The sequence below is a fragment of the Burkholderia sp. RF4-BP95 genome (assembly GCF_001521985.1).
Lineage (GTDB): Bacteria > Pseudomonadota > Gammaproteobacteria > Burkholderiales > Burkholderiaceae > Burkholderia > Burkholderia diffusa.
Genome location: NZ_LOSX01000029.1, coordinates 113,960 through 169,893, shown reverse-complemented (window position 1 = coordinate 169,893; position 55,934 = coordinate 113,960). Strand labels below are relative to the sequence as shown.

57 protein-coding genes and 1 tRNA gene (2 of these 58 running past the window's edge) are annotated in these 55,934 nt (G+C 67.1%); 38 read left to right on the top strand and 20 right to left on the bottom strand.

Annotated elements, in window-relative coordinates; all coding sequences use genetic code 11:
* The 4 genes from serS to WS46_RS13180 form a co-directional block, all read right to left on the bottom strand.
* Positions 1–1,096 carry the 5' portion of a serine--tRNA ligase gene (gene serS / locus WS46_RS13195; RefSeq protein ID WP_059690785.1) on the bottom strand. The gene continues 206 nt to the left of window position 1, outside the view, so 1,096 of the gene's 1,302 nt are visible here — the first part of the coding sequence; the start codon lies at positions 1,094–1,096; its stop codon lies beyond the left edge, outside the window.
* Positions 1,097–1,330: 234 nt separating this feature from the next.
* Positions 1,331–2,641: a replication-associated recombination protein A gene (locus WS46_RS13190; RefSeq protein WP_014897797.1), complete on the bottom strand. Its 1,311-nt coding sequence runs from the start codon at positions 2,639–2,641 to the stop codon at positions 1,331–1,333.
* A 200-nt stretch (positions 2,642–2,841) separates the two neighbouring features.
* Positions 2,842–3,531 (bottom strand): outer membrane lipoprotein chaperone LolA, encoded by a 690-nt coding sequence (gene lolA, locus WS46_RS13185; protein WP_059690784.1) that lies wholly within the window; start codon positions 3,529–3,531, stop codon positions 2,842–2,844.
* A gap of 46 nt (positions 3,532–3,577) precedes the next feature.
* A complete protein-coding gene (locus WS46_RS13180) occupies positions 3,578–5,887 on the bottom strand; it encodes a DNA translocase FtsK (RefSeq protein WP_059530170.1) in 2,310 nt (769 codons plus the stop codon).
* Between the two features lie 287 nt (positions 5,888–6,174).
* On the opposite strand from WS46_RS13180, the gene trxB reads away from it, so the two are divergent.
* The 5 genes from trxB (at position 6,175) to WS46_RS13160 (ending at position 10,227) form a co-directional block, all read left to right on the top strand.
* The gene (gene trxB / locus WS46_RS13175) at positions 6,175–7,137 is read left to right on the top strand and encodes a thioredoxin-disulfide reductase (protein WP_059690783.1); all 963 of its coding nucleotides are present in this window, start codon (positions 6,175–6,177) and stop codon (positions 7,135–7,137) included.
* Between the two features lie 135 nt (positions 7,138–7,272).
* Positions 7,273–8,052, top strand: coding sequence for a Smr/MutS family protein (locus WS46_RS13170; RefSeq protein WP_059690782.1), 780 nt, complete (start codon positions 7,273–7,275; stop codon positions 8,050–8,052).
* A complete protein-coding gene (locus WS46_RS13165) occupies positions 8,039–8,662 on the top strand; it encodes a trimeric intracellular cation channel family protein (RefSeq protein ID WP_059530178.1) in 624 nt (207 codons plus the stop codon). Before WS46_RS13170 ends, WS46_RS13165 begins: the two co-directional genes overlap by 14 nt.
* Before the next feature lie 168 nt (positions 8,663–8,830).
* On the top strand, positions 8,831–9,400 hold the full coding sequence (locus WS46_RS35290) for a hypothetical protein (protein ID WP_156437098.1): 570 nt from the start codon (positions 8,831–8,833) through the stop codon (positions 9,398–9,400).
* A 2-nt stretch (positions 9,401–9,402) separates the two neighbouring features.
* The gene (locus tag WS46_RS13160; protein ID WP_082721878.1) at positions 9,403–10,227 is read left to right on the top strand and encodes a hypothetical protein; all 825 of its coding nucleotides are present in this window, start codon (positions 9,403–9,405) and stop codon (positions 10,225–10,227) included.
* 358 nt (positions 10,228–10,585) lie between these two features.
* On the opposite strand, the gene WS46_RS13150 is transcribed toward WS46_RS13160, so the two are convergent.
* The 4 genes from WS46_RS13150 to WS46_RS13135 all read right to left on the bottom strand — a co-directional run bounded on the left by WS46_RS13150 (position 10,586) and on the right by WS46_RS13135 (position 14,988).
* Positions 10,586–11,704, bottom strand: a complete 1,119-nt coding sequence (locus WS46_RS13150; RefSeq protein ID WP_059530181.1) for an ABC transporter ATP-binding protein — start codon at positions 11,702–11,704, stop codon at positions 10,586–10,588.
* A 112-nt stretch (positions 11,705–11,816) separates the two neighbouring features.
* A complete protein-coding gene (locus WS46_RS13145) occupies positions 11,817–12,674 on the bottom strand; it encodes a carbohydrate ABC transporter permease (RefSeq protein ID WP_059448153.1) in 858 nt (285 codons plus the stop codon).
* Complete coding sequence (locus tag WS46_RS13140; protein ID WP_059509685.1) at positions 12,664–13,602, bottom strand: carbohydrate ABC transporter permease; 939 nt, start codon at positions 13,600–13,602, stop codon at positions 12,664–12,666. Before WS46_RS13140 ends, WS46_RS13145 begins: the two co-directional genes overlap by 11 nt.
* Positions 13,603–13,740: 138 nt before the next feature.
* On the bottom strand, positions 13,741–14,988 hold the full coding sequence (locus WS46_RS13135) for an ABC transporter substrate-binding protein (protein ID WP_059530186.1): 1,248 nt from the start codon (positions 14,986–14,988) through the stop codon (positions 13,741–13,743).
* Positions 14,989–15,418: 430 nt separating this feature from the next.
* On the opposite strand from WS46_RS13135, the gene zwf reads away from it, so the two are divergent.
* From zwf to WS46_RS13120, 3 genes are all read left to right on the top strand, one after another.
* Positions 15,419–16,888: a glucose-6-phosphate dehydrogenase gene (gene zwf, locus WS46_RS13130; protein WP_059530188.1), complete on the top strand. Its 1,470-nt coding sequence runs from the start codon at positions 15,419–15,421 to the stop codon at positions 16,886–16,888.
* An 86-nt stretch (positions 16,889–16,974) separates the two neighbouring features.
* On the top strand, positions 16,975–17,655 hold the full coding sequence (gene pgl / locus WS46_RS13125; protein ID WP_059690779.1) for a 6-phosphogluconolactonase: 681 nt from the start codon (positions 16,975–16,977) through the stop codon (positions 17,653–17,655).
* Entirely contained in the window at positions 17,633–19,561 is a 1,929-nt protein-coding gene (locus WS46_RS13120; RefSeq protein ID WP_059690778.1) for a bifunctional transcriptional regulator/glucokinase, read from the top strand. Before pgl ends, WS46_RS13120 begins: the two co-directional genes overlap by 23 nt.
* A gap of 95 nt (positions 19,562–19,656) precedes the next feature.
* Here WS46_RS13120 and WS46_RS13115 read toward each other — a convergent pair whose 3' ends face one another.
* Positions 19,657–20,874: a Bcr/CflA family multidrug efflux MFS transporter gene (locus tag WS46_RS13115; RefSeq protein WP_059530194.1), complete on the bottom strand. Its 1,218-nt coding sequence runs from the start codon at positions 20,872–20,874 to the stop codon at positions 19,657–19,659.
* A gap of 264 nt (positions 20,875–21,138) precedes the next feature.
* Between WS46_RS13115 and WS46_RS13110 the strand changes: the two genes are divergently transcribed.
* The 9 genes from WS46_RS13110 (at position 21,139) to WS46_RS13070 (ending at position 29,135) form a co-directional block, all read left to right on the top strand.
* Positions 21,139–21,591, top strand: coding sequence for a hypothetical protein (locus tag WS46_RS13110; protein WP_059448147.1), 453 nt, complete (start codon positions 21,139–21,141; stop codon positions 21,589–21,591).
* Positions 21,592–21,766: 175 nt separating this feature from the next.
* Positions 21,767–23,050: a glutamate-1-semialdehyde 2,1-aminomutase gene (gene hemL, locus WS46_RS13105; RefSeq protein ID WP_059530198.1), complete on the top strand. Its 1,284-nt coding sequence runs from the start codon at positions 21,767–21,769 to the stop codon at positions 23,048–23,050.
* Between the two features lie 15 nt (positions 23,051–23,065).
* On the top strand, positions 23,066–24,187 hold the full coding sequence (ribD, locus tag WS46_RS13100; RefSeq protein WP_059690777.1) for a bifunctional diaminohydroxyphosphoribosylaminopyrimidine deaminase/5-amino-6-(5-phosphoribosylamino)uracil reductase RibD: 1,122 nt from the start codon (positions 23,066–23,068) through the stop codon (positions 24,185–24,187).
* Positions 24,188–24,201: 14 nt separating this feature from the next.
* Entirely contained in the window at positions 24,202–24,831 is a 630-nt protein-coding gene (locus WS46_RS13095; protein WP_059690776.1) for a riboflavin synthase, read from the top strand.
* A 182-nt stretch (positions 24,832–25,013) separates the two neighbouring features.
* Positions 25,014–25,532: a DUF1993 family protein gene (locus tag WS46_RS13090; RefSeq protein ID WP_059530206.1), complete on the top strand. Its 519-nt coding sequence runs from the start codon at positions 25,014–25,016 to the stop codon at positions 25,530–25,532.
* Positions 25,533–25,719: 187 nt separating this feature from the next.
* A complete protein-coding gene (gene ribBA, locus WS46_RS13085; RefSeq protein ID WP_059530209.1) occupies positions 25,720–26,862 on the top strand; it encodes a bifunctional 3,4-dihydroxy-2-butanone-4-phosphate synthase/GTP cyclohydrolase II in 1,143 nt (380 codons plus the stop codon).
* Between the two features lie 53 nt (positions 26,863–26,915).
* A complete protein-coding gene (gene ribH / locus WS46_RS13080) occupies positions 26,916–27,434 on the top strand; it encodes a 6,7-dimethyl-8-ribityllumazine synthase (RefSeq protein ID WP_059530212.1) in 519 nt (172 codons plus the stop codon).
* On the top strand, positions 27,431–27,868 hold the full coding sequence (gene nusB, locus WS46_RS13075; protein ID WP_059530215.1) for a transcription antitermination factor NusB: 438 nt from the start codon (positions 27,431–27,433) through the stop codon (positions 27,866–27,868). The genes ribH and nusB overlap by 4 nt, the downstream gene beginning before the upstream one ends.
* 70 nt (positions 27,869–27,938) lie before the next feature.
* Entirely contained in the window at positions 27,939–29,135 is a 1,197-nt protein-coding gene (locus tag WS46_RS13070; RefSeq protein ID WP_059690775.1) for a pyridoxal phosphate-dependent aminotransferase, read from the top strand.
* 101 nt (positions 29,136–29,236) lie between these two features.
* On the opposite strand, the gene WS46_RS13065 is transcribed toward WS46_RS13070, so the two are convergent.
* Entirely contained in the window at positions 29,237–30,367 is a 1,131-nt protein-coding gene (locus WS46_RS13065; RefSeq protein ID WP_059530220.1) for a transglycosylase SLT domain-containing protein, read from the bottom strand.
* 596 nt (positions 30,368–30,963) lie between these two features.
* On the opposite strand from WS46_RS13065, the gene WS46_RS13060 reads away from it, so the two are divergent.
* On the top strand, positions 30,964–32,520 hold the full coding sequence (locus WS46_RS13060; RefSeq protein ID WP_059690774.1) for a UbiD family decarboxylase: 1,557 nt from the start codon (positions 30,964–30,966) through the stop codon (positions 32,518–32,520).
* Positions 32,521–32,554: 34 nt separating this feature from the next.
* Positions 32,555–33,226, top strand: coding sequence for a LysE family translocator (locus tag WS46_RS13055; protein WP_059690773.1), 672 nt, complete (start codon positions 32,555–32,557; stop codon positions 33,224–33,226).
* A 91-nt stretch (positions 33,227–33,317) separates the two neighbouring features.
* Here WS46_RS13055 and WS46_RS13050 read toward each other — a convergent pair whose 3' ends face one another.
* Positions 33,318–33,614: a hypothetical protein gene (locus WS46_RS13050; RefSeq protein WP_059690772.1), complete on the bottom strand. Its 297-nt coding sequence runs from the start codon at positions 33,612–33,614 to the stop codon at positions 33,318–33,320.
* A 467-nt stretch (positions 33,615–34,081) separates the two neighbouring features.
* Between WS46_RS13050 and WS46_RS13045 the strand changes: the two genes are divergently transcribed.
* Complete coding sequence (locus WS46_RS13045; protein ID WP_059690771.1) at positions 34,082–35,011, top strand: Rossmann-like and DUF2520 domain-containing protein; 930 nt, start codon at positions 34,082–34,084, stop codon at positions 35,009–35,011.
* A gap of 76 nt (positions 35,012–35,087) precedes the next feature.
* The gene (locus WS46_RS13040) at positions 35,088–35,651 is read left to right on the top strand and encodes a YggT family protein (protein WP_059530230.1); all 564 of its coding nucleotides are present in this window, start codon (positions 35,088–35,090) and stop codon (positions 35,649–35,651) included.
* 9 nt (positions 35,652–35,660) lie between these two features.
* On the opposite strand, the gene WS46_RS13035 is transcribed toward WS46_RS13040, so the two are convergent.
* The gene (locus WS46_RS13035; protein WP_059690770.1) at positions 35,661–36,011 is read right to left on the bottom strand and encodes a DUF190 domain-containing protein; all 351 of its coding nucleotides are present in this window, start codon (positions 36,009–36,011) and stop codon (positions 35,661–35,663) included.
* A gap of 24 nt (positions 36,012–36,035) precedes the next feature.
* On the bottom strand, positions 36,036–36,422 hold the full coding sequence (gene crcB / locus WS46_RS13030; RefSeq protein WP_059530237.1) for a fluoride efflux transporter CrcB: 387 nt from the start codon (positions 36,420–36,422) through the stop codon (positions 36,036–36,038).
* 25 nt (positions 36,423–36,447) lie between these two features.
* Here crcB and WS46_RS35285 point away from each other — a divergent pair, with 25 nt between their 5' ends.
* Positions 36,448–36,708, top strand: coding sequence for a hypothetical protein (locus tag WS46_RS35285; protein WP_156443131.1), 261 nt, complete (start codon positions 36,448–36,450; stop codon positions 36,706–36,708).
* Between the two features lie 125 nt (positions 36,709–36,833).
* Entirely contained in the window at positions 36,834–38,045 is a 1,212-nt protein-coding gene (locus WS46_RS13025) for a S53 family peptidase (protein ID WP_059690769.1), read from the top strand.
* Between the two features lie 37 nt (positions 38,046–38,082).
* Here WS46_RS13025 and WS46_RS13020 read toward each other — a convergent pair whose 3' ends face one another.
* Together WS46_RS13020 and WS46_RS13015 are read right to left on the bottom strand one after the other, a co-directional pair.
* Positions 38,083–38,958 carry a Sir2 family NAD-dependent protein deacetylase gene (locus WS46_RS13020; RefSeq protein ID WP_059690768.1) on the bottom strand — a complete coding sequence of 292 codons (876 nt, stop codon included), beginning with the start codon at positions 38,956–38,958 and terminating at the stop codon, positions 38,083–38,085.
* Positions 38,959–39,037: 79 nt separating this feature from the next.
* Positions 39,038–39,643: an NUDIX domain-containing protein gene (locus WS46_RS13015; RefSeq protein ID WP_059530245.1), complete on the bottom strand. Its 606-nt coding sequence runs from the start codon at positions 39,641–39,643 to the stop codon at positions 39,038–39,040.
* An 81-nt stretch (positions 39,644–39,724) separates the two neighbouring features.
* On the opposite strand from WS46_RS13015, the gene WS46_RS13010 reads away from it, so the two are divergent.
* The gene (locus WS46_RS13010) at positions 39,725–40,480 is read left to right on the top strand and encodes a DeoR/GlpR family DNA-binding transcription regulator (RefSeq protein WP_059690767.1); all 756 of its coding nucleotides are present in this window, start codon (positions 39,725–39,727) and stop codon (positions 40,478–40,480) included.
* A gap of 218 nt (positions 40,481–40,698) precedes the next feature.
* Here WS46_RS13010 and WS46_RS13005 read toward each other — a convergent pair whose 3' ends face one another.
* A complete protein-coding gene (locus tag WS46_RS13005) occupies positions 40,699–41,859 on the bottom strand; it encodes an enolase C-terminal domain-like protein (protein WP_059690766.1) in 1,161 nt (386 codons plus the stop codon).
* A 480-nt stretch (positions 41,860–42,339) separates the two neighbouring features.
* On the opposite strand from WS46_RS13005, the gene WS46_RS13000 reads away from it, so the two are divergent.
* The 4 genes from WS46_RS13000 to WS46_RS12985 are packed head-to-tail and all read left to right on the top strand — an operon-like array spanning position 42,340 to position 43,344.
* Positions 42,340–42,624 (top strand): hypothetical protein, encoded by a 285-nt coding sequence (locus tag WS46_RS13000; RefSeq protein WP_059530254.1) that lies wholly within the window; start codon positions 42,340–42,342, stop codon positions 42,622–42,624.
* Between the two features lie 47 nt (positions 42,625–42,671).
* Complete coding sequence (locus WS46_RS12995) at positions 42,672–42,881, top strand: hypothetical protein (protein ID WP_059530257.1); 210 nt, start codon at positions 42,672–42,674, stop codon at positions 42,879–42,881.
* Between the two features lie 34 nt (positions 42,882–42,915).
* Positions 42,916–43,128 (top strand): 30S ribosomal protein S21, encoded by a 213-nt coding sequence (rpsU, locus tag WS46_RS12990; RefSeq protein ID WP_059530260.1) that lies wholly within the window; start codon positions 42,916–42,918, stop codon positions 43,126–43,128.
* 9 nt (positions 43,129–43,137) lie between these two features.
* Positions 43,138–43,344, top strand: a complete 207-nt coding sequence (locus tag WS46_RS12985; RefSeq protein WP_059530263.1) for a hypothetical protein — start codon at positions 43,138–43,140, stop codon at positions 43,342–43,344.
* A gap of 301 nt (positions 43,345–43,645) precedes the next feature.
* Here WS46_RS12985 and WS46_RS12980 read toward each other — a convergent pair whose 3' ends face one another.
* A complete protein-coding gene (locus tag WS46_RS12980) occupies positions 43,646–43,990 on the bottom strand; it encodes a cupin domain-containing protein (RefSeq protein WP_059466993.1) in 345 nt (114 codons plus the stop codon).
* 300 nt (positions 43,991–44,290) lie between these two features.
* Between WS46_RS12980 and WS46_RS12975 the strand changes: the two genes are divergently transcribed.
* Both WS46_RS12975 and trmB read left to right on the top strand, forming a co-directional pair.
* Positions 44,291–44,365: transfer RNA gene (locus WS46_RS12975), tRNA-Gly, on the top strand.
* A 132-nt stretch (positions 44,366–44,497) separates the two neighbouring features.
* A complete protein-coding gene (trmB, locus tag WS46_RS12970) occupies positions 44,498–45,265 on the top strand; it encodes a tRNA (guanosine(46)-N7)-methyltransferase TrmB (RefSeq protein ID WP_059530270.1) in 768 nt (255 codons plus the stop codon).
* 110 nt (positions 45,266–45,375) lie between these two features.
* Here the strand turns inward: trmB and WS46_RS12965 are convergent, their stop codons facing one another.
* The 3 genes from WS46_RS12965 to WS46_RS12955 form a co-directional block, all read right to left on the bottom strand.
* On the bottom strand, positions 45,376–46,206 hold the full coding sequence (locus tag WS46_RS12965) for an undecaprenyl-diphosphate phosphatase (protein ID WP_059530273.1): 831 nt from the start codon (positions 46,204–46,206) through the stop codon (positions 45,376–45,378).
* Positions 46,207–46,284: 78 nt separating this feature from the next.
* Entirely contained in the window at positions 46,285–46,866 is a 582-nt protein-coding gene (locus WS46_RS12960; protein ID WP_059530276.1) for a DUF1439 domain-containing protein, read from the bottom strand.
* Between the two features lie 141 nt (positions 46,867–47,007).
* Complete coding sequence (locus WS46_RS12955; protein ID WP_059690765.1) at positions 47,008–47,325, bottom strand: YkgJ family cysteine cluster protein; 318 nt, start codon at positions 47,323–47,325, stop codon at positions 47,008–47,010.
* Positions 47,326–47,495: 170 nt separating this feature from the next.
* On the opposite strand from WS46_RS12955, the gene hemN reads away from it, so the two are divergent.
* The 8 genes from hemN to urtD all read left to right on the top strand — a co-directional run.
* Positions 47,496–48,887 carry an oxygen-independent coproporphyrinogen III oxidase gene (gene hemN, locus WS46_RS12950; RefSeq protein WP_059690764.1) on the top strand — a complete coding sequence of 464 codons (1,392 nt, stop codon included), beginning with the start codon at positions 47,496–47,498 and terminating at the stop codon, positions 48,885–48,887.
* 72 nt (positions 48,888–48,959) lie between these two features.
* Positions 48,960–49,217, top strand: a complete 258-nt coding sequence (locus tag WS46_RS12945) for a hypothetical protein (RefSeq protein WP_059448113.1) — start codon at positions 48,960–48,962, stop codon at positions 49,215–49,217.
* Between the two features lie 104 nt (positions 49,218–49,321).
* Positions 49,322–49,978: a protein-L-isoaspartate O-methyltransferase gene (locus tag WS46_RS12940; RefSeq protein ID WP_059530282.1), complete on the top strand. Its 657-nt coding sequence runs from the start codon at positions 49,322–49,324 to the stop codon at positions 49,976–49,978.
* 14 nt (positions 49,979–49,992) lie between these two features.
* Positions 49,993–50,316, top strand: a complete 324-nt coding sequence (locus WS46_RS12935; RefSeq protein WP_059530285.1) for a rhodanese-like domain-containing protein — start codon at positions 49,993–49,995, stop codon at positions 50,314–50,316.
* A gap of 533 nt (positions 50,317–50,849) precedes the next feature.
* Entirely contained in the window at positions 50,850–52,157 is a 1,308-nt protein-coding gene (gene urtA, locus WS46_RS12930; protein WP_059530287.1) for an urea ABC transporter substrate-binding protein, read from the top strand.
* 140 nt (positions 52,158–52,297) lie between these two features.
* Positions 52,298–53,917, top strand: coding sequence for an urea ABC transporter permease subunit UrtB (gene urtB, locus WS46_RS12925; RefSeq protein ID WP_059690839.1), 1,620 nt, complete (start codon positions 52,298–52,300; stop codon positions 53,915–53,917).
* Position 53,918: 1 nt separating this feature from the next.
* Complete coding sequence (urtC, locus tag WS46_RS12920) at positions 53,919–55,106, top strand: urea ABC transporter permease subunit UrtC (protein ID WP_059530292.1); 1,188 nt, start codon at positions 53,919–53,921, stop codon at positions 55,104–55,106.
* Positions 55,103–55,934, top strand: the 5' portion of a protein-coding gene (gene urtD / locus WS46_RS12915; protein WP_059530295.1) for an urea ABC transporter ATP-binding protein UrtD. 26 nt of this gene lie beyond the right edge of the window; only the first 832 of its 858 coding nucleotides appear in the window; the start codon lies at positions 55,103–55,105; its stop codon lies beyond the right edge, outside the window. Before urtC ends, urtD begins: the two co-directional genes overlap by 4 nt.

Genomic DNA, 55,934 nt, shown 5'->3' with positions numbered 1-55,934 from the left:
GCGCCTGGAACGCCTCGGTGTTCGAGCAGCTCGAGATTTCGCGATAGGTGTTCTGCGCGGGCAGCCACACTTCGAGGTCGAACGTCTTCGCGGCCGAAAAGCCCATGTCGCCCGTGCAAAGCGTGATCACGCGGTACGGCAGGCCGAGCTTCTGCAGGATCGCTTCCGCGTGGCCGACCATCTCGTCGAGTGCCGCGTACGAAGCGTCCGGTGCGACGACCTGCACCATCTCGACCTTGTCGAACTGGTGCTGGCGGATCATGCCGCGCGTGTCGCGGCCGTACGAACCGGCTTCCGAACGGAAGCACGGCGAATGCGCGGTCAGCTTGATCGGCAGCGCGGCGCCTTCGACGATCGATTCGCGCACGGTGTTCGTCAGCGAAATCTCGGACGTGGAGATCAGGTACTGCGTGATCGTGTTTTCGGCGCCGCCCTTCTCGACGCGGAACATGTCGTCGGCGAACTTCGGCAGTTGGCCGGTGCCGTAAAGGATTTCGGGGTTCACGATGTACGGCGTGTACGTCTCGCTGTAGCCGTGCTGCAGCGTGTGCGTGTCGATCATGAACTGGGCGAGCGCGCGGTGCAGGCGTGCGATCGAGCCGCGCAGCATCGTGAAGCGCGCACCGGCGAGCTTCGCGCCGGTTTCGAAATCGAGGCCGAGCGGCGTGCCGACGTCGACGTGATCCTTCACCGCGAAGTCGAACTCGCGCGGCGTGCCCCAGCGGCGCACCTCGACGTTGTCGGCCTCGTCCTTGCCGACCGGCACGCTTTCGTGCGCGATGTTCGGCATGCCCAGCATCAGGTCGGACAGGCGCGTCTGGATCTCGCCGAGCTTGGTCTCCGACGCCTTCATCTCGTCGCCGATCCCGCCGACTTCGGCCATGACGGCCGACGTGTCCTCGCCCTTCCCCTTCATCGCGCCGATCTGCTTCGACAGGCTGTTGCGGCGTGCCTGGAGCTCTTCGGTACGGGTCTGGATCGCACGGCGTTCCGCTTCGAGTGCGGAGAACGCGGCGACGTCGAGGGTGTAGCCGCGATCGGCGAGGCGCTTCGCGACGCCGTCGAGGTCTTTGCGCAGCAACTGGATGTCGAGCATGGGAGGACTTGGAAAATCGTTGTGTAAGACGGGAATTCTAACGCACCGCGGGGCCGCCACGGCATTGGCCGGATGGACAGTGCCGCAAACGCGTGACGGGCGTGGGAATATCGCAATCCCGGCTGCGCGTCGGCAGCCGGCGAAACGCGTCGCGCGGCGCCGCTGCTCGGCGTGGACAGCAGCGCCGGCCAGGGCCCCGCAAGCGCTGATCCGATCCAAGCCGCGCGCGGCCGGTCAGTCCTTCTTGCCGGCCTCGCGGTCGAGTTCGCGCAGCCACGCGAGCTTGTCGGCGATCTTCGATTCGAGCCCGCGCGGCACCGGCTTGTACCAGCGCGGCTCGCGCATCCCTTCCGGCAGGTACGACTCGCCGGCCGCGTAGGCATTCGGCTCGTCGTGCGCGTAGCGATACGCGTGACCGTAGCCGAGTTCCTTCATCAGCTTGGTCGGCGCATTGCGCAGATGCACGGGGACCTCGCGCGACTTGTCCTGCTTCACGAACGCCATCGCCTGGTTGAACGCGTTGTAGCCCGCGTTGCTCTTCGCCGCGCACGCGAGATAGATCACCGCCTGCCCGAGCGCCAGCTCGCCTTCCGGCGAGCCGAGCCGCTCGTAGGTCTCGGCCGCGTCGTTCGCCACCTGCAGCGCGCGCGGGTCGGCGAGGCCGATGTCTTCCCACGCCATCCGCACGATCCGGCGCGCGAGATATTTCGGATCCGCGCCGCCGTCGATCATCCGGCAGAACCAGTACAGCGCGCCGTCCGGGCTCGAACCGCGCACCGACTTGTGCAGCGCCGAGATCTGGTCGTAGAAGTTGTCGCCGCCCTTGTCGAAGCGCCGCGCGTTCAGCGTCATCGCGCTGCTGACGAAATCGGCATCGATGGTCGTGACCCTGGCGGACGATGCGGCCGTCTGCGCCTGTTCGAGCAGGTTCAGGAAGCGCCGCGCGTCGCCGTCGGCATAACCAATCAGCGTATCGATCGCCTTGTCGTCGAACGCGAGGCCGTCGAGCGCGATTTCCTGCGCGCGCTTGAGGAGCTGGCGCATCTCGTCGTCGTTCAGCGACTGCAGCACGTACACCTGCGCCCGCGACAGCAGCGCCGAGTTGACTTCGAAGCTCGGGTTCTCGGTCGTCGCTCCGATGAAGGTCACGAGCCCCGACTCGACGAACGGCAGCAGCGCGTCCTGCTGCCCCTTGTTGAAGCGGTGGATTTCGTCGACGAACAGGATCGTGTGGCGGCCGGTGCGGTTCAGCGTGTCCTTCGCCTGCTCCATCGACTCGCGGATGTCCTTCACGCCGCCGAGCACCGCGGACAGCGCGATGAACTCGCAGTCGAACGCGAGCGCGGTAAGACGCGCGAGCGTCGTCTTGCCGACGCCGGGCGGCCCCCACAGGATCATCGAATGCGGCTTGCCGGATTCGAACGCGAGCCGCAGCGGCTTGCCTTCGCCCAGCAGATGCGTCTGGCCGATCACCTCGGCGAGCGTCTTCGGCCGCAGCGCCTCGGCGAGCGGCCGGCGCGGCTCGACTTGAAACAGGTCGGACATGAACCCTCGCTCCAGATCAAACGATGGCGGCCGAACCGGCCGCCGGACCCGACATTATGACAGCCGCACGACGGCGCCGCCGGGCCGGATGCCCGCGCCCGGTGCCCGCGCCCGGTGCCCGCGCCCGGTGCCCGCGCCCCAAAACAACACGGGCCTGCCGTCGCCGGCAGGCCCGTGTCGGGAAAATGGTGCGGTGCCGATCAGCCGTTGATCACGTCCGCGCCCTTCGGCACGACGAACTTGAACGCATCGCTCTTCAGCGGCGGGTTCGTCTGGATGTTCGTGAAGGTGAGCAGCGTGACGTTGCCGAACACGTCGTGCAGTTCCATCGCGGCGAGCGTGCCGTTGCGGAACCCGATGCCGATCCGCTGGAACTGCGTGTCCTGCGCCTTCGGCAGCATCTCCAGCCACTCGATGCCGCCCTTCTCGCCGGCGTCGCGCAGCGTGTAGTTCTTGTCGAGATCGTTGCTGCCGAACAGGATCGCGGCCGGGCTCGCGCCCAGCGCGCCGTTCAGCTTGCGCTCGGTGACCTGGTTCAGGTCGCGGTCGTACACGTAGAGCTTGTCGCCGTCGGCCTGCAGCACCTGCTGGTACGGCTTCTGGTACGTCCAGATGAACTTGCCCGGACGCGAGAACACGAACGTGCCGCTCGAGTTGTCGTTCGGCTTCGGCGTGGCCTGTGCGGCGCTCGCGCCCTTGGCCGGCGCCTTGACGATCTGCTGCGTGAAATCGCCTTTCGCCGATCGCACCTGCGACACGAAGGCCTTCAGTTGCTCGGTGCCGCCCGCGAACGCGTGCGTCGCCGCGAGCATCAGCGATGCGCCGGCGAACACCGCGCCGAGCCAGCGCCGCGTCGAACGAAGGGAAGGGACGAACGAAAGTTGCTGCATGTTGCGGTTTTCTCCCTGGGTGGCCGGCGCTGCGGGCGCCGCGGACTCATTCCGCGTCGCGCGCCGGCACAAGAATTTCGCGGTTGCCGCTCGACGACATCGCCGACACGAGCCCCGACTGTTCCATCTGTTCGAGCAGCCGCGCCGCGCGGTTGTAGCCGATCCGCAAATGGCGCTGCACGAGCGAAATCGACGCGCGGCGGTTCTTGATGACGATCTCGACCGCCTGGTCGTACAACGGATCAGACTCGCCGCCGCCTTCGCCGGTTCCCGCGCCGGCCGAACCCTCGTCGCCGTCGACGGTGCCGCCCTCGAGCAGCCCTTCGACGTAGTTCGGCTCGCCCTGCTCCTTGAGCTTGTCGACGACGCGATGCACTTCGTCGTCGGCGACGAACGCGCCGTGCACGCGCACCGGCAGCCCGGTGCCCGGCGGCAGGTACAGCATGTCGCCCATCCCGAGCAGCGATTCGGCGCCCATCTGGTCGAGAATCGTGCGCGAGTCGATCTTCGACGACACCTGGAACGCGATCCGCGTCGGCACGTTCGCCTTGATCAGGCCGGTGATCACGTCGACGGACGGACGCTGCGTCGCGAGGATCAGGTGGATGCCGGCCGCGCGCGCCTTCTGCGCGATCCGCGCGATCAGCTCCTCGACCTTCTTGCCGACGACCATCATCAGGTCGGCCAGCTCGTCGATCACGACGACGATGTTCGGCAGGCGGCCGAGCGGTTCGGGATCATCCGGCGTCAGGCTGAACGGATTCGGGATCTTTTCCTCGCGCTTCGCCGCTTCGTCGATCTTGTTGTTGTAGCCCGCGAGGTTGCGCACGCCGAGCTTGCTCATCAGCTTGTAGCGGCGCTCCATCTCCGCGACGGTCCAGTTCAGCGCATGGCCGGCCTGGCGCATGTCGGTGACGACCGGGCACAGCAGGTGCGGAATGCCTTCGTAGACGCTCATTTCGAGCATCTTCGGATCGATCAGGATCAGACGCACCTGCTCCGCGGTGGCCTTGTAGAGCAGCGACAGGATCATCGCGTTGATCCCGACCGACTTGCCCGAACCCGTCGTGCCGGCGACCAGCAAGTGCGGCATCTTCGCGAGATCCGCGCACACCGGCTTGCCGCCGATGTCCTTGCCGAGGCTCAGCGTCAGCGCCGACGACGCGGCCGCATAGACTTCCGAGCCGATGATCTCGGACAGGTGGACCGTCTGGCGGCGCTGGTTCGGCAACTCGAGCGCCATGTAGTTCTTGCCCGGGATCGTCTCGACCACGCGGATCGACACGAGCGACAGCGAACGCGCGAGATCCTTCGCGAGATTGACGATCTGGCTGCCCTTCACGCCGGTGGCCGGCTCGATCTCGTAGCGCGTGACGACCGGGCCCGGATACGCTGCGACGACGCTCGCCTCGACACCGAAGTCCTTCAGCTTCTTCTCGATCAGGCGCGACGTGAATTCGAGCGTATCGGCCGAAATCGCTTCCTGCGTCTTCGGCGCGGGATCGAGCAGCGACACCGGCGGCAGCGTCGAATCGCCCGGCAGGTCGGTGAACAGCGGCACCTGGCGCTCGCGCTCGACGCGCTCGGACTTCGCCGGCGTGACGACCGGCGGCACGATCGTCACGGGCTCGTGATCCTCGATGCGCACGCGCTCCTCTTCGACCTTCCCTTCGCGGCGCACGGCCGCGGCCTCGCCGAGCTTGCGGTCGCGTTCGGCCTCGCGGCGCAGCTTCGCGACGTTGACGGCGGACAGGATCGCGCCGCCGACGCGCTCGGCGACCGACAGCCACGAGAAGCGGAAATACAGCGACAGGCCGATCGCGAGCAGGATCAGGAGCAGCAGCGTGCCGCCGGTGAAGCCGAACGCATGCGACATCGCACCCGCGACGGCCTCGCCGATCACGCCGCCCGGCGCGCGCGGCAGCTGCACCTTCAGCGACCACATCCGCAGCGCCTCGATGCCGTCGCACGCCAGCACGACGAGCACGAACGCGAAGATCTCGGTGAGCCAGCCGATCGGCCGCTCCGGTTCGTCGGCGACCGCCTCGTGACGCGTGATGCGCCGGTAGTTGACCGCGATGCGCCGCCCGAGCGGCACGATCAGCCAGTAGGCCGACAGGCCGAACAGCAGCAGGATGATGTCGGCCGTCCATGCACCGACGCGGCCGGCCCAGTTCGAGATGTGGTCCACCTGCGCGGCGTGCGTCCAGCTCGGATCGCGCCGGCTGTAGCTCAACAGGGCCATCACCAGAAAAGCGCAGAGCGCGACCTGGAGAATCCAGCGGATCTCCGTGAGGAGCTTCGACATCCGGTGCGGCAACGCCTGTGCCTGGGCGGAATAAGGAGCTTTTGCCATGAATCCGTATAAAGAGGACGGGCCGCGCGCCCGCCTGTCGTTCGATCGCGCTTATTGTAAACGCTGCACCGGGGCGTCAAGTGTAAATGACGGTTACATAAGAGGGCCGGGGCGCCGAAGCGACCGCCGGGCAATGCTATCGCCACGATTGAAACTCTCGTTCGGCAGCGCAGCAACGGGGCCTTTATAATGCGCGTCTGATACCCATCTATGACGGCATCCCGGTCAACCCGGATCGTACGGCGGGCCTACCCCGCCCGCCGCGGCCGCCTTTTACGGATTCGCACATGTCCACGCCCAAACACGCCAAAGTCCTGATTCTCGGTTCCGGCCCCGCCGGCTACACGGCTGCCGTCTACGCGGCACGCGCCAACCTGTCCCCGGTGCTGATCACCGGCATCGCGCAGGGCGGCCAGCTGATGACCACGACCGACGTCGAAAACTGGCCGGCGGACGCGAAGGGCGTGCAAGGCCCGGAACTGATGGCGCGCTTCCAGGAGCACGCCGAGCGTTTCAACACCGAAATCGTATTCGACCACATCCACACCGCGAAACTGCACGAAAAGCCGATCCGGCTGATCGGCGACTCGGGCGAATACACGTGCGACTCGCTGATCATCGCGACCGGCGCGTCCGCGCAGTATCTCGGCCTGGCTTCCGAGGAAGCATTCATGGGCAAGGGCGTGTCGGCCTGCGCGACCTGCGACGGTTTCTTCTATCGCAACCAGGAAGTCGCGGTGATCGGCGGCGGCAACACGGCCGTCGAGGAAGCACTCTACCTGACGGGCATCGCGAAGAAGGTCACGGTGATCCACCGCCGCGACAAGTTCCGCGCCGAGCCGATCCTGATCGACCGTCTGCTGGAGAAGGAAAAGGAAGGCGTCGTCGACATCAAGTGGGATCACGTGCTCGACGAGGTGACGGGCGAGGAATCGGGCGTGACGGGCCTGCGCATCAAGAACGTGAAGACCGGCGAGAAGCAGGACCTCACCGTGCAGGGCGTGTTCGTCGCGATCGGCCACAAGCCGAATACCGACCTGTTCCAGGGCCAGCTCGAGATGAAGGACGGCTACATCCTGACGAAGAGCGGCCTGCAAGGCAACGCGACGTCGACCAGCGTGCCGGGCGTGTTCGCCGCCGGCGACGTGCAGGACAACGTGTATCGCCAGGCGATCACGAGCGCCGGCACGGGCTGCATGGCCGCGCTCGACGCGCAGCGCTACCTCGAAAGCCTGCACGACAAGAAGTAAGCGTCAGGCCTTCGCGCGCCGGGCGCTACAATGGCGTCCGCTGCCGCGAAGCGGGCTCGACCGGAAAGCCGCTGCCGCCGTGCAGCGGCTTTTTTGTGCCCGCGCGTCCGAACGCGCCTGCCCGGTTACCGAATCATGGCAAAGAACCAGCCCCATCCGAGCGATCCCGCGAAGCGGCAGATCGCCGCCCGTCCGTCGAACCCCGCGCCCGCCGCGCCGCCGCCCGCGCCCGACGCAGCCGCGCTGCGCGGCCAGGGTCTGGCCGGCCTCGGCGCGTTGCGCAAGTCGCTGCAAGGCGAAGCCGACCGCCGCGAGCGCACCCGCGTCGAAACCGCGAAGGCCGCCCGTCAGGCCGAGGCCGACGCGAACCTGTTCCGCAACGAAATCGGCGCGATCCGGCCGCTGAACGCGCCGCCGCGCGCGAAGTCCGGCCGCACGCCGCCCGACCCGGTGCCGAAGCAGACTCGGCGCGACGAGGAAGACGTGCTGAATGCGACGCTGTCCGACGAATTCGATCCCGAGACGCTGCTCGACAGCGACGAATCGCTGTATTACCACCGCCCCGGCATCAGCCGCGACGTCGTGCGCAAGCTGAGGAGCGGCGCATGGATCGTGCAGGCGCAGCTCGACCTGCACGGGATGCGGCGCGACGAAGCGCGCGACGCGCTCGCGGAATTCATCCGCGAGGCCGGCAAGAAGGGGCTGCGGTGCCTGCGCGTGATTCACGGCAAGGGGCTCGGCTCGATCGGCAAGGAACCCGTGCTGAAGGGCAAGGTGCGCGCATGGCTCGTGCAGAAGGAAGAAGTGATCGCGTTCTGCGAGGCGCGCAGCCACGACGGCGGCGCGGGCGCGGTGCTCGTGCTGCTGCAGCCGCTCGCGGCGCCCGCCGATCGGGGGCCGCGTGCCGCATCCTAGGCTGACGCTCGCGATCGCGGTACTGGAAGCGATCGCGACGCTGGCGTTCGCGATCTCGGGTTTCATCGAGGCACGCAAGAACCGGCTCGACTCGGTCGGCACGTTCGTCGTCGCGCTCGCCACCGCGTTCGGCGGCGGCACGCTGCGCGACATCCTGCTCGAGCGCCGGCCGTTCTACTGGGTCGTGCACGACGACTACGTGATCGCGATCTTCGTGCTCGCGCTGTTCGCGCCGTTCGTGCTGCGGATGCTGTCGCGGCTGTCGGCCGAGCGGCTGCTGCTGGTGGCCGACGCGATCGGGCTCGGCATCTTCAGCATCTCCGGTACCGCGATCGCGCTCGATGCCGAGATGCCGCGCTTCATCGCGGTGATGATGGGCGTGATCACGGGCGTGGTCGGCGGGATCATCCGCGACGTGTTGTGCAACGACATCCCGCTGATCCTGCGCGATTCGCGGCCGTACGCGACCTGCGCGTTCATCGGCTGCTGGTTCTACCTGCTGCTCGCGTGGCTTCAGTTCGATTCGGTGTACAGCGTGCTGCTCGCGACCGGCTTCATCCTCGTCGCGCGGCTCGCGACGTTCAAGTTCGACGTGCGGTTGCCGCACTGAATTCAAGCATCGCTTGAAACACAAGGGATGGTTGGAACACCTCCTTGTTGTTGCACGCCATTGATTCGAAACCGAGCGATTTATCAGACACAGTTTTTTGCATTCCCATTTCAATACTCAGTACTCCATGCTACGTTCTGCTCGACAAGTGCAAACGAGTGACACGGCATGACCATTTTTTTTGCGGTAGTTGAAGACGATCCGCTGGACAGCGGCGGCTACGTACTGGACGGAGGTAAATGTGGAACGATCGTGGGAGAAGACGGCAAGCGTCGGAAAATCACATTCGTCGGACAACGCGCGTGGTGCAGCAGTTGCGAAAGCTTCGGAACGATTGAAGCAGCGCCCGGCGCCCCGAACAAGAAGCGAATGCGTGACTTCACTTCCGCAGGGAGAGTTCAAGCCTTGAGCGGCGATTGGGTCCGATGTCGCTGTGATCGCTCTCCTCGCATCATTTCCCGATATGGACGCAAATGGAAAATTGACACTCGGAATTGCGATACCGGATCGGAATCTGGGCTCGCCGCAACGCAGGCGGTTACGGCAACTGCATCCTCCACCTTTGACGACCGCTTCGTCTTTCGGGACGCTGCTGGCAATCCGCTAAGCAACGTCGCTTATGCGTTACAGCGCGACACGGGAGCATTCGAATACGGCCGAACGGACGCATATGGACAAACTCACATGCTCACGTCCGCGCCGCATGCCGAAAACATCACGATCTATCTCGCGGAATAGCCATGCCGGAACACATCCACGTTTCTCCTGTAGGCAATCGGTACAAACGGATCGCGACGCGAAAAACCACGCCAACGAGCGATACGTCACCGAAACCTGTCACTGCCCGATTCAAGACATTCTGGAAAACAGTTCGTAAATGGACCGACGCTGACATCGACGAATACCACCTTGCCGCCCCGCAACTGGCGAGGCAACTCCAAACGGAAATGTACTGGGATCGCAACGGCAGCGCGCGCGTGAATCAATTTACGTGTGAAGATTTCGCGTTGCGGCTGCTTATCCAGTTTGCCGCATTGCAAGGATTGCCCCTGAAGCTGACAACCGGCGTACGAAGTTATCGGAACATGGAAATCTACGGTGAATCCGAGCACCAGCGATACGATTCGACGATGTACGGTTTCGCCGATATGGTGTCGTTGACCTTCGGCGCACCAGACATGCAACGCACGGATTCAAATACCTCGCGACTTCAGACACCGGAGTCGCTCCTGCCCGGGGATATGCTTGTACAGGCCAATGATCGCGCAGGTATCGGACATCATGTCCAATTGGTCACAAGTTCTTCACCTTCGTCCATTTCGATCATGCAGGGCAATTCGAGCGGCGTAATCGTACGCCCATTCACGACGATCATGCGGATATTCGGCCGGAACCGTGCAGACCCCCAAAGCGCCAGCTACGCAGGCATGGGGGTCGAAAACGGACACTACGCGCCCAGTGAAGACGGATGGGACTACAGAAACGAGACAACGGGCGCCGAAGTCAAAGACTTCCTGAGGCAGTTCCAGCTGTATCGCTGGAATTTCGCTGCGTTCAATCGATAAGCCGTGGAGTAAAGATGCGTGCGCTATTTTCGATAGTCGCGGATAGCGATCTGTTCGGCGCACTCGCGACAGTCTGTCTGATCGTCGCAGTGGCCGGCCTTTTTTCCACCATACGCCGCTCGAGGTTTTATTTTCCGACCGTCTTCGCGTGCCTTCTGTTCATGCCGGTACTGCATGCGATCGGTTCGTATTTCTTGTCACTGCCCAGTCCATGACTGCCGCCCGCCGGCCACTATGCGGCGGGCTGAAGATGACCTCTGCACTGAATTCAAGAACATCTCGTGAGACGGGGCGATCGACGGGCATCCGAATCGAATACGATCCGGATCGCGTCGTCGATGCCTCGAATCCGTTCGCCTCACGCGATCCGCTCTTCCGACGCCGGATCGAACAGCACCGCCTTCGACACGTCGAACAGCAGCGACTGCGTCTGCCCCGGCTGCGGATTCGCGGCCGGATGCACGCGGCTCACGATCCGCTTGCCGTTGACCTGCGCGAACACGTGCGTGTCCGGCCCGGTCGGCTCCGTCACGTCGACGCGCACGTCGATCGGCTGCAGCTGCGACGTCTCGCCGTGGTGTGCGTTGCGCACGTCGGTGATGCGCTCCGGACGCAGACCGAGAATCACCTCGCGGCCGACGTGGCCGTTCATCCGCTTCGCGTCGAACGGCAGGTTCAGCGCGCCACGCGCGAGGCCCGTGTCGATCTCGAGCGCGATCCCGCTGCCCTGCTCGACCAGCTTGCCGTTGATGAAGTTCATCGGCGGCGCGCCGATGAAGCCCGCGACGAACAGGTTCGACGGCGAATCATAGATTTCCTGCGGCGCGCCGAACTGCTGGACCACACCGTCCTTCATCACCGCGATCCGGTCGCCGAGCGTCATCGCCTCGATCTGGTCGTGCGTCACGTAGACGATCGTGGTGCCGAGGCGCTGGTGCAGCAGCTTGATTTCCGCGCGCATCTCGATGCGCAGCTTCGCGTCGAGGTTCGACAGCGGTTCGTCGAACAGGAACAGCGACGGATCGCGCGCGAGCGCACGGCCCATCGCGACACGCTGGCGCTGGCCGCCCGACAGCTGGCCCGGCTTGCGGTCGAGCAGATGCTGGATCTGCAGCATCGCCGACACGCGCTCGACGATCTGCTGCTGCTCGCTCTTCGGCACCTTGCGGATGTTCAGGCCGAACGAGATGTTCTCGCGCACCGTCATCGACGGATACAGCGCGTACGACTGGAACACCATCGCGATGTCGCGATCCTTCGGCGACAGGTCGTTCACGACCTTGCCGTCGATGCAGATCTCGCCGCTCGTCACGGTCTCGAGGCCGGCGATCATGTTGAGCAGCGTCGACTTCCCGCAGCCCGACCCGCCGACCAGGATCAGGAACTGTCCGTCCTCGATCTCGATGTCGACACCCTTCAGGACCGGCACCCCGTTCGGGTAGGTCTTGTACACGTCACGGATGGAAAGGCTTGCCATGCTGTGAATCCTCTGTCTCGTCTCGCGCGGCGCACTGCGGCGCCGCGTCGGGTTCGTTTCGATGCGCCGCGCGTCGTGCGCGGCCGGTTCGTCGTATCGGATGAATCCGCGCTTACCCCTTCACCGCGCCCGCCGTCAGCCCGCGCACGAAGTAGCGGCCGGCGACCACGTAGACGAGCAGCGTCGGCAGCGCGGCGATGATCGCGCCGGCCATGTCGACGTTGTACTCCTTCACGCCCGTCGACGTGTTGACGAGGTTGTTCAGCGCGACCGTGATCGGCATCGAGTCGACGCCGGAGAACACGATCCCGAACAGGAAGTCGTTCCAGATCTGCGTGAATTGCCAGATCAGGCACACCATGAAGATCGGCAGCGACACGGGCAGCAGGATCTTCGTGAAGATCGTGAAGAAGCCCGCGCCGTCGATGCGCGCGGCCTTCACGAGCTCGGCCGGCACGCTCACGTAGAAGTTGCGGAAGAACATCGTCGTGAACGCGATCCCATACACGACGTGCACGAACACGAGGCCCGGAATCGTGTTGGCAAGGCCGAGCATCCCCTGCAGGCGCGCCATCGGCAGCAGGATCACCTGGAACGGAATGAAGCAGCCGACCAGCATCATCGTGAACAGCGCATCCGCGCCGCGAAAGCGCCAGTGCGTGAGCACGTAGCCGTTGAACGCGCCGATCAGCGACGAGATCAGCACGGCCGGGATCACCATCTGCAGCGAGTTCAGGAAGAACGGCTTCATGCCGTCGCAGCGCACGCCGGTACACGCGCCGCTCCACGCCTTCACCCACGGATCGACGGTCCAGTGCGTCGGCGGCGTCAGCAGGTTGCCGGTGCGCAACTGGTCGAGATCCTTGAAGGACGTCGACAGCATCACGTAGATCGGGAACAGGAAATACAGCGCGAACAGGATCAGCGCCGCATAGATCACTGCCCGGCTGATCGTCATCTTAGGCTGCATTGCGGGTGCTCCTCGATTCCATATACATCAGCGGCACCAGCACGGCGACCACGGTCGCGAGCATCATCACCGACGACGCCGCGCCGAGCCCGAGCTGGCCGCGGTTGAACGAAAACGTGTACATGAACATGGCCGGCAGCGACGATGACGTGCCGGGGCCGCCCGCCGTCAATGCGACCACCAGGTCGAAGGTCTTGATCGTGATGTGGCAGAGAATCAGCAGCACCGAGAAGAACACCGGGCGCATGCTCGGGATCACGATCTTGCGGTAGATGGTCGGCAGCGTCGCGCCGTCGACCTGCGCGGCCTTGAAGATCTCGGCGTCGACACCGCGCAAACCAGCGAGGAACAGCGCCATCACGAAGCCGGTCGACTGCCACACGGCGGCGATCACGATACAGAAGATCGCCTTGTCCGGATCGTCGAGCCAGCCGAACGAGAAGCTCGTCCAGCCCCAGTCGTGCATCACCTTCTCCAGGCCGAGGCCCGGGTTCAGGATCCACTGCCATGCGGTGCCCGTGACGATGAACGACAGCGCCATCGGATACAGGAAGATCGCGCGCAGCGCGCCTTCGTTGCGGATCCGCTGGTCGAGCAGGATCGCGAGGAACAGCCCGAGCGCGACGCAGATCGCGATGAACGGAATCCCGAACCAGCCGAGGTTCGCGGCGGAGGTCCACCACACGTCGTTCTGGAACAGGTCCGTGTAACGGCCGAAGCCGTCGAATTCGTAGTTCGGCAACAGCCGCGAGTTGGTCAGCGACAGATAGCCGGTAATCAGAATGAAGCCGTAGATGAACACCACGGCGATCGCGAGGCTCGGCGCGAGCACGAGCTTCGGGATCCAGCGATCGGCGAAGGCCGACATCGGCGACGTGCGCCGTGCGGCGGCAGCGCCGGATCCGTTTCCGCTAAGAGGGGCAGCCACTTGATTCGACTCCTGGAACGAGGGTGACGCAGGCCGGGCCGGCGCCAGGTACGGCACGGGCCCGCGGGCGAGCCCGTTTGCTGCACTTGCAAAAACGCCCGGCCGACGAAGCGTTTCCGGCCGGGCGCCTGTCGCGCTTTACTTCACCTTCGCGGCTTTCGCGAGCGCGGCGACCGCGCTCTTCGAATCCTGCTGCGAGTTCATGAACTTCGTCACGACGTCGGTGATCGCGCCGGCCGTTGCATCGCCCTGCGCCATCCCGTGTGCGAGCGACGGCACGAAGCCGCCCGACTTGATCGCGGTCTGCTCGTCGGCGTACGACTTCTTCGCGCAGTCGTCGAACTTGTCCATCTTCACGCCGAGGCGCACCGGCACCGAGCCCTTCAGCAGGCTGAACTGCTCCTGGAAGCCCGGCGTCATGATCGTCTTCGCGAGTGCGACCTGGCCCGGCGTCGCGTCCTTCTGGCCCTTCTGCTGGAAGAACACGAACGAGTCGACGTTGAACGTGTACGAATTCGCCGTACCCGGGACCGCCGCGCAGATGTAGTCCTTGCCCGCCTTCTTGCCGGCGTTCTCGAACTCGCCCTTCGCCCAGTCGCCCATGAACTGCATGCCGGCCTTGCCGTTGATGACCATCGCGGTCGCGAGGTTCCAGTCGCGGCCGTTGCGGCCGGTATCGAAGTAGCCCTGGATCTTGCGCACCGTGTCGAACACGGACAGCATCTGCGGCGACGTCAGCGTCGCCTGGTCGAGATCGACCAGCGCCTTCTTGTAGAACGCCGCACCCTGCGACAGCACGACGTCTTCCCACAGCGTCAGGTCCTGCCACGGCTGACCGCCCATCGCGACCGGCTGGATGCCCGCGGCCTTCAGCTTGTCGGCGACCGCGAAGAATTCCGGCCAGGTGGTCGGCACCTTCGCGCCGACCTTGTCGAGCGCGGCCTTGTTGATATAGAGCCAGTTCACGCGGTGCACCGAGAACGGCGCGGCGACGGTGTGGCCCTTGTACTTGATGATCTTGTCGATTTCCGGCGGCAGGTTCTGCTTCCAGTCGCCAGCGGCGGAATCGATGTTGACGAGCACGCCCTGGTCGGCCCAGTCCTGGATCAGCGGGCCCTTGATCTGCGCGGCCGACGGTGCGTCGCCGCTGATCACCTTGGTCTTCAGCGCGGTCATCGCCGCGGCGCCGGCGCCGCCCGCGACCGCGAAGTCCTTCCACACGTAGCCCTGCTTCTGCACGTCGTCCTTCAGCACGCCGACGGCCTTCGACTCGCCGCCCGAGGTCCACCAGTGCAGCACGGTTACGTTCTCGGCCGCCTGCGCCGCCACGGCGCCAGCCATCAGACCCGCGGCGCAGAGCGCGCCCATGATCGAGCGAACTTTCATTACTTATCTCCTCCAGACTGAATCAACTCGTGAAGTTCCCCGACGGGGAACCGGCTTCTTGATAAACGACGGGGAAATCGAGCCGCGGGACGCATGCAGCGTACGGGGCCGATGACCGGCCGGGCTCTTACAGAAAGCGTGAATCGAGATTCAACGGCGTGTCTCCTCTTTGTGTTTCTGGCCCGCCGCGATGCCGCGGCGCGAGCCCGGGGGCGACGGCGCGCGGACGATGCGCACCGTCAATGTCCGATAACATTCGGCACAAGGCGTTCCCGAAGGCGAAGCTCGCGCAGTTCATCGACCGCACTTCTTTTTTTCTTCACCCAGGTGCTACCCCTTGCGGCGGATTGTAGTTAAACTACAATTCAGTGTCAAAAATATTTTTATCGCACTACGGATCGCTTCCCAGCACCCCAACCGGCGGAGACACATGCATACCGATTCCAGCTTTACCTTCGTACTTTTCGGCGGCACCGGCGACCTGTCGATGCGCAAGATCCTGCCCGCGCTGTTCGAAGCGCACCGCGGCAACATGCTCGCGGAAAGCGGCCGGATCGTTGCCGTCGCGCGGCACGAATCGGATCGGGCCGGCTATCTCGAGTGGGTCGACACGCATGTGAAGCCGCACGCGGCGAAGGCGGCCGGCAAGGCCTTCGACGACACCGCGTGGAAATCCTTCCTCGAACGCATCGAATACGTGAAGCTCGACCTCGGTCGCGCGGAGGACTACGTCGTGCTGCGCGACGCGGTCGCGCAGCTTCCCGGCATCCGCGTGTTCTATCTCGCGACGGGGCCGTCGCTGTTCGTGCCGATCTGCAAGGCGCTCGCGTCGGTCGGGCTGAACGAAGGCGCGCGCATCGTGCTCGAGAAGCCGCTCGGCTACGACCTGCGCTCGTCGAACGCGATCAACGACGCGGTCGGCGAGATCTTCGCGGAAGACCAGATCTACCGGATCGACCACTACCTCGGGAAGGAGCCGGTGCAGAACCTGCTCGCGCTGCGCTTCGGCAATGCGCTGTTCGAGCCGCTGTGGCGCCGCGAATGGGTCGAGAGCATCCAGATCACGATCGCCGAGGAGCTCGGCGTCGAGGCGCGCGGCGATTTCTACGACAATACGGGCGCGCTGCGCGACATGGTGCAGAACCACCTGCTGCAGCTGCTGTCGATCGTCGCCATGGAGCCGCCGCATTCGATGGACTCCGACTCGGTGCGCGACGAAAAGCTGCGCGTGCTGCGCGCGCTGAAACCCGTCGATTCGCGCGACATCGGCAAGGTCGCGGTGCGCGGCCAGTATCATGCGGGCGTGATCAAGGGCGCGCAGGTGCCGGCCTACGCGACCGAGCCGGGCGTGAAGCCGGACAGCCCGACCGAAACCTTCGTCGCGCTGAAGGTCGAGATCGAGAACTGGCGCTGGGCCGGCGTGCCGTTCTTCCTGCGCACCGGCAAGCGTCTCGCCGATCGCGTCGCGGAGATCGTCGTCAACTTCCGGCCGGTGCCGCACTCGGCCCTCGGGCCGACCGCGCTGCGCGCCGGCTCGAACCGCCTCGTGATCCGGCTGCAGCCGAACGAGACGATTCGCCTGTACTGCCTCGCGAAGCAGCCCGGCGAAGGGATGAACCTCGCAAGCGTACACCTCGACCTCGCATTCGACCGTTTCTTCAAGGAAGGGCAGATGGAGGCGTACCAGCGCCTCCTGCTCGACGTGATCAACGGCCGCCTCGCGCTGTTCGTGCGTCGCGACGAGCAGGAAGCCGCGTGGCGCTGGGTCGAGCCGATCCTGAACGAATGGGCCCGCTCGCTGAAGCCGCCGAAGCCGTATGCGGCAGGCACGTGGGGGCCGGCCGCGGCGAGCGCGATGCTCGCGCAGCACGGCACCTGCTGGCTCGAAGAAGAAAACTGATGCAAACCGTTGTCGTGCGCGCAAGCGCGCGGCAACGTGCCCCATGATTCGCACGAATTGAACAGACAAAGCAGTCCGGAGGAGATGTGATCGAGATTCACGCTTTCGACACCCAGGAAGCGCAAAGCGAAGCGCTCGCGCGCGCCGTCGGCGATGCGCTGCGCGCCGCCCTCGGCGGCCCCGCGCGCCCGACGCTCGCGGTGTCCGGCGGCACGAGCCCGCGCCCGTTCCTGCAAACGCTGTCGCACGCGGCGCTCGACTGGGCCGGCGTCGACGTCACGCTGGTCGACGACCGCTGGGTGCCGGAGAACGATGCGGCCAGCAACGCGCACCTCGTGCGCGACACGCTGCTGCAGCACGCGGCGGCCCCTGCCCGCTTCCTGCCGCTCGTCGACACGCGCGTGTCGCTCGACGCGCACGTCGCCGCGCTCAACGCGAACGCCGACTACCGCGTACCGACCGTCGCCGTGCTCGGCATGGGCGAGGACGGCCACACCGCGTCGATCTTCGCGGACGCGCCCGAATGGGACCACGCGATCGCGACGCCCGAGCGCTTCGTCGCCGTGCATCCCGGCGCCGCGCCGCATGCACGGGTGAGCTTCTCGCTCGATGCGCTCAAGCGCGTCGACCGGCTGTTCCTGCTGATCGCGGGCGAACGCAAACGCGCGGTGCTCGACGCAGCGGCCGCATCGCTGCAGAAGAACGCGATTTCCCAACTGGCCAACGACAAGGGGACCAAGCTCGATGTCTACTGGTGCGCAAAGTAAGGCTGTCGTCGCGGGCCAGCATGCCGACGGCCCGCGCCTGCTCGCCGACGTCGGCGGCACGAACGCACGTTTCGCGCTGGAAACCGGCCCCGGCGAGATCACGCAGATCCGCGTCTACCCCGGCGCCGACTATCCGACGCTCACCGACGCGATCCGCAAGTATCTGAAGGACGTGAAGATCAGCCGCGTGAACCACGCGGCGATCGCGATCGCGAACCCGGTCGACGGCGACCAGGTCACGATGACCAATCACGACTGGAGCTTCTCGATCGAGGCCACGCGCCGCGCGCTCGGCTTCGACACGCTGCTCGTCGTGAACGACTTCACCGCGCTCGCGATGGCGCTGCCGGGCCTGACCGATGCGCAGCGCGTGCAGATCGGCGGCGGCACGCGCCGCCAGAACAGCGTGATCGGGCTGCTCGGGCCTGGCACGGGGCTCGGCGTCTCCGGCCTGATTCCCGCGGACGACCGCTGGATCGCGCTCGGCAGCGAAGGCGGTCACGCATCGTTCGCGCCGCAGGACGAGCGCGAGGATCTCGTGCTGCAATACGCGCGCAAGAAGTTTCCGCACGTGTCGTTCGAACGCGTGTGCGCGGGCCCCGGCATCGAGGTCATCTACCGCGCGCTCGCCGCGCGCGACAAGAAGCGCGTGGCCGCGACCGTCGACACGGCGGAGATCGTCGAGCGCGCGCATGCGGGCGACGATCTCGCGCTCGAGGCAGTCGAATGCTTCTGCGGCATCCTCGGCTCGTTCGCCGGCAGCCTCGCGCTGACGCTCGGCGCGCTCGGCGGCGTATACATCGGCGGCGGCGTCGCGCTGAAGCTCGGCGAACTGTTCACGCGCTCGTCGTTCCGCGCGCGCTTCGAGGCGAAGGGCCGCTTCGCGCAGTATCTCCAGAACATCCCGACCTACCTGATCACCGCCGAATATCCGGCATTCCTCGGCGTGTCGGCGATCCTCGCGGAGCAGTTGTCGAACCGGTCGGGCGGCGCATCGTCGGCCGTGTTCGAGCGGATCCGCCAGATGCGCGACGCGCTGACGCCGGCCGAGCGCCGCGTCGCCGATCTCGCGCTGAACCATCCGCGCTCGATCATCAACGACCCGATCGTCGACATCGCACGCAAGGCGGACGTGAGCCAGCCGACGGTGATCCGCTTCTGCCGCTCGCTCGGCTGCCAGGGGCTGTCGGACTTCAAGCTGAAGCTCGCGACCGGCCTCACCGGCACGATTCCGATGAGCCACAGCCAGGTGCATCTCGGCGACACGGCCACCGACTTCGGCGCGAAGGTGCTCGACAACACGGTGTCCGCGATCCTGCAGTTGCGCGAACACCTGAACTTCGAGCACGTCGAGAACGCGATCGAGATCCTGAACGGCGCGCGGCGCATCGAGTTCTACGGGCTCGGCAACTCGAACATCGTCGCGCAGGACGCGCATTACAAGTTCTTCCGCTTCGGGATTCCGACGATCGCGTACGGCGACCTGTACATGCAGGCCGCATCGGCCGCGCTGCTCGGCAAGGGCGACGTGATCGTCGCGGTGTCGAAGTCGGGACGCGCGCCGGAATTGCTGCGCGTGCTCGAAGTCGCGATGCAGGCCGGCGCGAAGGTGATCGCGATCACGTCGAGCAACACGCCGCTCGCGAAGCGCGCGACCGTCGCGCTCGAGACCGACCACATCGAAATGCGCGAATCGCAGCTGTCGATGATCTCGCGGATCCTGCATCTGCTGATGATCGACATTCTCGCGGTCGGCGTCGCGATCCGTCGCGCATCGACCAACGGCGAGCTGCCGGAGGCCGTCGCGCAGGCGCGTGCACGGGCGAGCGACGACGAGACGGCCGACGTGCTCGACTGGCTGAGCCACGGCGCGTCGCCGGCGGCGAAGGACGTCGCGCGGGACTGACGCCCGACACGGCACGGCGGAGGCCGCTTTCCGTCCGCCCGAAAAAAAACGCCACCGACGCATCGCGCGGTGGCGTTTTTTCATGCCGCGGCGGCTCAGGCGCCTGCTTTCACCGGCCGGCCATGCCAGCGCAGCACGAGGGAGCGGCCGACGAAACACAGCACGCCGGTGACGCCGATCGTCACGCCCATCGCGAACGGCGTGCCGTCCGCGAGTGCGCCGATCGCGACGCTCGCGATCGCGCCCAGCGCGAGCTGCATCGCGCCGAACACGGCCGCCGACGCGCCCGCGTTGTGCGGATAGCGATGCATCAGGTCGGTCGTGCAGTTCGCGGACAGGATCCCGACCACGCCGACCACGAAGAACAGGCACACGACGATCGACCACAGCCCGCCCCACCCGGTCAGCGCGACGAGCGCAACCGCGAGCGACGCGATGCAGCTCACGAGCGATGCGGCCGCGATGATGCGCAGCGAGCCGACGCGGCCGACGAGCCGCGTATTCGCGAAATTGCCGATCATGATCCCGACGACGTTCAGGCCGAACAGCAACCCGTAGTGCTGCGGCGACACGTGAAAATACTCGATGTACACGAACGGCGTCGCGGTGATGTACGAGAACATCGACGCGAACGCCATCCCGCCGCACAGCATGTGCCCCCACGCGACCGGATCGGAGAGGATGCGCCCGTACGATGCGAACGACGCGAGCACGGCCGCGCTCTTGCGCCGCTCCTTCGGCCAGGTTTCGGGCACGCGCAGGTACGCGGTCGTCGCGCACACCGCACCGAACACGGCCAGCACGACGAACACGCCGCGCCAGCCCGAGAAGCGCAGGATCTGCCCACCGATCAGCGGCGCGAGCAGCGGCCCGACCGCGGTGACGATCGCGACCATCGACAGCACCTTCGCCGCATCGGTCGGCTCGTGCGCGTCGCGCGCGATCGCACGCGACAGCACCGACGCCGCGCCGGCGCCGAGCGCCTGCAGGAACCGCACGAGGATCAGCATGTCGATCGAATTCGACACGAAGCAGCCGATGCTCGCGAGCGTGAACAGCGCGATGCCGCCGAGCAGCACGGGCCGGCGGCCCCACGTATCGGACATCGGACCGTACAGCAGCATGCCGATCGAGAAGCCGGCCATGAAACTCGTCAGCGTTCGCTGCGCGGCGCCGGGGCTGACGGAAAAGCCGTCGGCGATCGACGGCAGGCTCGGCAGGTACATGTCGGTGGCGATCGGCCCGCAAGCGGCGAGCGCGCCAAGCAACAGGATCAGCCGGGCATCGGGCCGGCGCCGGACGACGTGGGACATGGGTATCCGGAATGGAGGCCCGCGCGCATCGGGGCGCACGTGGCGGTGAAGACGGGAGGCCGCGCCGCGGACGGCGCTCAGGCCCATGATTGTACGCGCAACTTTTTCGCGTGCCGGCGGCCGGGCGCCGCGCACGGCCGGACGGCGCCGTACGGCCGATCGCCGCCGCCGGCGCGCGAGGCGGCACGAGGCCGCACGCGGATTCGATTAAGCTTGCGGCTCCCCGCTCTTCCTGTCCGACCCAATCGACGCACGACCGAACCGATGACCGCTTTCCTGCTGATCTGGAGCCCCAAGAAATGGCCGTGGCCCGAGCTGCCCGACGTCGCCGCGCGCGTGAAGGCCGGCGAGGCCGTGCACGACGTGTGGGGCTGCGGCTTCGCCCGCGGCATCTTGCCGGGCGATCGCGTGTTCCTGCACCGCGTCGCGAAGGAGCCGAAGGGCGTGTTCGGCTCGGGCTACGTGACGCGCGCGCCCTACGAAGTGCCGGACCCGGCGACGAAGCGCGGCTACCGGCTGTGCATCGATTTCGTCTACGACTGGCTGGTCGACGCCCACCAGGACGTCGTGATCCCGCGCGACGCGCTGCGCGTGCATCCATACTCGGTGCAGACCTGGGACGCGCAGTCCTCCGGCACGTCGATCAAGCCGATGGTCGAAGGGCCGCTGGAGAAGCGCTGGGCCGAACTGACCGGCAAGCGCAAGCCGCCGCGATAAACGGGCCGGATCGGACGCCGGCCATGCGCGCCGGCCAGTCCCCCGCGTGCCGAAAGGCCGCAGACCGCGCGGCGGGCCCGTCATGCGCGTCTCCGGTACAATCGGACGATCGTTCCGCCCAGGCGCCGCGGCCCGTGCACAGGCCCCCCGCGCCCTTCTCTCGCAGGTTTCGCACATGTCCAACAATCAGATCCTCTTCGAACGCGCCCAGAAGACCATTCCGGGCGGCGTCAACTCGCCGGTGCGCGCCTTCCGTTCGGTCGGCGGCACGCCGCGTTTCGTCTCGCGCGCGCAGGGCCCGTACTTCTGGGATGCCGACGGCAAGCAGTACATCGACTACATCGGGTCGTGGGGCCCGATGATCGTCGGCCACGTTCATCCGGAAGTGCTGTCGGCCGTGCAGAACGTGCTCGCCGACGGCTTCTCGTTCGGCGCGCCGACCGAGGCGGAAATCGAGATCGCCGAGGAAATCTGCAAGCTCGTGCCGTCGATCGAGCAGGTGCGGATGGTGTCGAGCGGCACCGAGGCCACGATGAGCGCGCTGCGTCTCGCGCGCGGCTTCACGGGCCGCAGCCGCATCGTCAAGTTCGAGGGCTGCTATCACGGCCACGCGGACAGCCTGCTGGTCAAGGCCGGCTCCGGCCTGCTGACGTTCGGCAACCCGACGTCGGCCGGCGTGCCCGCCGACATCGCGAAACACACGACCGTCCTCGAATACAACAACGTCGCCGCGCTCGAAGAAGCGTTCGGCGCGTTCGGCGACGAGATCGCCGCGGTGATCGTCGAGCCCGTCGCGGGCAACATGAACCTCGTGCGCGGCACGCCCGAATTCCTGAACGCGCTGCGCGCGCTGTGCACGAAGCACGGCGCCGTGCTGATCTTCGACGAGGTGATGTGCGGCTTCCGCGTCGCGCTGGGCGGCGCGCAGGCGTACTACGGGATCGCGGCCGACCTCACCTGCCTCGGCAAGGTGATCGGCGGCGGGATGCCGGCCGCCGCGTTCGGCGGCCGTCGCGACATCATGGCCCACCTCGCGCCGCTCGGCGGCGTGTACCAGGCCGGCACGCTGTCGGGCAACCCGATCGCGGTCGCCGCGGGCCTGAAGACGCTGCAACTGATCCAGGCGCCCGGCTTCTACGACGCGCTGACCGCGCAGACGAAGCGCCTCGCCGACGGCCTCGCGGCCGAAGCGCGCGCGGCCGGCGTGCCGTTCGCCGCCGACTCGATCGGCGCGATGTTCGGCCTGTACTTCGCCGAGCGCGTGCCGGTCAGCTTCGCGGAAGTGACGAAGAGCAACGTCGAGCGCTTCAACCGCTTCTTCCACCTGATGCTCGACGAAGGCGTGTACTTCGCGCCGTCCGCGTACGAGGCCGGCTTCGTGTCGAGCACGCACGACGACGCGGTGATCGACGCGACGCTCGCGGCCGCACGCCGCGCATTCGCGGCCCTCGCCGCCTGACCCGGGTCCGCACGCATGTTCTCTGATACCGATTTCGCCCACATGCAGCGCGCGCTGACGCTCGCGGCGCGCGGCATGTATACGACCGCGCCGAACCCGCGCGTCGGCTGCGTGATCGTCAAGGACGGCGACGTGATCGGCGAAGGCTTCACGCAGCCGGCCGGCCAGGACCACGCGGAAGTGCAGGCGCTGAAGGACGCGCGTGCGCGCGGCCATGACGTCGCCGGCTCCACAGTGTACGTGACGCTCGAGCCGTGCAGCCACTTCGGCCGCACGCCGCCGTGCGCGAACGCGCTGATCGACGCGCGCGTCGCGAAGGTCGTCGCGGCGATGGAAGACCCGAATCCGCAGGTGTCGGGGCGCGGCCTCGGGATGCTGCGCGACGCGGGCATCGACGTGCGCTGCGGGCTGCTCGCGAACGAAGCGGGCGAACTGAACATCGGCTTCGTGTCACGGATGACGCGCGGCCGCCCGTGGGTGCGGATGAAGACGGCCGCGTCGCTCGACGCACGCACCGCGCTGCCGTCCGGCGAAAGCCAGTGGATCACCGGCGAGGCCGCGCGCCTCGACGGCCATGCTTGGCGCGCGCGCGCATGCGCGATCCTCACCGGGATCGGCACCGTGCGCGAGGACAACCCGCTCCTGACCGTGCGCGGCGTCGACACGCCGCGCCAGCCGCAGCGCGTGCTGGTCGACAGCCGCCTCGACCTGCCGCTCGATGCGCGCCTGCTCGAAGGCGCGCCGCTGCTGATCTTCTGCGGCCGGCTCGACGCCGCCGGCGAAGTGCGCGCGAACGTGCTGAAATCGCGCGGCGCGGAAATCGTGCCGCTCGCGAATGCGTACGGCAAGGTCGACCTGCCCGCGATGCTGGCTGCACTCGGCGCGCGCGGCGTCAACGAACTGCACGTCGAGGCCGGTCACAAGCTGAACGGCTCGCTGCTGCGCGAGCAGTGCGTCGACGAGCTGCTGGTCTACCTCGCGCCGAGCCTGCTCGGCAGCGACGCGGCCGGCATGTTCGACCTCGCCGCGCCGGCGAGCCTCGACGCCCGCACGCGACTCGCGTTCCACAGCGTCGAGCGGATCGGCGACGATCTGCGGATCCTGGCGCGTGTCGCGCCGCCCTCCGCCACGCTTTGAACGGAGCCGTCACGATGTTTACCGGAATTGTCGCGGCCGTCGGCCGCATCGAAGCGATCAACCCGCTCGGCGCGTCGCCCGAGGCGGGCGTGCGGCTGACCGTGCAGGCGGGCGGGCTCGACCTGACCGATGTCGCGCTCGGCGACAGCATCGCGATCCAGGGCGCGTGCATGACGGTGATCGAAAAAACCGACACCGGATTCGACGTCGACGTGTCGCGCGAAAGCCTGAACCGCACGGTCGGCCTCGCGCAGCCCGGCGAAGTGAACCTCGAGAAGGCGCTGCGCGCGCACGACCGCCTCGGCGGGCACATCGTGTCGGGCCACGTCGACGGCCTGGGCACCGTGACGCGCTTCGCGCCGGTCGGCGAATCGCACGAGCTGCGGATCGTCGCGCCGCGCGAGCTCGGCCGCTATCTCGCGTACAAGGGCTCGATCACGGTCAACGGCGTGAGCCTGACCGTCAATTCGGTCGACGATCGCGCCGACGGCTGCGAGTTCTCGATCAACCTGATCCCGCATACGGTCGAGGTCACGACGCTGCGTCACGTGAAGGCCGGCGACAAGGTCAATCTCGAAATCGACATGATCGCGCGGTATGTGGAGCGGATGATGTCGGCATCGCAGGGCGTGCCTCAGGACTGACCAGGCGGTTCCGCCCGCTGGATGGGAAATGGCGCCCGGCGGCGTGGCCCGGCACCTGGCCTGATGGCCAACGACGCGCACGGGTCATCCCGTCGCGCTAAGATGCAACGGCAGCGGTTTCGGCGCCGCGGCGCGCGGTGCGCCGCGTACCGGCTGCCCCTTTTCCTCCAGGAGTCGTCCCCATGTCCATCTCGATGTACCAGGCTTCGCTGCCCGTCCTGATCCGCGGCCTCACCAACCTGCAGCACATCCTCGGCAAGGCGCAGGCGCATGCGGCCGAGAAGCAGATCGACCCGTCGGTGTTCATCGGCGCACGCCTCTATCCGGACATGCTGCCGCTCGTCCGCCAGGTGTATATCGCGACCGACACGGCCAAGGGCTGCGCCGCACGGCTTGCCGGCGTCGACATCCCGAGCTATCCCGACGTCGAGCAGACATTCGACGAACTGCACGCGCGCATCCAGAAGACGATCGACTATCTGAAAGGCTTCGACGCCGCGCAGATCGACGGCAGCGAAGCGCGCCAGGTCGTGCTCAAGATGCGCGTCGGCCCGATCGAGTTCACCGGCCAGTCGTATCTGCTGAATTTCGTGCTGCCCAACTTCTTCTTCCACGTGACGACGGCGTACGACATCCTGCGCCACAGCGGCGTCGAGCTCGGCAAGCTCGACTACCTCGGCGGCCGTAACGACCAGGCGTGACGCACGGCCGGGCCTCGGCCGGCCTGCGGCGGCCCGTCTTCGGGCGGCCCGCGCCGGCCCGGGCAGGCCCGTCCCGACGGCCGGCCGCACCGCTTTCCGGCGCGCTCGCCGGCCGCGCGCAGCCGGTGCCAGCCGAAACGCGGTCCGGCTGGCGTAAAATACGCACTTTCCTCTCTCTCGCCCCCTTATGACGCTCGCCTCCACGCTCGACATCATCGCGGAGTTGAAAGCCGGCCGGATGGTGATCCTGGTCGACGAAGAAGACCGCGAAAACGAAGGCGACCTCGTGATCGCCGCCGAATTCGTCACGCCGGAAGCGATCAACTTCATGGCCAAGTACGGCCGTGGCCTGATTTGTCTGACGTTGACGCAGGAACGCTGCAAGCAGCTGCACCTGCCGCTGATGACCTACCGCAACGGCACGCAATACGGCACCGCGTTCACAGTCAGCATCGAAGCGGCCGAAGGCGTGACGACCGGCATCTCGGCCGCCGACCGCGCACACACGATCGCCACGGCGGTCGCGCACGACGTCCGCCCCGAGCACATCGTGCAGCCGGGCCACGTGTTCCCGATCATGGCGCAGCCGGGCGGAGTGCTCGTGCGCGCCGGCCACACCGAGGCCGGCTGCGACTTCACCGCGCTTGCCGGGCTCACGCCCGCCGCGGTGATCTGCGAGGTCATCAAGGACGACGGCACGATGGCGCGCCTGCCCGACCTGCTCGAGTTCGCGAAGGAACACGATCTGAAGATCGGCACGATCGCCGACCTGATCCAGTACCGCAGCCGCACCGAATCGATCATCGAGCGGATCGCCGAGCGCACGATGCAGACCGCGCACGGCACGTTCCGCGCGGTGCTGTACCGCGACCAGCCGAGCGGCTCGCCGCACATCGCGCTGGTGCGCGGCACGCCGTCGCCCGACGTCGATACGCCCGTGCGCGTGCACGAGCCGCTGTCGGTCCTCGATCTGCTCGAGACGGGCATCTCGACGCACTCGTGGACGCTCGACGCGGCGATGCACGAGATCGCGGAACGCGACCTCGGCGTGATCGTGCTGCTCAACTGCGGCGACACGAAGGAACATCTGATCGACGTCTTCAAGGCGTTCGACGAGGAAGAAAAGGCCGCTGCGCTGAAGCGCCGGCCAGTCGATTTCAAGACGTTCGGCATCGGCGCGCAGATCCTGCGCGACGTCGGCGTCGGCAAGATGCAGGTGCTGTCGAATCCGCGCAAGCTGGGCAGCATGTCCGGCTACGGCCTCGAAGTCACGGGCTTCATTCCGATGCCCGGCGGCGAAGCCAAGTCCTGCCCGGCGTCCCACGCGTAACCCGCCACGACGCTTTCGCCCTATAACCGTTCATCCACACCACGGACCAGATCATGGAAATCGGACAATACCAACCGAATCTCGAAGGCGACGGCCTGCGTATCGGCATCGTGCAATCCCGCTTCAACGAACCCGTCTGCAACGGCCTCGCCGATGCGTGCGTCGAGGAACTCGAGCGCCTCGGCGTCTCCGGTGAAGACGTGCTGCTCGTATCGGTGCCCGGCGCGCTGGAAATCCCGCTCGCGCTGCAAAAGCTCGCAGAAAGCGGCCAGTTCGACGCACTGATCGCGCTCGGCGCGGTGATCCGCGGCGAGACGTACCACTTCGAACTCGTGTCGAACGAAAGCGGCGCGGGCATCACCCGCATCGGCCTCGACTTCAACCTGCCGATCGCCAACGCGGTCCTGACGACCGAAAACGACGAGCAAGCCGTCGCGCGCATGACCGAAAAGGGTCGTGACGCCGCACGCGTCGCGGTCGAGATGGCCAACCTGACGATGGCACTCGACCAGCTCGGCGACGACGAGGACGAGGAAGAAGAGGACGAAGACGACGAAGAGGAGCGCGCATGAAGAAGAGCGCCCGCCGACAATCGCGCGAGCTGGCGACGCAGGGCCTGTATCAGTGGCTGCTGTCGAACGCGGCCTCCGGCGAGATCGACGCGCAACTGCGCGGCGCGCTCGGTTACGACAAGGCCGACAAGGAGCTGCTCGACGCGATCCTGCACGGCGTGATTCGCGAGCATGCGACGCTCGTCGAAGCCCTCACGCCGTCGCTGGACCGTCCGGTCGATCAGCTGTCGCCGGTCGAACGCGCCGTGCTGCTGATCGCGACGTTCGAGCTCACGCATCATGTCGAAACGCCGTACCGCGTGATCATCAACGAAGCAGTCGAACTCGCGAAGACGTTCGGCGGCTCCGACGGCTACAAGTACGTCAACGGCGTGCTCGACAAGCTCGCCGCGAAGCTGCGCCCCGCCGAAACGCAGGCGCGCCGCAACGGCTGATTCCGCAGGCAGACGGGCGCGCAAGCGCCCGTTTTTCGTTCTCCCTCCCCCTCCCCGCTCCGCCCGACCGATGAATACCACCGCCGATTCGCTCGTCACGCTCGCCGCACGCGTCGACGCGATCCAGCCCTTCTACGTGATGGAACTGATGAAGGAGGCACAGCGGCTCGAGTCCTCCGGGCGCGATGTTATCCACATGGGCATCGGCGAACCGGATTTCACCGCGCCGGAGCCCGTCGTCGAGGCGGCGGCGGCCGCGCTGCGCCGCGGCGTCACGCAGTACACGAGCGCGCTCGGCATCGCGCCGCTGCGCGAAGCGATCGCCGCGCACTATGCACGCGCCTACGGTCTCACGATCAGCCCCGAGCGGATCGTCGTGACGGCCGGCGCCTCCGCCGCGCTGCTGCTTGCGTGCCTGGCGCTCGTCGGCCGCGACGACGAGGTGCTGATGCCCGACCCGTCGTATCCGTGCAACCGGCACTTCGTCGCGGCGGCCGAAGGTCGGCCGGTGCTCGTGCCGAGCGGCCCGGAAGCGCGCTTCCAGCTCACCGCGGACGACGTCCGCACGCGCTGGGGCAGTCGCACGCGCGGCGTGCTGCTCGCGTCGCCGTCGAACCCGACCGGCACGTCGCTCGAGCCGGACGAGCTGAAGCGGATCGTCGAAGCCGTGCGCGCACGCGGCGGCTTCACGATCGTCGACGAAATCTACCAGGGGCTCAGCTACGACGCGGCGCCCGTGTCGGCGCTGTCGTTCGGCGACGACGTCGTCACCGTGAACAGCTTCTCGAAGTACTTCAGCATGACTGGCTGGCGACTCGGCTGGCTCGTCGTGCCGCCCGCGCTCGTCGGTACCTTCGAAAAGCTGTCGCAGAACCTGTTCATCTGTCCGTCTGCGCTCGCGCAGCACGCGGCGCTCGCGTGCTTCGAGCCGGCGGCGCTCGACATCTACGAGGCGCGCCGCCTCGAATTCAAGCGTCGCCGCGACTTCATCGCGCCAGCGCTCGAGAAGCTCGGCTTCACCGTGCCCGTGATGCCGGACGGTGCGTTCTACGTGTATGCGCACTGCGGCGGCGTCGCTCATCCCGCGGCCGGCGACAGCGCGGCGCTCACGCAGGCGATGCTGCACGACGCGGGTGTCGTGCTGGTGCCGGGCATGGATTTCGGCGTGCATGCACCGCGCGACTATATCCGGCTGTCCTATGCGACCGCCTACTCGCGCCTCGAAGAGGCCGTCGAGCGGCTCGCGACACTCTTCGGCCAGCACTGACCGCGTTCCCGGCCGGCACGCCGGCCTTTCCGGCCGCGCAAAAGAAAAAGGCACCCGATTCGGGTGCCTTTTTGCTGGAGCCTGGCCGGAACCGCGGGACGTTACGCGCCGAGTTCCGAGTGGTCGCCGCCGTGCGCCTGCTTCGCGGTATCGACGCTCGCGTCGTCCTGCTGCGGCGCGCCCTTCGGCGCGGCAGCCGCCTTCGCGGTGATCGGCTGCGCGCCGTCGAGCGTCGCATGCACGCGCTTGGCGCCGCCGGCCGATGCCGTCACGGCCGCGGTCACGATCGGCTTCGACGGCTGGGCCGGCGCCTGCGGCGCATTGACCGGCACGCTGCGGCCATGCGCGACGTCGCGCAGGCGACCGCGCTCGGCCATGACCTTCGAGCCGTAGGCGGTGTCGTCCGGGTTGGTCGAGCCGTTGTACAGGCGCAGGCCGTTCGCGAGCGAGCCGCCGCGCGCGATGCAGTCCTTCAGCACGAGCGCGCCGACCTGCAGGTTCGCGAGCGGCTGCAGCGCGGTGTCGGTACCGCCGAAATACTCGAATTTGTCGGAATGAACCTTCGACATGACCTGCATCAGGCCTTGTGCGCCGACGCCGCTTTCCGCGTACGGGTTGAAGCCCGATTCGATCGCCATCACGGACAGCAGCAGCAGCGGATCGAGGCCGACGTCGCGGCCGGTCTGGAAAGCAGCCTTGACGAGCTGGCCGAGCGGCTCCTGCGCGACCCGGTAACGGCGCGACAGGTAGGTGGCGACCAGCGCCTGTTCGCGGTTCGACGCGAGCGCGCGATCGTCGCGCGCATCGGCCGGGACCCGCTGGGTCGGGATCAGTTTCGCCAGCGCGACGGGCGACGGGCCGTTACGGGCCGGATCGGACGCATCGTTCTGCGCGGCGGTTTCCGGTGCGACGTCGAGACCGACGGCGAGCGCATCCGTTTCAGGGACGTCTTCCTGCTGCGGCTGCGCGCCAGCGGGCGCGAAGTTCGGCAGCGGATGACCGGTCAGCAGACGGGCCGGACCGGCCTGCACGGCCGCGGATACGACCGGCATCAGCTTCGCGGCGAGATTCCCGCGCACGGTCGGCAGCAGCCACAGGGCAAGTGCGACCGCGACGGCGAGACAGCCGACAACGCTGAATAGATGGTGACTGACACGCGTCCCGCGACGCAGCATGTTGCGCACGATTTGCGCATGCTGCTCACTGGGACGCCACGATAACCAAGCGTTCATTCAGATCATCTCCCATGAACATGACTCGTGCGGCTCGCTCTGCTCGTTGGCGAGACGGAAAACGCGCCGCGGAATCACGACACCGCACGCCTTGGTTGGGACGCGCAAGCATCGGGGAAACGGTATAAGTACCGTTCGAGGCCACGGTGTAAGAGGGCCTGCACCTTCGCACAGTGGGCGAGGCGGGCATACGCGGTGGCACCCACGCAAAAAACCAGCGTCTGGTGGCGCTGGCTGGGACTACGACAAAGGCCGTCGAATACGCCGTGCAGGTTTCGGCGGACGGTGACGCGCTGCGTCAAAGATCGGTGATTGGCGGCTCGAAGCCTTTTACCCTGCAACCAATGTGAGCGGATTCTAGCAGGGTTTTATAGATCGTCAACACTATAAAACTTTGAAATTATAACAAAAAGTAATTTTGAATCGCCCTTCAGATCGCCGGCCCCCTGCCGTAGGGGCTCTGCGCGTCGTCGACATTTTTCTCCGCCGGGCGTGCGAGCGGCCGCCCGGGTAAAATCGTCGGTCGATTCGGGGCCGCAGCCGGCCGCTGCGCCCGCCCATCGCTGCCCGCTTTGCGGGCGGCCCGGACCTTCTTCATGAAATACAAAGACTTACGCGATTTCATCCAGCGCCTCGAGGCGCTCGGCGAACTGCGGCGCGTCACGCAGCCCGTGTCGCCCGTGCTCGAAATGACCGAACTGTGCGACCGCGTGCTGCGTGCCGGCGGCCCGGCGCTGCTGTTCGCAGCGCCGCCCGGCAATGCGTTCCCGGTGCTCGGCAACCTGTTCGGCACGCCGCGCCGCGTGGCGCTCGGCATGGGTGTCGATGCGGGCGACGACGCCGCGCTCGGCTCGCTGCGCGACCTCGGGCGGCTGCTGTCCGCGCTGAAGGAGCCGGATCCGCCGAAGAGCCTGAAGGACGCCGGCAAGCTGCTGTCGCTCGCGAAGGCCGTATGGGACATGGCGCCGAAATCGGTGTCGTCGCCGCCGTGCCAGGAGATCGTCTGGGAGGGCGCCGACGTCGACCTGAACAAGCTGCCGATCCAGACCTGCTGGCCCGGCGACGCTGGGCCGCTCGTCACGTGGGGCCTCACGGTCACGCGCGGGCCAAACAAGCCGCGCCAGAACCTCGGCATCTATCGCCAGCAGCTGATCGGCCGCAACAAGCTGATCATGCGCTGGCTCGCGCATCGCGGCGGTGCGCTGGACTTCCGCGAATTCGCGCTGCAGAACCCCGGCAAGCCGTATCCGGTCGCGGTCGTGCTCGGCGCCGATCCGGCCACGACGCTCGGCGCGGTGACGCCCGTGCCCGATTCGCTGTCCGAGTATCAGTTCGCCGGCCTGCTGCGCGGCAGCCGCACCGAACTCGCGAAGTGCCTGACGCCCGGCGTCGATACGCTGCAGGTGCCCGCGCGCGCGGAGATCGTGCTCGAAGGCTTCATCCATCCGCAGGAAGGCGCGCCCGCCCCTGCCCCGGCCGGCGCACCGCCGCGGCCGGCCGGCAACGCGGCCGCCGCATACGAACACGCGCTCGAAGGCCCGTACGGCGACCACACCGGCTACTACAACGAGCAGGAGTGGTTCCCGGTGTTCACCGTCGAGCGGATCACGATGCGCCGCGACGCGATCTATCACTCGACCTATACCGGCAAACCACCCGACGAGCCGGCCGTGCTCGGCGTCGCGCTCAACGAGGTGTTCGTGCCGCTGCTGCAGAAGCAGTTCACCGAGATCACCGACTTCTACCTGCCGCCGGAAGGCTGCAGCTACCGGATGGCCATCGTCCAGATGAAGAAGAGCTACGCCGGCCATGCGAAGCGCGTGATGTTCGGCGTGTGGAGCTTCCTGCGGCAGTTCATGTATACGAAGTTCATCGTGGTCGTCGACGAGGACGTGAACATCCGCGACTGGAACGAGGTGATCTGGGCGATCACGACGCGCGTGGACCCCGTGCGCGACACCGTGATGGTCGACAGCACGCCGATCGACTATCTCGATTTCGCGTCGCCCGTCGCGGGCCTCGGCTCGAAGATGGGGCTCGACGCGACCAACAAGTGGCCCGGCGAGACGAACCGCGAATGGGGTCGCCCGATCGAGATGGATGCGGCCGTGAAGGCGCGCGTCGACCGGCTCTGGCAGGAAATCGGACTGTAAGTCCACGCCTTGAACGCACCCGACAAGAACGACGATGAGCTTTCCCCCCGCCTCGATGCTGTCCGACGGGTTCTTCCTGTCGCTGTCGCTGTGTCTCGACATCGGCCTCGTCAACGTCGCGATGCTGTCGCTGACGCTGTCGCACGGCTTCCGGCCGGGCTTCTGGCTCGGCGTCGGCTCTTGCTTCGGCGATCTCGTCTACGCGGCGCTCGCGCTCGCGGGCATGGCCGTGCTGCTGCAATTCGAGGCCGTGCGCTGGATCGTCTGGATCGGCGGCGGTGCGATGCTGCTGTTCCTCACGTGGAAGATGGCGCGTGAAGCGCTCGCGCCGGCCGGCAGCGCCGGCGACGGCACGGCCGACGAAACACCGCAGCCGCGTGCCAGCGCGCGGCGCAGCTTCGTGCGCGGGATGCTGCTTGCGATGTCGTCGCCGAGCGCGATCCTGTGGTTCGCGGCGGTCGGCGGCGCGCTGATCGCGAAAGCCGGCGCGACCACGCCGGCGACGGCGTCGGTGTTCCTGTCCGGCTTCTTCCTCGGCGGCCTCGCGTGGACGCTCTTCATGTGCACGCTCGCGAGCCAGGGCCGCAAGCGCGCGGGCGCGGGGATGATGCGCGCGTGCCACGTCGCGTCGGCGCTGCTGTTCGCGTATTTCTCGTACAGCGTGATCGTCGGCGGCTACCGCGACCTGATTGCCCACGCGGCGTGACCGCCGCGCCCCGAATGAAAAACGGCGCAACGCCCCGCGAGGGACGTTGCGCCGTTTTGCCGCGCGCGGTCAGGCCGCCACGCGGAATGCGTCAACGACGCCAGCCGTGGTGACCCCAGCCGCCGTAGCCGTGACGCCAGTACGGACGGCCGTAGTAGCCACCGTAGCCGCCGACGACCACGGCGGGCGGTGCATAGTAAGCCGGCGCCGGCGCGTAATACACGGGCGGGGGCGGTGCGTAGTACACGGGCGGAGGCGGCGCATACACGGGATACGCAGGTGCGACCGGGACACCGATGCCGACCCCGATCGACACGTGAGCCTGCGCGGCGCTTGCGGCACCCAGGGCCAGCGCGGCGACGGCGATGAACGGAATGAGCTTTTTCACTTCGATTCTCCTGCTGGAGCGGTAATTTGTGCGCTCCTGTCGGCAACGGCGGGCATGCACGTCGCATGGATGCAATGTAGCGAAAACGCGCCGCGCGCGTATCGCGCATTTGTTGCAAATTGCAATTCCACGCGGCCGCGGCCACCGTGCGGCAGGGCTGCGCGGACCGGCGATCCCCCTCGCGGGTCCCGCGATTCCGTCCGACCAGCGGAATCGCGCCATGCCGGCCGGTCAGTTTTACCGGATCCGGTAAGCGCGGCGCACATGCTTCAGTAATCAACGATTACAAATTTGCGACAGGAGGCCGACACGCCAAGCGGGGCACAGCCACCTCAAGAATTTACCGGTTGGCCGTAGCGAACGCCGCCCGTTCGGGCCGTCCCCGTTCGGCAACGCCGCCTATCCACGACCGCCCCGTCATTCCTGCGATACTGGCGTCTGCTCCGTTTGCGCTTCGTGGACCCGCCATGCCCCTCCCCGACACTCCCCGCCTCGGCTTCATCGGCGCCGGCCGCCTGGCGCGCTGTCTCGCGCTGCGCTTCGCGGCGGCCGGCTTTCCGGTCGTCGCGATCGCGAGCCGCACGGCGGAATCGGCCGCGGCGCTTGCCGCGCGCATCGACGGCTGCCGGGCGGTCGACACGCCGCAGCAGGTCGTCGACGCCGCCGACCTGATCTTCCTGACCGTGCCCGACGACCATCTCGCATCGACCGCCGCCGCGCTGCGGTTCGATGCGGCGCGCGCGGCAAGCCAGGCGCTCGTCCACTGCAGCGGCGCGTCGGCGGTCGAATTGCTCGATCCGGCAAAGCGGCAAGGCGCGGCCACGGGCGGCTTCCATCCGCTCTATCTGTTCGGCGGCACGGACGCCGATCTCACCCGCATCGACGGCTGCTCGGTCACGCTCGAAGCCGACGGCGCGCTGCATGCGACGCTGCTGCGACTTGCTGCCGCACTCGGCTGCCATCCGCTGTCGATTCCGGCCGGCGGCCGAATGCTGTATCACGCGGCCGCGCATTACGCGGCGAGCTTCGCGCTGTGCGGGCTGTCGGAAGCGGTCGAGCTGTGGCGCGGCCTCGGCTTCGACGAGGAAGCCGCGTTGCGCGCGCTGCTGCCGATGCTCACCGGCACGATCGCGACCGCGCGCGACAAGGGCCTCGCGAACGCCCTGGCAGGCCCGGTGTCGCGCGGCGACACCGGCATCGTCGAGCGTCAGCTCGCGCTGCTCGAGGCGCGCGGCGGCGACCACGCGACGCTGTATGCGCTGATGACCCGCCGCGCGGTCGCGCTCGCGGCGAAGCGCGCGGCGCCGCCGCCCGCGCTGCCGGCGCTTGCGCAGGCCGTCGAAACGTCGCTCGAGCGCACGATCGGGCACCCCTCCCCGCCGCGAGACGAGGCGTGATAAGGTGTCGGCCGATGCGCCGCCATCCGGCGTTGGCGGCCGCACGCTACTCGACTGTATAAAAAGGATGCCAACGATGTTCGGCGAGATCGCCCGTTTTCTGCTCAATACCGTCTTCACGCTGTTCGGCGCCGCGCTGATTCTGCGCGTCTGGATGCAGGCCGTCCGCGTGCCGCCGTACAACCCCGTCACGCAGGCCGTGCTGCAGGCGACCAACTGGCTCGTGCTGCCGCTGCGCCGTGTGATCGCGGGCGTGCGCGGCATCGACTGGGCAAGCGTCGTCGCCGCCCTCCTCACCGCGCTCGTCTATGTGGTGCTGATGGTCGTGATGGCCGGCCTGGATCCGGCCTCGGTGATCGCGACGCTCGTCGTGGTCGCGCTGCTCACCGTCGTGAAGTGGGCGCTCAATCTCGTGATCTGGATGACGATCCTGATGGCGCTGCTGTCGTGGCTCAATCCGCGCTCGCCGGCGATGCCGATCCTCTACCAGCTCACCGCGCCGTTCCTGAACCCGCTGCGCCGCGTGATTCCGAACCTGGGCGGCATCGACCTGTCGCCGATCCTGCTGTTCGTGATCGTCCAGGTGCTGCTGATGATCGTCACGCGCGCCGCCGTGTCGCTGACGATGTTCGGCATCTGACGTATTGCGCTACGCTGCCGGCCCCTGCGCCGGCGGCGCCTCGAGCGTGTCGATCACGCCGAAGCGCGCGGGAATCATCGCGTAGCACACGCGCACCTTCTCGCGCGTCAGCCGCTCGAGCAGTTGCTGCGCCTCGTCCTCGGTGACGATGAACTCGACCTCGATCGCGAGCGAACCCTGCAGCTCGAAAAAGCGGTCCTCGTGCAGCACCCGATGCCTGCCGAACCCGGCCATCGCACGAAACGCGGAACCGCCCGCGACGCCCATCCGGTTTCCCTCCTCCAGCAACCACTCCCACAGCGGCTTCCAGTGCAGCCGGTGCTGCTCGTGCACGTAGAAGCGCAAGAAGACCCTGTCCATCGCGTCCTCCCGATGCCGACGCGCTCAGGCCGCCGCGAACCACGCGCGCGCAGTCCACATGCCGAGCGCCGTCAGCGTGAACGATCCAGTCAAGTGTAGGGCAGCCACCGCGAACGCCCATCCCAATTCGCCCTGCACCGCGTGCGTCATCACTTCGACCGAATAGGTCGAGAACGTCGTGAGGCCGCCGAGGAAGCCGGTGATCACGAAGAGCCGCCACTCGGGCGGCAGCCCGACGCGGGTGGTAAACGCGACGGCCGCGATGCCGATCACGTAGCCGCCGATCAGGTTCGCGGCGAGCGTGCCGAGCGGCACGGCGGGAAAGAACGCGTTGAGCGCAAGGCTCAGGAACCAGCGCAGCAATGCGCCGAGCCCGGCGCCGACGAAGATCGCGACGATCGAATAGAACAAGGGAGCTCCTCGCTGACGAGGCCGCATGGCGGATGCGGCCTACGCCGAACTGTATGCGCAATCGCGCCGCGCCGGCAATGCCGGCCGGCACCCCGGCGCGCACCGGATCGTGTCGCGCCGGAATCGCGCACTTCATTATTTCCATGCGCCGCCGGGGTCGGCATTTTCCAACGCATTACGCAGGACATTACAAATCACTATAAACAATTCGATTATTCATCTGATTTTCCCGAAGTCGAAAAATCAGCCTCGCAGCCCCACGCCGCCGATGCAAGCCATGCTTTGACGGGCATTCCGCATGTTTTCCCTAATCCAGACATTCCCGAATCAGGCCGATATTCCATGCAATTCATTCGACCGGTTTCGTAAAATAATTTCGCCCACCACTCCATCGGCATGGAGACTCGAAAAATGAACAATTACCGCCTGTCATCCATGTTGATTCCGGCGCTGTGCGCGTCGCTGCTCGCATCGAGCGTCGCGCTCGCCGAGGACAACGGCCCCCCGTCCTACGTCGAAGGCAACCGCGCGCCGAAAGGCTATGCGCGCCCGCCGTTCCATACGAAACAACGCGCGAACACCGCCACGGTAGCCGGCCTCACACCCGCGCTCGTACGGCATGCGTACGGGTTCGATTCGATCGCCAACCAGGGCGACGGGATGGTCGTCGCGATCGTCGACGCATACGACGATCCGAAAATCGAAGCCGATCTCGGCGTATTCAGCAACGCGTTCTCGCTGCCGGCGTGCACTTCGTCCAACGGCTGCTTCACCAAGGTCTACGCGCGCGGCGCGCGACCCAAGACGGACGCGGGCTGGTCGCTCGAGATGTCGCTCGACGTCGAATGGGTGCATGCGATCGCGCCGAAGGCGAAGATCGTGCTCGTCGAAGCCGCGTCGGCGAGCTTCAGCGACCTGATGGCCGCGGTCGACGTCGCGGTCAAGCGCGGCGCATCGGTCGTGTCGATGAGCTTCGGCGGCAACGAGTTCGGCAGCGAGACCGCCTTCGACAGCCACTTCAACGTATCGGGCGTCACGTTCGTCGCATCGTCCGGCGACAGCGGCACCGGCACCGAGTACCCGGCGGCGTCGCCGTACGTGGTGGCGGTGGGCGGCACGACGTTGTCGACCGACGCGTCCGGCGCCTACGTCGGCGAGGCCGCGTGGAGCGGCAGCGGCGGCGGCGTCAGCTCGATCGAGGCCGAGCCGGCCGGGCAGACCGGCTGGCCGGTGCCGGTGGCCGGCAAGCGCGGTGTGCCCGACGTCAGCTACGACGCGAATCCGTCCAGCGGCTTCGCGGTGTACGACTCGGTCACCTATCAGGGGCAGGCGGGCTGGTTCCAGGTCGGCGGCACGAGCGCGGGCGCGCCGCAATGGTCGGCGCTCGTCGCGATCGCGAATTCGATGCGTGCGGCAGCCGGCAAACATTCGCTGACCGGCACCTACGACACGCTCTATACGGTCGGGAAAAACGCCTACGGCAGCGACTATCACGACGTGACGAGCGGATCCAACGGCACTTGCGGCAGCATCTGCAACGCAGCGGGCGGCTACGACTACGTGACGGGCCTCGGCTCGCCGATCGCGCCGGCGCTCGTCCAGGCGCTCGTCGCACAGCCGTGATCGCGCGGCCGCGGCCGGCCGGTTCGTCCCGCGCCGCTCAGCCGCCGCGCCATGCTCGGTCGAGCGCGACGAGCGTCGCGAGCGCGCCGCCCTTCAGCCCGATCACGTCCGCGCGGCGGGCATGGGCCTCGCGTGCGTTGATGCGGATCACGTCGGCACCGAGCCGTTCGCTCGAGAGACGCACGGTGGGAATCGCGGTGCCCGCGCCGATCTCGACGACGGTCACCCATCCCGCCTGTGCGATCCAGTCCTGAAGGGCCCGCTCCTGCGCGTCGTAGCGTTCGCCGAGCCAGCCGTTGTCGCCGAACATCAGGATGTTCGGTCGCGCGAGGCCGCCGCAATGCGGGCAGCGCGGCAGCTCGCCGACCAGCCGGCACGCGGCCGCGTCAACGTCGGGCGTGAACGGCGCGGCGTCCCAGGTGTCGTCCGAGCACGGTCGCAGGCACTGCATCGAATGAATCGAACCGTGGATCTCGACGACACGCGCCGGATCGAAACCGGCCTTCTGGAACTGGCCGTCGACGTTGCTCGTCAGCACGAAGCCGCCGTTCGGCATCGCGTCCATCCAGCGCCGCAGGATCGCAAAGCCCGCGTGCGGCACCGTCTGCCGGTAGAGGCCGAGACGGTGGCCGTAAAAGCCCCACGCAAGCTGCGGATGCGCGCGAAACGCCTGCGGCGAGGCAATCTCGTGGAATTCGAAACGCTCGTGGCGCAGCGCCGGATACGCGCGCCAAAAGCCATCCGTGCCGCGAAAATCGGGCAGCCCCGAATCGACGCCGATGCCGGCGCCGGCCGTCACGAGCAGTGCATCGGCACGCGCGAGCGCCTCGACGGCGGACGCGACCAGATGAGCCGGCAGTGATGCGGCAGCGGCGCTGGAATCGGTGAAATCGGACGAGTCGGAAATCGGCATGATGGAGCAGCGGAAGCGTCGAACGGTGCGCGAGTGGCGTCGCGCGATCATACGCCGGTTCGGGCGCCGCGCCGCGACATCACGCCGCCGCGGCGCGCCCGCCCGCGGGTTCCCGCAGCGCGACGTACTGCAGCAGCATGATCGTCTTCGCGTCGACGATCTCGCCCCGCTCGACGGCATCCAGCGCCGCGTGCAGCGGCATCTCGACGACCTCGAGATCCTCGCCCTCCTCCGCGATGCCGCCGCCGTCGCCCGTGCGCAGCGACGCATCGTATTCGCCGACGAAGAAATGCAGCTTTTCCGTCACCGAGCCCGGACTCATGAACGCCTCGAACACCTTGCGCACGCCGCGCACGCGATAGCCGGTTTCCTCTTCGGCCTCCGCGCGAATCCGGGCATCGGGCGTCGCGTCGTCGAGCAGGCCGGCGGCGGCTTCGAGCAGCATCCCGTCGTGTCCGTTGACGAACGCCGGCATCCGGAACTGCCGCGTGAGCAGCACGTCGCCCGTCGCGGCATTGCGCAGCAGGATCGTCGCGCCGTTGCCGCGGTCGTACGTTTCGCGGCTCAGACGCTGCCACGTACCGTCGCGGCGCAGGAAATCGAACGTTACCTTCTTCAGCACATACCAGTCATCGGACAGCACCGTCGTATCGACGATGCGGACACGGTCCCGCGTTGCGGCCATGGTGGTCTCCCATTCGACAAGTGACGGCACGCATGGTAACGTGCACTTTCGTGCAATTTCAAGAAATTTCGTGCAAATCCGATGCTGACGACCCAACGCAAGAAGGCGATCCTCGACGCGCTCGCCCGCGACGGCCAGGTGCTGGCCGTCGAGCTGAGCGCGCAATTCGGCGTGTCCGAGGACACGATCCGGCGCGACCTGCGCGAACTGGCGGCCGAGGGCCTGCTGCAGCGCGTGCACGGCGGCGCATTGCCGGCGTCGCCGGCGGTCGCGCCGTTCGCGCAGCGCGAGGCGATCGAAACCGCGGAGAAACGGCGCATCGCGCGCCGGGCCGCGCAGATGATCGCGCCCGGACAAGTCGCGATCGTCGACGGCGGCACGACGTCGGCGCTGCTCGTCAGCCAGTTGCCGCTCGACCTGCGCGCGACGATCGTCACGCACAGCCCGAGCGTCGCCGTCGCGCTGGCCGCGCATCCGTCGATCGACGTGATCCTGATCGGCGGACGGCTGTACAAGCATTCGATCGTCGCGGTGGGCGCCGCGGCGATGGAAGGCATCTCGCGCATCCACGCGGACCTGTATTTCATGGGCGTGACCGGCGTTCATCCGGTCGCGGGGCTGAGCACCGGCGACTTCGAGGAAGCGGCGATCAAGCGCGCATTGGCGGGGCGCGCCGGCGAGACGGTCGTGCTGGCTTCGCAATCCAAACTGCGTGCGGCGTCGCAGTTCGTGATCGGCGAGCTCGCGCTCGCACAAGCGATCGTGGTCGAACAGGAAACCGATGCAGCGCTGACCGAGCCGATCGAGGCCGCGGGCGTGACGGTCGTGCGCGCGTAGCCGAGCAGCGGCTTCGACGTCTGGACGTCGGCGGTGCGTTGCTGCTGGTCGGCGTGCGCGTGATCGGGTAACGGCGGCTCGCCCACGGCGTACGGTCATGCCGCGCGTGGTTCGACCGCGCGCTCACGTGGCGTGTGCTCGAACGGTTCGTCGCTGCGATGCGGCCTGGATTCGCGGCCCGCTTCACGAGCGACGCGCGCCGAGACCGGCCGCGCAGTTCACAAGCCGGCTACCGCGCGAAACGCGTGGTACGCATCGGCATGAAGCTCGAAGCCGATGCCCGGCGCCTGCGGCACGGCCGCGTAGCCGGCGTCGACCGATTCGCCGTCCGCCAGCCCGTTGAATGGACGGAACGCGAACGGGCTCACTTCGGCGCCGCCGAGCCCGAGCGCCGACACGACGTGCAACGAGAACAGATGACCGCCGTGCGGCCAGAACGCATCGCGCCGCCAGCCGTTCGACACGAAATGGTCGACGATCTGCAGATAGCCCGGCAGGCCATAGCAATGCACCGGATCGAACACGAGGACGTCGCGGTCCGGGCGCAGACCGCCGTAGCGTTCGAGCAGCTTCGCTTCCGCGAGCGAGAACAACGCCTCGCCGGCCGCGACCGGCGGCGCGTATTGCGCGACCAGGTCCGCATGAAGCGGCAGGTCGAGCGGATCGCAGAGATCCTCGAACCACCAGAGTTCGAACGGTGCCAGCATCGCGGCGGCTGCGCGTCCGCTCGTCGCGTCATACGCGTTCATCGCGTCGACCGCGAGATGCGAACTGTCGGCAAGACACGCCGCGGCGGCTTCGATGCGTCTTTTGTCGTGATCGACATCCGCGCCGCCGATCTTGATCTTCGCGTGCGTGTAGCCGAGATCGGCGATGCGATGCATCTCGTCCGACAGGCGCGCGAGATCGTCGTGCGGATAGCGGTAACCGCCGCCCGCGTAGACACGCACGCGAGGTGCCGCGTCGCGCGCGAGCCGGTCGGCGACGAAGCGATGGAGCGGCAGGCCCGCGATCTTCGCGGCGGCATCCCAGATCGCCATGTCGAGCACGCCGACCGCGACGCAGCGTTCGCCGTGCCCGCCGGGCTTCTCGCCCGCCATCATCGCGCGCCATGCGCGAAATGGATCGAGGTTCGTGCCGGCATCGTCGGCGATGGCGTCCGCGGCGGCCAGCAGACGCGGCGCGAATCGTTCGCGAATCAGCCCGCCCTGTGCGTGACGGCCGACCGATGCGTAGCCGTAACCCGTGACCGGCCGCCCATCGCGCACGACATCGGTGACGATCGCGACGACGCTCGTCGTCAGGCCGCCCGACGGAATCGCCGGATCGGCATAGCGGGAAACCGGGATCGCTTGCTCGCGGATGTCGATGATGCGCATGGTCGGGGTTCTGGGAAAACGTTCGGCGTTCGCGGGCCATGCGCGCATTGCGGCCGGCGCGACTGGCGGATCGCTGCATCATAGGCGCTTGTGCGATGTCGTGCAGGCGCGCGACCGTCACGATGCGGCGAAGGGATCGGACTCGATCGACATCATCCGGATCGCGCCGTGCCGCGTCGAAGTGCGGACGAATGCCGCGTCATGCTCGACGCGTGTTGCGGCCTCGACGCCGGTCATCGCACCGCGCCGGCACGGCCGCGAATTAGATGGACATCCGACGCGAAGCGCGTATGATGAATTTTGTCCGAGCCCGCGTCACTCCACTCGCCGCTCGCCCCGCCGTCTACCCTCTCACTGCGTCGCGCCGTTACCCGCACGCATTGCCGCCCTTTTCACCCCACCCGTCACGCCGCGCCGCGGCGATACCGGTCGGATGCGTTCGTCCACGCGATTTGTCGCGACCGAACCCAGGAGTTTATCATGAGCATGCATCTCTATCGTGGCTTCGAAATCTATCCGCTGATCTATCCGCACATTCCGTCGCTGAACGGTAATCCGCACAACTACGACGGCGGCTTCGACGCGGCCGTGAAGATCTGCCTGCGCGGCACCACCGACACGCTGACCCGCAGCGAAACGTTCCGGCTGCTCGAGAACGCACCGTTCGAATCGGCGGGCGAAGCGCGCCGGGCGTCCGTTCGCTACGCCGAGGAGATCATCGACGGCAATCGCGGCGAGCAGCCGCTCTTCGCCGATTCCCATTGACGCTTCCTGTCGCGGCAGCGCGGCGGCACTCTGATTCGGATGACGAAATGATCATCGATGAACTCCTCCGCCTGATCGAACGGCGCGAGATTTCCAGGACCGACGCGGTCCCGAACGACGGCCTCGCCGGTTCTGCGTTGCGTCACCAACCCGAGTTGCAGATGTTCGCTGCCGTACGCGCATTGTCGATCAGCGCCGGATATTCGGAATTCGAATCCGACGAGATCGCGAGTGCCGTCATGACTCGACTCGGCTAGTTTTCCTCCACGCATGTCTTGAAACAGGACCTACATGACGACGATCATCCTCAAGCCCGACGAACCTGTCGATGTCGCGCTCCGGCGCTTCCGTCGAAACATCGAGAAGACGGGCCTGATCCGCGAGTTGCGCGGTCGCACCAGCTATGAAAAGCCGACCACCGAGCGCAAGCGCAAGAAAGCCAGCGCCGTCGCGAGACAGCGCCTGCGCGCGAAACGCATGCTGCCGCCTCGCAAGCTCTACTAGGAGAGCGCCGTGTACCAGCCGACCGTCGAAGATCCTCCGTTCTTCCCATTGACGAAATGCGAGGTCGATTTCGATCGACAGAACGACGCGATCACGCTTCTGCCGAGCTTCTACGCGTTCGGCTGCGAGTACACCAGTCGCGGCCTCCTGATCGGCCGGGACGATGCATTCAGATTGATTGCCGCGATCGAAAAGGCGTTGAGCATCGAGCATTGAACGCCGCCTCGGCGTTGTCGAATCGCGTTGTGCTGGTCAGTGACGCGCATGCGAGCGGCCTGACCGACTCTGGACTGGCCGAGAGCTTCTTTCGCATCGTCGAACCTGCGGGTTCGATCGGCACGCTCCCATCACCACCGCTCTCGGAAGCGACAGGCAGTCGGCGCGATCGGTGGGATCGACGGGATAGCGGAACCGGCCGAGCGTGCGATCACGCTCGGCGAGTTGTTTCCGACCCGGAATGCGTTTCAACGCATCGATTCGACCGGCGCTCGTACGCAAGTCGAATCGACGGGCCCGCTCAGGCAAACACGAAGTACTTGCGTACCGTCTCCACCACTTCCCAAGTCCCTTTCATGCCGGGTTCGATGACGAACACGTCGCCGGCCTTCAGATGCACAGGCTCCTCGCCTTCCGGCGTGATGATGCAATAGCCGTCGAGGAAGTGGCAGTACTCCCATTTCTCGTAGTTCACCTCGAACTTGCCCGGCGTGCAGATCCACGTGCCCATGATCTTGCTGCCATCCTTCGAGAGGTAGGCGTTGAGGTTCACGGTGTGCGGATCGCCGCCGATGCGCTTCCACTTGGTCGCGTCGACGACCGGGGTCGGGCAGGTTTTGCGCAGAACGGTGATGAAATCGGACATGTCGGCTCCAGACTGACGATCGGGTAAGAGGTCTGTCACGTTAGTTCGAAAGCGTCACCGGGGCTTGTATGCGTCCGACACCGACTCGTCTATTTTCGACACGGGCCTGCGTGCGGGCGCGCGTCGTGGCGCGTCGTGTTCCGGTCGGCCTTGCGTTGACGGACCGATTCGGGCCGATCCTTGACACCCGCTTCCGGCGATCCGTCGCTCAACCACCGAGCCCATGCCTGCTTCGACGCAGGCGGCCAAAAACGGCTCGCTTGCAACATCCAAGCCAAACCCTGTAGAATTATGCGTTCTGCGGGCGTCGTATAATGGCCATTACCTCAGCTTCCCAAGCTGATGACGTGGGTTCGATTCCCATCGCCCGCTCCACCTTCGGCTGCTCGCAGCCTGCGCAAGAGCCGCCTCGTCGAAGGCGGCTTTTTTGTACCATCTGCCGGTTCATCCGGTAGCGCCGCTGCGCATGACGGGCCCGCGCCCGAACCGAGCCTTTCTCTGTCACCGATGATGCACGACGATCCGAACGAAGCCGGCCTGCCGCCGGACGACGCCGCCCTTCCCGACGAAGCCGCCGACGGCGCCGACGAAGTCAACCCGCTGCACCGCCGCCGCATCCGCAGCTTCGTGACGCGCGCCGGCCGCGTGTCGACCGGCCAGCGCCGCGCGCTCGACGATCTCGGCCCGCGCTTCGTCGTCCCGTACGCGGCGGAAATCCCGGACTGGGACGCCGTGTTCGGCCGCCGCGCGCCGCGCATCCTGGAGATCGGTTTCGGGATGGGCGCATCGACCGCGGAAATCGCCGCGCACCGCCCAGGCGACGACTTCCTCGGCGTCGAGGTGCACGAGCCGGGTGTCGGCGCGCTGCTGAAGCTGATCGGCGAGCAGGACCTGCCGAACATCCGCATCATCCAGCACGACGCGGTCGAGGTGCTCGAGCACATGCTCGCGCCGGAGAGCCTCGACGGCGTGCACATCTTCTTCCCGGATCCGTGGCACAAGGCGCGCCACCACAAGCGCCGGCTGATCCAGCCGCCGCTCGTCGCGCATCTCGCATCGCGCCTGAAGCCCGGTGCATACCTGCACTGCGCGACCGACTGGCAAAACTACGCGGAACAGATGCTGGAAGTGCTCGGCGCCGAACCGACGCTCGAAAACACGGCCGCCGACTACGCGCCGCGCCCCGACTACCGCCCCGTCACGAAGTTCGAGCGGCGCGGGCTGCGGCTTGGCCACGGCGTGTGGGACCTGGTGTTCCGCAAACGCGCCAGCTGAACACGGCGCTCAACGCACGCTACCTGCCGCGCAATGACGAACGGCCCGACCGGCATCTGCTGCCGATCGGGCCGTTTTCTATTGGATGCGCCCTCGCCCCCGCACCGGCATCACGCCCAGTTCAGCCACCCGCTGTAACCCACCAGCAGCACGAACAGGCCGAACGCGATCCGGTACCACGCGAACACGGTGAAGTCGTGCGTCGCGACGAAACGCAGCAGCCAGCGCACGCACACGAACGCGCTGACGAACGCGGCCACGAGCCCGAGCGCGAACAGGCCGAGCGCATCGACCGTGAACGCCTGCCAGTCCTTGACCGTTTCATAGAGCGTCGCGCCGAAGATGATCGGAATCGCGAGAAAGAACGAGAATTCGGTCGCGACGCGCCGGTCGAGGCCGAACAGCATCCCGCCGATGATCGTCGAACCCGAACGCGACATGCCCGGCACCAGCGCGAAACATTGCGCGATGCCGACTTTCAGCGCGTCCAGCGGCGTGAGCGCATCGACCGACTGCACGCGCGGCGGCTCGCCGCGTTCGCGCTGTCGCGCCTCGGCCCACAGGATGATCGCGCCACCGACGACGAGCGCGAACGCGACCGGCACCGGCGAGAACAGCACGGCCTTGATCTTCTTCTCGAACAGCAGGCCGAGCGCGATCGCGGGAATCGTCGCGATCACGACGTTCAGCGTGAAGCGCCGCGCGTCGGGCCGGCTCGGCAGCCCGGTCACGATGGACACGATCCGCTGCCGGTATTCCCAGCAGACCGCGAGGATCGCGCCGAACTGGATCACGACGTCGAAGGTCTTCGCGTGCGCATCGTTGAAATTCAGGAAGCTGCCCGCGACGATCAGGTGGCCGGTGCTCGACACCGGGAGGAATTCCGTCAGCCCCTCGACGACGCCGAGGATCAATGCCTTGCAGATCAGGATCCAGTCCATCCGTGGCCCAACTCCGAAGTAGTCGAAAGAAAGGGCCGCGTCACCGCCGCGGCCCGCCCGGCCGCGCGCGGTGCGCCGTCACTTTTCGACGATCGCCACGCGTATGCCGTTTGTAAGAATCGTAATTGTACCGGGTTCGTAGTTCACGCCGGCAAATTGCAGCTGCTCGGGCTTGAACGTGTAGATCGGGTAGTTGGTCAGCACCTGCGTCGCGAGCAGGCCGGCGGCCGCGCCGACCTGTTGCGCGTACATCTGCGCGTTGCCGTCGAGCACGAGGCTGTCGACGGCCGGCGCCTTCAGCACGACCGAGCGGCTCGGCGCGTCGTAAGCGAGCTGGCCCGACACGATGAACTTGCCGCTCACCGGTTCGCGCAGGAACGGACTCGCGAAATGCGCGTCGAGCTGCACGGCGACGCGGTTCTGGTCGGGCAGCAGGTTGACGGCCGGATTGGTGAGCGACACGTCGACCACCTGCGCGACCGTCTTCTGGTACGGAAACTTGCGCGCGACGGCTTTCTGCACGTCGCCGCGCGAGAACGTGTAGTGATCGGGGATGAACGGGAACGTCGACGCGCAGGCGGCGAGCGATACCGACACGCCGATGGCGCCGGCGCAGGCGGCGAGGAAGCGGCGCCGGCCGGGCGTGCAAGATGCGGTCATGCTGAACAATCTCCTGTATCGGGCGAAGCGGCAGTCGGGTTACCGGCTCGGCCGCAAGCTGTGCCGGGGACCGAAGTTAGTGCTTCGGCGCATGTCGCCGGTTCCATGCGCATGCGGGTGGACGGCAGCGCGGGCAATGCGTCAGCGGGCCGTGCCGGCGCCGGGCGACGGCTGCGTCGCGACCTCGAGGCGCGTCAGCCACGCGAGCGCGTGGTCGCGCGACGCACCGCACATCTCGGCGGACGGCTGCAGCCCCGAACAGCACGCGGGACGCTCGGGCCGGCCGAAGATCCGGCAGCGCAGGTCGTCGCCGAGCTGCACGCAGCGCACGCCGGCCGGCTTGCCGTCGGGCATCCCCGGAATCGGCGAGGAAATCGACGGTGCGATGCAGCACGCGCCGCACGCCTCGCGGCACGCATGCGGCGGCGGGACATCGGCGGGCGCCGGACGGACAGACATTTCGACGGACACTCTGCTCTCTCACGAACAACGAAAAACGATGCGGCAACCGGACGCAGCGTGCGGCAGCCCACTGCGCATTGTGCCACCGCCGGCTGCGACGTTATTACACAATGCAGCCGGAATGCGCGTTTATATACTCGAAAGCATCTAAAAAGCGCGAGACCATCATGAGTTCCGGTTCTGCCGACACCCTGTTCCGTCCCGATTTGCTCGCGAAGTACGGCACGAACGGGCCGCGCTACACGTCCTACCCCACCGCGCTGCAGTTCCGCGACGATTTCGACCCGGCCGACTACGTGCGCGCCGCGGGCGATCCCGGCGCGTCGTCGAGCGACCTGTCGCTGTACTTCCACATCCCGTTCTGCAACACGGCCTGCTTCTATTGCGGCTGCAACAAGATCGCGACCAACAACCGCCGCCGCGCGCGCCCGTATCTCGAGCAACTCAAGCGCGAGCTGGCGCTGCAGGCCGCGCTGTTCGATCCCGCGCGCCCGGTCACGCAGCTGCACTGGGGCGGCGGCACGCCGACCTTCCTGTCCGACGACGAAACGGCCGAGCTGATGGTGGCCACCCGCGAACACTTCGCGCTCGCGCCGGACGCCGACGCGGAGTTCTCGATCGAGATCGACCCGCGCACGGTCACGCCCGCGACGCTCGTGCACCTGCGCAACATCGGCTTCAACCGGCTGAGCCTCGGCGTGCAGGATTTCGACCCGGTCGTGCAGCAGGCGATCAACCGGATCCAGCCGCTCGCGATGACGGCCGACCTGCTGTCGACCGCACGCACGACGGGCTTCCATTCGGTCAGCGTCGACCTGATCTACGGGCTGCCGCACCAGACGGTCGCCGTGTTCGCGCGCACGCTCGAGACGATCATCGAACTCGCGCCCGACCGCCTCTCGGTATTCGGCTACGCGCACATGCCGCACCTGTTCAAGATGCAGCGGCAGATCGACGACGCGACGCTGCCGCCGCCTGCGACGCGGGTCGCGCTGCTCGGCCTCGCGATCGACATGCTGACGCAGGCCGGCTACGTGTACATCGGGATGGATCACTTCGCGCGGCCGACCGACGAACTCGTGCGTGCGCAGCGAAACGGCACGCTGCAGCGCAATTTCCAGGGCTACAGCACGCGCGCGGATACGGACCTGGTCGGCTTCGGCGTGTCGTCGATCGGCAAGGTCGGCGACGTCTACGCGCAGAACGCGAAGGACCTCCCGGCGTATGGCGCCGCGCTCGACGCGGGCCGGCTGCCGATCGCGCGCGGCGTGCGGCTCACGGCCGACGACCGGCTGCGCCGGGACGTGATCACCCAGCTGATGTGCAACCTCGAACTGCCGTTCTCGCACATCGAGGCCGCGCACGGGGTCCGCTTCGCCGATCACTTCGCACGCGAGCTCGACGCGCTGCGCGCGTTCGAGCAGGACGGGTTGCTGACCATCGCCGGCGACCGCCTGACGATCCACCCCGCCGGCCGGATGGTCGTGCGCAACATCGCAATGGCGTTCGACGCCTACCTCGGCCAGACGCCGCGGCAGCGCTACTCGCGCACCGTCTGACGCCGCACGGCCGCATGCGGGCGGCCGGTTTGATAAAGTAAGGGGCTCAACGCCCCTGCAAGAATCCGCACGATGCGCACCACCAAAGCAACCAACGCGGTCGAACGCCTGAAGACCCGTTCCGGCAACCCGCAATTCGCGGCCGTCGCGATGGCGGGCGGCCTGTTCTATCTGGTCGACCGCTCGGGCGGCACTGCCGAGAAGCGCAGCGAGCCGCTGCCGCTCGACGAATTCGTCAGGTTCGTCGACGAATTCGGCCCCAAAAAGCCGCGCAAGGCGAGCAAGCTCGACCTCGCATTCGAGGCGCAGATCAAGAAGAGCAAGGGGTAAAGGTCTGTTGCAGGCCGTCTGAAGGCTTCGCCGGTGCCCCGTTTGGTACAATCACGAAGTTTCTCTACCCCCGCTGATGGCCGACCTGGCTGCGTGACCACACCATGAATATCGAAAACGCGCGTTTCAACATGATCGAACAACAGATCCGGCCGTGGGACGTGCTGGATCTGGACGTCCTGGGCCTGCTGGCGATCGTCAAGCGTGAAAACTACGTGTTGCCCGAACACCGCGATCTCGCGTTCGCCGACCTCGAGCTGCCGCTGCCCGGCGGCAGCAGCAAGATGCTGTTTCCGCGCGTCGAAGCGCGCGTGCTGCAGGAACTGGCGGTCAAGAAGCACGAAAACGTGCTCGTGATCGGCGCGGGTTCGGGCTACCTGGCCGCGCTGTTCGCGCATCGCGCACAGCACGTGACGGCCGTCGATATCGATCCGACCATCGCAAAGTTCGCGGCGGACAACCTGCGCAACGACGGCGTGACGAACGCGGAAGTCGTGCTCGGCGACGGCTCGCTCGGCTGGCCCGACAAGGCGCCGTACGACGTGATCTGCGTCGCGGGCGGCCTGCCGGTCGTGCCGCAGCAGATGCTCGAACAGCTGAAGATCGGCGGCCGCCTGTCGGCGTTCGTCGGCGGCCGTCCGGTGATGAAGGCGCAAATCATCACGCGAATCGACGACAAGCAGTACCGTGTCGCCGACGTGTTCGAAACCTACGTCAATCACCTCGTCAACGCGATCGAACCGTCGCGCTTCAAATTCTGAGCGGCGGAGCTTCCATGCAGATCCTGACGCCCGCGATGCTCGCGGAATGGCTTCGCGATCCGGCGCGTCCCGCGCCGATCGTGCTCGACGTGCGCGAGCCGTGGGAAATCTCGACCGCGCAGATCGCCGGCAGCGTGTCGATCCCGATGCAGCAGATCCCCGCGCGCAGCGAGGAGCTCGACGACGAAGCGGAAATCGTCTGCGTGTGCCATCACGGGATGCGCAGCGCCCAGGTCGCGATGTTCCTCGAATCGCGCGGCTTCACGAAGCTGTACAACCTGCAGGGCGGGATCGACGCGTGGTCGCGTGACGTCGATCCGTCCGTGCCGCGTTACTGAGTGACTGACCTTCCGGCGGCGCATCGCGCGCCGCCACGGCGACCGGCCCGTTACAGCCGATCGCTCCGATCCGCCGAACGGGCGCGCATGGCGCGCCCGTTTGCGTTTCTGCTTCCTCCTTCTTCGATTGATTCAGCGCGTCGCCCATCCGCGTTCGTTCGATGACGAACGGCGGCGGGCACCCGAACATGGCCCCCCGTCGAGCGGAGCGCCTCGCCCTTCCCGCCGCACTTCACGACCACGCCGGCACGACGCGGCCGGATGCATGCGCGGCGATCACGTTCCGCACGTCCCTAAACAAGTGACCTTCGCGCTCGCACCCGCGCGCACGCCGTGCACCATTTGCGCCCGCGCGACTGCACCGCAACGGATCGCGCATGCTGCACGACGCGTCACGCGCACCACGCCGACGCCCCGCACCACCCCGCACAGGCACGCCCGGCGTGCATCCGCGCGACTGGCACATGCCTTGCGTTAGTTCGATGCCGGCGCCGTCACGGCGCACGCCTATCCAACACGTCAAGGGGAACTCGATGAAACGTCGCAGTCTGCTGAAGTTCGGTTCGATGGCCGGTGCACTCGCGCTGGCGGGCAAGAGTCCGTTCGCGCACGCGGCCGATGCGGGCACGGGTCCGATCAAGGTCGGCATCCTGCATTCGCTGTCGGGCACGATGGCAATCTCCGAAACGTCGCTGAAGGACACGGCGCTGATGACGATCGCCGACATCAACAAGAGCGGCGGCGTGATGGGGCGCAAGCTCGAGCCCGTGGTCGTCGACCCCGCATCCAACTGGCCGCTGTTCGCCGAGAAGGCGCGCCAACTGCTCACGCAGGACAAGGTCGCGTGCGTGTTCGGCTGCTGGACGTCGGTGTCGCGCAAGTCGGTGCTGCCGGTGTTCGAGGAACTGAACGGCCTGCTCTACTACCCGGTGCAATATGAAGGCGAGGAAATGTCGCGCAACGTGTTCTACACGGGCGCCGCGCCGAACCAGCAGGCGATCCCCGCCGTCGAGTACCTGATGAGCGCGGAAGGCGGCGGCGCGAAGCGCTTCTTCCTGCTCGGCACCGACTACGTGTATCCGCGCACGACCAACAAGATCCTGCGTGCGTTCCTGAAATCGAAGGGCGTGAAAGACGCCGACATTCAGGAGGTCTACACACCGTTCGGCCACAGCGATTACCAGACGATCGTCGCGAACATCAAGAACTTCGCGCAGGGCGGCAAGACGACCGTGATCTCGACGATCAACGGCGACTCGAACGTGCCGTTCTACAAGGAGCTCGGCAACCAGGGGATCAAGGCGACCGACGTGCCGGTGGTCGCGTTCTCGGTCGGCGAGGAAGAGCTGCGCGGGATCGACACGAAGCCGCTCGTCGGCCATCTCGCCGCGTGGAACTACTTCATGTCGGTAAAGAACCCGACGAACACGAAGTTCAAGGACCAGTTCGCCGCGTGGGTGAAGGCGAACAACCTGCCGGGCGGCGCGAAGCGCGTGACCAACGATCCGATGGAAGCGACCTACGTCGGCATCCACATGTGGAAGCAGGCGGTCGAGAAGGCGAAGAGCACCGACGTCGACAAGGTGCGCGTCGCGATGATCGGACAGACGGTTGCCGCGCCGTCGGGCTTCACGCTCTCGATGGACGGCAACCATCACCTGCACAAGCCGGTGATGATCGGCGAGATCCGCGGCGACGGGCAGTTCAACGTCGTTTGGAAGACGAAGACGGCCGTGCGCGCGCAGCCGTGGAGCCCGTTCATCGCGGGCAACCAGGGCAAGCCGGACGTCGTCAGCTCGATTCCGGCGTTCCTGCGCCGGCAGCGCGCGGCGCTCGCCTGATGCGATGCGGGGCGCCGCGCACCGGCGTGGCGCTCCGTTCGCAGGCCGGTGCCGGCACTCGCCGCGATTGCGGTAACGCGCCGCACGCGCTCGCGCACCGCCGCACGCATTCGCTTTCCCACGCCCGACAGGATTTCCCGATGCCTACACGCTTTCGCCGCGCCGCCGTCGCGGTCGTCGCCTGTGCCGCGCTGGCGGGCGCGCTGCCGCGCGCCGCGTTCGCCCTGACGGCGGCCGATACCGCCGCGCTCGCCGGCGACGACTTCGACGCGAAGACGACCGCGATCGACCATCTCGCCGCCGATGCCGATCCGCGCGCCGTCGCGTTGCTCAATGCGCTGTCGACCGGCGACGCGCTCGCGACCGGCGACGGACGCCTGCTGATCCAGACCGGCGACACCGCGCACGACGCGCTCACGCAGGCCGCGACGCCCGCCGGCGACGCGCAGCCCGTGATGCTGAACAACCTGCTGCGCACGAAGATCGCCGGCGCGCTGTCGGGTCTCGCCCTCGCCTCGCCAGACGTCGCCGCGCGCCGCGACGCGATCGACGCGCTGCTGAAATCGCCCGACCCGGCACTCAAGCCGATGATCGATCGCGCACGCGCGAAGGAAACCGATCCGGCATTGAAGCGCCGCCTCGATGCGCTATGGGCGATCGCCGCGCTGCACGATGCCGATCCGGCGAAGCGTCTCGAAGCCGTGCAGGTGGTGGCCGCGCGCCGCGACCTCGACATGATCGAACAGTTGCGTCCGCTCGTCGCGAAGAACGCGGACGGCAGTTTCGCCGAGCCCGACGCACGCGTGCGCGAAGCCGCGCAGCAAGGGCTCGACGCATTGCACGCGCTGCAGCGCCGCGGCGAGATCGCGGGCACCGTGTTCGCGGGCCTGTCGCTCGGCAGCGTGTTGCTGCTCGCGGCGCTCGGCCTCGCGATCACATACGGGCTGATCGGCGTGATCAACATGGCGCACGGCGAATTCCTGATGATCGGTGCGTACGCAACCTATGTCGTGCAGACGCTGATCCAGCGCTATGCGCCGGCGGCATTCGACTGGTATCCGCTCGTCGCGGTGCCGGTGTCGTTCGCGGCGGCCGCGCTGGTCGGCATCGTGCTGGAGCGGCTCGTGCTGCGGCACCTGTACGGCCGCCCGCTCGAAACGCTGCTCGCGACCTTCGGCGTGAGCCTGATCCTGATCCAGGCGACGCGCATGCTGTTCGGCGCGCAGAACGTGCAGGTCGTGAACCCGTCGTGGATGAGCGGCGGCGTGACCGTGATGCAGAACCTGATCCTGCCGTACAACCGGCTCGCGATCCTCGCGTTCGCGCTGGCGGTCGTGTGCGTCGCCTGGGGCGTGCTGACGAAGACGCGGCTCGGCCTGTTCGTGCGCGCGGTCACGCAGAACCGCCGGATGGCCGCGTGCGTCGGCGTGAAGACCGCGCGCGTCGACGCGTATGCGTTCGCGTTCGGCGCGGGCATCGCGGGCCTCGGCGGCTGCGCGCTGTCGCAGATCGGCAACGTGGGCCCGGACCTCGGGCAAAACTACATCATCGATTCATTCATGGCGGTCGTGCTCGGCGGCGTCGGCCAGATCGCCGGCACCGTGCTCGGCGGCTTCGGGCTCGGCCTCGTCAGCAAGGCGATCGAGCCGTTCTGGGGCGCCGTGCTCGCGAAGATCGCGGTGCTCGTGATGATCGTGCTGTTCATCCAGAAGCGTCCGCAGGGCATGTTCGCCCCGAAGGGACGCAGCGCGGAGGCCTGACATGACTTCAATCACCGATTCGTTGTCGAACCCGATCGCCGACGCGCCGAAGCCTCCCGCCTCCGCGCGTGCGGAGGACGGGTTCGCGCTTGGCCTGCCGCCCCGCCCCGCGCTGCTGTCGCGCCGCGCGTGGCTCGCGCTCGTCGCGCTGTGCATCGCGATCGGCATCGGCGTGCCGCTCGCCGCGCTGGTCGCGCCCGAGTCGAGCGCGTTCCATTTGTCCGCGTACGCGATGACGCTCGCCGGCAAGCTGATGTGCTACGCGATCGCCGCGCTCGCGCTCGATCTCGTGTGGGGTTACTGCGGAATCCTGAGCCTCGGCCATGGCCTCTTCTTCGCGCTCGGCGGTTATGCGATCGGCATGTACCTGATGCGCGAGATCGGCCGCGACGGCAAGTACGGCAGCGACCTGCCCGACTTCATGGTGTTCCTCGACTGGCATCAGCTGCCCTGGTACTGGAGCGGCACGCAGCATCTCGCCTGGGCGCTCGCGCTGGTCGTGCTCGTGCCGGCCGTGCTCGCTTGGGTGTTCGGCTTCTTCACGTTCCGCTCGCGCGTGAAGGGCGTGTACCTGTCGATCATCACGCAGGCGCTGACGTTCGCCGCGATGCTGCTGTTCTTTCGCAACGAGACGGGCTTCGGCGGCAACAACGGCTTCACCGACTTCAAGCGCATCGCCGGGTTTCCGATCACGTCGCCCGGCACGCGCACGGTGCTGTTGCTGCTGACCTTCGCGACGCTCGTGCTCGCGTTCATCGCCGCGCGCGCGATCGTCACCAGCAAGCTCGGGCGCGTGGTCACCGCGGTGCGCGACGGCGAGACGCGGCTGATGTTCCTCGGCTACAGCCCGCTCGCGTACAAGCTGTTCGTATGGACGCTGTCGGCCGTGCTGTGTGGAATCGCGGGCGCTTTGTACGTGCCGCAGGTCGGCATCATCAACCCCGGCGAGATGTCGCCCGGCAACTCGATCGAAATGGCGATCTGGGTCGCGGTGGGCGGGCGCGGCACGCTGATCGGGCCGATCGTCGGCGCGTTCGCGGTGAACGGCGCGAAGAGCCTCTTCACCGCGTATTTCGCCGAATACTGGCTGTTCTTTCTCGGGCTGATCTTCGTGCTCGTGCCGCTCTTGCTGCCGCGCGGCATCATGGGCCTCGTCGACACACTGCTCGCAAAGGGGAAACGCGCATGAACGGCACGGCCCTCTACCAGTTCACGCCACCGGCCGAGGACGAGCTGCTGACCGTCAGCGGCACCGCATCGATGGGCCGCGTGGTGCCGCCCGGCATCGACACGTCGCACGGCACGATCCTCTACCTCGAGGACATCGAGGTGAGCTTCGACGGCTTCCGCGCGCTGAACAAGCTGTCGCTCGCGATCGACGCGGGCGAACTGCGCTGCGTGATCGGCCCGAACGGCGCGGGCAAGACGACGATGATGGACGTGATCACCGGCAAGACCCGCCCCGATGCGGGCAAGGTGTTTCTCGGCCAGACCATCGACCTCGCGCGGATGAACGAACCCGAGATCGCGCGTGCGGGGATCGGCCGCAAGTTCCAGAAGCCGACCGTGTTCGAACAGCATCCGGTGTGGGAAAACCTCGAACTGGCGATGCAGACCGACAAGGGCTGGCTCGCGTCGCTGCGCGCGCGGCTCGACCGCGCCGCGCAGGCGAAGATCGAGGAGACGCTCGCGCTGATCGGCCTCGAAAGCGACGCGTATCGCGCGGCCGGCGAGTTGTCGCACGGGCAGAAGCAGCGGCTCGAGATCGGCATGCTGCTGATGCAGCGCCCGGCTCTGCTGCTGCTCGACGAGCCGGCCGCCGGCATGACCGACCACGAGACGATGGAACTCGCGAAGCTGCTGAACACGCTGCGCGGCACCTGCTCGATGATGGTCGTAGAGCACGACATGGAATTCGTCGCGGCGCTCGCGGGCGACACGGGCCGCGTGACGGTGATGGCCGAAGGCGCGGTGCTCGCGCAAGGCACGCTCGACCAGGTCAAGCGCGACGACGCGG

Bases quoted from the DNA above. Each gene is read 5' to 3' on its own strand.
- WS46_RS13190 (WP_014897797.1), bottom strand. From the start codon at position 2,641: ATGTCCGACCTGTTTCAAGTCGAGCCGCGCCGGCCGCTCGCCGAGGCG.
- lolA (WP_059690784.1), bottom strand. From the start codon at position 3,531: ATGCAGCAACTTTCGTTCGTCCCTTCCCTTCGTTCGACGCGGCGCTGG.
- WS46_RS13180 (WP_059530170.1), bottom strand. From the start codon at position 5,887: ATGGCAAAAGCTCCTTATTCCGCCCAGGCACAGGCGTTGCCGCACCGG.
- trxB (WP_059690783.1), top strand. From the start codon at position 6,175: ATGTCCACGCCCAAACACGCCAAAGTCCTGATTCTCGGTTCCGGCCCC.
- WS46_RS13170 (WP_059690782.1), top strand. From the start codon at position 7,273: ATGGCAAAGAACCAGCCCCATCCGAGCGATCCCGCGAAGCGGCAGATC.
- WS46_RS35290 (WP_156437098.1), top strand. From the start codon at position 8,831: ATGACCATTTTTTTTGCGGTAGTTGAAGACGATCCGCTGGACAGCGGC.
- WS46_RS13160 (WP_082721878.1), top strand. From the start codon at position 9,403: ATGCCGGAACACATCCACGTTTCTCCTGTAGGCAATCGGTACAAACGG.
- WS46_RS13150 (WP_059530181.1), bottom strand. From the start codon at position 11,704: ATGGCAAGCCTTTCCATCCGTGACGTGTACAAGACCTACCCGAACGGG.
- WS46_RS13145 (WP_059448153.1), bottom strand. From the start codon at position 12,674: ATGCAGCCTAAGATGACGATCAGCCGGGCAGTGATCTATGCGGCGCTG.
- WS46_RS13135 (WP_059530186.1), bottom strand. From the start codon at position 14,988: ATGAAAGTTCGCTCGATCATGGGCGCGCTCTGCGCCGCGGGTCTGATG.
- zwf (WP_059530188.1), top strand. From the start codon at position 15,419: ATGCATACCGATTCCAGCTTTACCTTCGTACTTTTCGGCGGCACCGGC.
- WS46_RS13120 (WP_059690778.1), top strand. From the start codon at position 17,633: ATGTCTACTGGTGCGCAAAGTAAGGCTGTCGTCGCGGGCCAGCATGCC.
- WS46_RS13115 (WP_059530194.1), bottom strand. From the start codon at position 20,874: ATGTCCCACGTCGTCCGGCGCCGGCCCGATGCCCGGCTGATCCTGTTG.
- WS46_RS13110 (WP_059448147.1), top strand. From the start codon at position 21,139: ATGACCGCTTTCCTGCTGATCTGGAGCCCCAAGAAATGGCCGTGGCCC.
- hemL (WP_059530198.1), top strand. From the start codon at position 21,767: ATGTCCAACAATCAGATCCTCTTCGAACGCGCCCAGAAGACCATTCCG.
- ribD (WP_059690777.1), top strand. From the start codon at position 23,066: ATGTTCTCTGATACCGATTTCGCCCACATGCAGCGCGCGCTGACGCTC.
- WS46_RS13095 (WP_059690776.1), top strand. From the start codon at position 24,202: ATGTTTACCGGAATTGTCGCGGCCGTCGGCCGCATCGAAGCGATCAAC.
- WS46_RS13090 (WP_059530206.1), top strand. From the start codon at position 25,014: ATGTCCATCTCGATGTACCAGGCTTCGCTGCCCGTCCTGATCCGCGGC.
- ribBA (WP_059530209.1), top strand. From the start codon at position 25,720: ATGACGCTCGCCTCCACGCTCGACATCATCGCGGAGTTGAAAGCCGGC.
- ribH (WP_059530212.1), top strand. From the start codon at position 26,916: ATGGAAATCGGACAATACCAACCGAATCTCGAAGGCGACGGCCTGCGT.
- nusB (WP_059530215.1), top strand. From the start codon at position 27,431: ATGAAGAAGAGCGCCCGCCGACAATCGCGCGAGCTGGCGACGCAGGGC.
- WS46_RS13070 (WP_059690775.1), top strand. From the start codon at position 27,939: ATGAATACCACCGCCGATTCGCTCGTCACGCTCGCCGCACGCGTCGAC.
- WS46_RS13065 (WP_059530220.1), bottom strand. From the start codon at position 30,367: ATGAACGCTTGGTTATCGTGGCGTCCCAGTGAGCAGCATGCGCAAATC.
- WS46_RS13060 (WP_059690774.1), top strand. From the start codon at position 30,964: ATGAAATACAAAGACTTACGCGATTTCATCCAGCGCCTCGAGGCGCTC.
- WS46_RS13055 (WP_059690773.1), top strand. From the start codon at position 32,555: ATGAGCTTTCCCCCCGCCTCGATGCTGTCCGACGGGTTCTTCCTGTCG.
- WS46_RS13045 (WP_059690771.1), top strand. From the start codon at position 34,082: ATGCCCCTCCCCGACACTCCCCGCCTCGGCTTCATCGGCGCCGGCCGC.
- WS46_RS13040 (WP_059530230.1), top strand. From the start codon at position 35,088: ATGTTCGGCGAGATCGCCCGTTTTCTGCTCAATACCGTCTTCACGCTG.
- WS46_RS13035 (WP_059690770.1), bottom strand. From the start codon at position 36,011: ATGGACAGGGTCTTCTTGCGCTTCTACGTGCACGAGCAGCACCGGCTG.
- WS46_RS35285 (WP_156443131.1), top strand. From the start codon at position 36,448: ATGGCGGATGCGGCCTACGCCGAACTGTATGCGCAATCGCGCCGCGCC.
- WS46_RS13025 (WP_059690769.1), top strand. From the start codon at position 36,834: ATGAACAATTACCGCCTGTCATCCATGTTGATTCCGGCGCTGTGCGCG.
- WS46_RS13020 (WP_059690768.1), bottom strand. From the start codon at position 38,958: ATGCCGATTTCCGACTCGTCCGATTTCACCGATTCCAGCGCCGCTGCC.
- WS46_RS13015 (WP_059530245.1), bottom strand. From the start codon at position 39,643: ATGGCCGCAACGCGGGACCGTGTCCGCATCGTCGATACGACGGTGCTG.
- WS46_RS13010 (WP_059690767.1), top strand. From the start codon at position 39,725: ATGCTGACGACCCAACGCAAGAAGGCGATCCTCGACGCGCTCGCCCGC.
- WS46_RS13005 (WP_059690766.1), bottom strand. From the start codon at position 41,859: ATGCGCATCATCGACATCCGCGAGCAAGCGATCCCGGTTTCCCGCTAT.
- WS46_RS13000 (WP_059530254.1), top strand. From the start codon at position 42,340: ATGAGCATGCATCTCTATCGTGGCTTCGAAATCTATCCGCTGATCTAT.
- WS46_RS12995 (WP_059530257.1), top strand. From the start codon at position 42,672: ATGATCATCGATGAACTCCTCCGCCTGATCGAACGGCGCGAGATTTCC.
- rpsU (WP_059530260.1), top strand. From the start codon at position 42,916: ATGACGACGATCATCCTCAAGCCCGACGAACCTGTCGATGTCGCGCTC.
- WS46_RS12980 (WP_059466993.1), bottom strand. From the start codon at position 43,990: ATGTCCGATTTCATCACCGTTCTGCGCAAAACCTGCCCGACCCCGGTC.
- trmB (WP_059530270.1), top strand. From the start codon at position 44,498: ATGATGCACGACGATCCGAACGAAGCCGGCCTGCCGCCGGACGACGCC.
- WS46_RS12965 (WP_059530273.1), bottom strand. From the start codon at position 46,206: ATGGACTGGATCCTGATCTGCAAGGCATTGATCCTCGGCGTCGTCGAG.
- WS46_RS12960 (WP_059530276.1), bottom strand. From the start codon at position 46,866: ATGACCGCATCTTGCACGCCCGGCCGGCGCCGCTTCCTCGCCGCCTGC.
- WS46_RS12955 (WP_059690765.1), bottom strand. From the start codon at position 47,325: ATGTCTGTCCGTCCGGCGCCCGCCGATGTCCCGCCGCCGCATGCGTGC.
- hemN (WP_059690764.1), top strand. From the start codon at position 47,496: ATGAGTTCCGGTTCTGCCGACACCCTGTTCCGTCCCGATTTGCTCGCG.
- WS46_RS12945 (WP_059448113.1), top strand. From the start codon at position 48,960: ATGCGCACCACCAAAGCAACCAACGCGGTCGAACGCCTGAAGACCCGT.
- WS46_RS12940 (WP_059530282.1), top strand. From the start codon at position 49,322: ATGAATATCGAAAACGCGCGTTTCAACATGATCGAACAACAGATCCGG.
- WS46_RS12935 (WP_059530285.1), top strand. From the start codon at position 49,993: ATGCAGATCCTGACGCCCGCGATGCTCGCGGAATGGCTTCGCGATCCG.
- urtA (WP_059530287.1), top strand. From the start codon at position 50,850: ATGAAACGTCGCAGTCTGCTGAAGTTCGGTTCGATGGCCGGTGCACTC.
- urtB (WP_059690839.1), top strand. From the start codon at position 52,298: ATGCCTACACGCTTTCGCCGCGCCGCCGTCGCGGTCGTCGCCTGTGCC.
- urtC (WP_059530292.1), top strand. From the start codon at position 53,919: ATGACTTCAATCACCGATTCGTTGTCGAACCCGATCGCCGACGCGCCG.